Annotated in this window: 50 protein-coding genes and 1 riboswitch (2 of these 51 only partly in view); of the genes, 27 read left to right on the top strand and 23 right to left on the bottom strand. The window is 59.6% G+C overall.

Annotation, left to right across the window (positions count from 1 at the left end):
• Positions 1-123 carry the 3' end of a putative RNA methyltransferase gene (locus I1M21_RS06980; protein ID WP_195192994.1) on the top strand. It extends 693 nt beyond the left edge of the window, so 123 of the gene's 816 nt are visible here — the last part of the coding sequence; its start codon lies beyond the left edge, outside the window; the stop codon is at positions 121-123.
• 128 nt (positions 124-251) lie between these two features.
• Here the strand turns inward: I1M21_RS06980 and I1M21_RS06975 are convergent, their stop codons facing one another.
• Positions 252-653 carry a hypothetical protein gene (locus I1M21_RS06975; RefSeq protein WP_195192993.1) on the bottom strand — a complete coding sequence of 134 codons (402 nt, stop codon included), beginning with the start codon at positions 651-653 and terminating at the stop codon, positions 252-254.
• Positions 654-880: 227 nt separating this feature from the next.
• Between I1M21_RS06975 and I1M21_RS09830 the strand changes: the two genes are divergently transcribed.
• Positions 881-1,024 (top strand): hypothetical protein, encoded by a 144-nt coding sequence (locus I1M21_RS09830; RefSeq protein WP_195246138.1) that lies wholly within the window; start codon positions 881-883, stop codon positions 1,022-1,024.
• Positions 1,025-1,087: 63 nt separating this feature from the next.
• Positions 1,088-1,792, top strand: coding sequence for a class I SAM-dependent methyltransferase (locus I1M21_RS06970; RefSeq protein ID WP_195192992.1), 705 nt, complete (start codon positions 1,088-1,090; stop codon positions 1,790-1,792).
• 48 nt (positions 1,793-1,840) lie between these two features.
• Here the strand turns inward: I1M21_RS06970 and I1M21_RS06965 are convergent, their stop codons facing one another.
• Positions 1,841-2,137 carry a hypothetical protein gene (locus tag I1M21_RS06965; protein WP_195192991.1) on the bottom strand — a complete coding sequence of 99 codons (297 nt, stop codon included), beginning with the start codon at positions 2,135-2,137 and terminating at the stop codon, positions 1,841-1,843.
• A 77-nt stretch (positions 2,138-2,214) separates the two neighbouring features.
• Here I1M21_RS06965 and I1M21_RS06960 point away from each other — a divergent pair, with 77 nt between their 5' ends.
• From I1M21_RS06960 to I1M21_RS06945, 5 genes are all read left to right on the top strand, one after another.
• Complete coding sequence (locus I1M21_RS06960) at positions 2,215-2,703, top strand: GNAT family N-acetyltransferase (RefSeq protein ID WP_195192990.1); 489 nt, start codon at positions 2,215-2,217, stop codon at positions 2,701-2,703.
• 305 nt (positions 2,704-3,008) lie between these two features.
• Entirely contained in the window at positions 3,009-4,919 is a 1,911-nt protein-coding gene (locus I1M21_RS06955; RefSeq protein WP_195192989.1) for a GTP-binding protein, read from the top strand.
• 186 nt (positions 4,920-5,105) lie between these two features.
• A complete protein-coding gene (locus I1M21_RS06950) occupies positions 5,106-6,122 on the top strand; it encodes an ATP-binding protein (protein ID WP_229025666.1) in 1,017 nt (338 codons plus the stop codon).
• A complete protein-coding gene (locus tag I1M21_RS10040) occupies positions 6,056-6,223 on the top strand; it encodes a DUF8462 domain-containing protein (RefSeq protein WP_503562751.1) in 168 nt (55 codons plus the stop codon). Before I1M21_RS06950 ends, I1M21_RS10040 begins: the two co-directional genes overlap by 67 nt.
• Position 6,224: 1 nt before the next feature.
• On the top strand, positions 6,225-8,729 hold the full coding sequence (locus I1M21_RS06945) for an excinuclease ABC subunit UvrA (protein ID WP_195192988.1): 2,505 nt from the start codon (positions 6,225-6,227) through the stop codon (positions 8,727-8,729).
• Positions 8,730-8,758: 29 nt separating this feature from the next.
• On the opposite strand, the gene I1M21_RS06940 is transcribed toward I1M21_RS06945, so the two are convergent.
• The 7 genes from I1M21_RS06940 to I1M21_RS06910 all read right to left on the bottom strand — a co-directional run bounded on the left by I1M21_RS06940 (position 8,759) and on the right by I1M21_RS06910 (position 19,268).
• A complete protein-coding gene (locus tag I1M21_RS06940; RefSeq protein ID WP_195192987.1) occupies positions 8,759-9,358 on the bottom strand; it encodes a tRNA (cytidine(34)-2'-O)-methyltransferase in 600 nt (199 codons plus the stop codon).
• A gap of 95 nt (positions 9,359-9,453) precedes the next feature.
• On the bottom strand, positions 9,454-10,584 hold the full coding sequence (locus I1M21_RS06935) for a CobW family GTP-binding protein (RefSeq protein WP_195192986.1): 1,131 nt from the start codon (positions 10,582-10,584) through the stop codon (positions 9,454-9,456).
• Between the two features lie 86 nt (positions 10,585-10,670).
• Positions 10,671-11,012 (bottom strand): arsenate reductase family protein, encoded by a 342-nt coding sequence (locus tag I1M21_RS06930; RefSeq protein ID WP_195192985.1) that lies wholly within the window; start codon positions 11,010-11,012, stop codon positions 10,671-10,673.
• A gap of 184 nt (positions 11,013-11,196) precedes the next feature.
• Positions 11,197-11,820 (bottom strand): flavodoxin family protein, encoded by a 624-nt coding sequence (locus I1M21_RS06925; protein ID WP_195192984.1) that lies wholly within the window; start codon positions 11,818-11,820, stop codon positions 11,197-11,199.
• Positions 11,821-11,894: 74 nt separating this feature from the next.
• Complete coding sequence (locus I1M21_RS06920; protein WP_195192983.1) at positions 11,895-13,424, bottom strand: diguanylate cyclase domain-containing protein; 1,530 nt, start codon at positions 13,422-13,424, stop codon at positions 11,895-11,897.
• Between the two features lie 127 nt (positions 13,425-13,551).
• Positions 13,552-16,269 (bottom strand): bifunctional diguanylate cyclase/phosphodiesterase, encoded by a 2,718-nt coding sequence (locus tag I1M21_RS06915; protein WP_195192982.1) that lies wholly within the window; start codon positions 16,267-16,269, stop codon positions 13,552-13,554.
• 77 nt (positions 16,270-16,346) lie between these two features.
• Positions 16,347-19,268 carry an EAL domain-containing protein gene (locus I1M21_RS06910; protein ID WP_195192981.1) on the bottom strand — a complete coding sequence of 974 codons (2,922 nt, stop codon included), beginning with the start codon at positions 19,266-19,268 and terminating at the stop codon, positions 16,347-16,349.
• Between the two features lie 230 nt (positions 19,269-19,498).
• Between I1M21_RS06910 and I1M21_RS06905 the strand changes: the two genes are divergently transcribed.
• Positions 19,499-20,368 carry a patatin-like phospholipase family protein gene (locus I1M21_RS06905; RefSeq protein ID WP_195192980.1) on the top strand — a complete coding sequence of 290 codons (870 nt, stop codon included), beginning with the start codon at positions 19,499-19,501 and terminating at the stop codon, positions 20,366-20,368.
• A gap of 101 nt (positions 20,369-20,469) precedes the next feature.
• On the opposite strand, the gene I1M21_RS06900 is transcribed toward I1M21_RS06905, so the two are convergent.
• The 3 genes from I1M21_RS06900 to thiM are packed head-to-tail and all read right to left on the bottom strand — an operon-like array spanning position 20,470 to position 22,346.
• A complete protein-coding gene (locus I1M21_RS06900; RefSeq protein WP_022093951.1) occupies positions 20,470-21,165 on the bottom strand; it encodes a thiamine phosphate synthase in 696 nt (231 codons plus the stop codon).
• On the bottom strand, positions 21,162-21,503 hold the full coding sequence (locus I1M21_RS06895) for a thiamine-binding protein (protein ID WP_229025665.1): 342 nt from the start codon (positions 21,501-21,503) through the stop codon (positions 21,162-21,164). The genes I1M21_RS06900 and I1M21_RS06895 overlap by 4 nt, the downstream gene beginning before the upstream one ends.
• Before the next feature lie 3 nt (positions 21,504-21,506).
• Positions 21,507-22,346: a hydroxyethylthiazole kinase gene (thiM, locus tag I1M21_RS06890; RefSeq protein WP_271763051.1), complete on the bottom strand. Its 840-nt coding sequence runs from the start codon at positions 22,344-22,346 to the stop codon at positions 21,507-21,509.
• A gap of 51 nt (positions 22,347-22,397) precedes the next feature.
• A riboswitch (TPP riboswitch) is annotated at positions 22,398-22,508 on the bottom strand.
• 93 nt (positions 22,509-22,601) lie between these two features.
• Between thiM and I1M21_RS06885 the strand changes: the two genes are divergently transcribed.
• From I1M21_RS06885 to I1M21_RS06870, 4 genes are all read left to right on the top strand, one after another.
• A complete protein-coding gene (locus tag I1M21_RS06885) occupies positions 22,602-23,510 on the top strand; it encodes an HAD-IIB family hydrolase (RefSeq protein ID WP_195192979.1) in 909 nt (302 codons plus the stop codon).
• A gap of 10 nt (positions 23,511-23,520) precedes the next feature.
• The gene (locus I1M21_RS06880; protein ID WP_195192978.1) at positions 23,521-24,417 is read left to right on the top strand and encodes a LysR family transcriptional regulator; all 897 of its coding nucleotides are present in this window, start codon (positions 23,521-23,523) and stop codon (positions 24,415-24,417) included.
• A gap of 156 nt (positions 24,418-24,573) precedes the next feature.
• Positions 24,574-25,707, top strand: coding sequence for a 5-methyltetrahydropteroyltriglutamate--homocysteine S-methyltransferase (locus tag I1M21_RS06875; RefSeq protein ID WP_229025664.1), 1,134 nt, complete (start codon positions 24,574-24,576; stop codon positions 25,705-25,707).
• A 122-nt stretch (positions 25,708-25,829) separates the two neighbouring features.
• Positions 25,830-27,164, top strand: a complete 1,335-nt coding sequence (locus I1M21_RS06870) for a uracil-xanthine permease family protein (protein WP_195192976.1) — start codon at positions 25,830-25,832, stop codon at positions 27,162-27,164.
• A 61-nt stretch (positions 27,165-27,225) separates the two neighbouring features.
• Here I1M21_RS06870 and I1M21_RS06865 read toward each other — a convergent pair whose 3' ends face one another.
• From I1M21_RS06865 to I1M21_RS06850, 4 genes are all read right to left on the bottom strand, one after another.
• Positions 27,226-27,891 carry an alpha/beta hydrolase gene (locus I1M21_RS06865; RefSeq protein ID WP_195192975.1) on the bottom strand — a complete coding sequence of 222 codons (666 nt, stop codon included), beginning with the start codon at positions 27,889-27,891 and terminating at the stop codon, positions 27,226-27,228.
• Between the two features lie 215 nt (positions 27,892-28,106).
• The gene (locus tag I1M21_RS06860; RefSeq protein WP_195192974.1) at positions 28,107-29,891 is read right to left on the bottom strand and encodes a carbohydrate-binding domain-containing protein; all 1,785 of its coding nucleotides are present in this window, start codon (positions 29,889-29,891) and stop codon (positions 28,107-28,109) included.
• A 302-nt stretch (positions 29,892-30,193) separates the two neighbouring features.
• A complete protein-coding gene (locus I1M21_RS06855; protein WP_195192973.1) occupies positions 30,194-31,984 on the bottom strand; it encodes a hypothetical protein in 1,791 nt (596 codons plus the stop codon).
• 207 nt (positions 31,985-32,191) lie between these two features.
• Positions 32,192-33,505 (bottom strand): NCS2 family permease, encoded by a 1,314-nt coding sequence (locus tag I1M21_RS06850; RefSeq protein ID WP_195192972.1) that lies wholly within the window; start codon positions 33,503-33,505, stop codon positions 32,192-32,194.
• A gap of 193 nt (positions 33,506-33,698) precedes the next feature.
• Between I1M21_RS06850 and I1M21_RS06845 the strand changes: the two genes are divergently transcribed.
• A complete protein-coding gene (locus I1M21_RS06845) occupies positions 33,699-34,118 on the top strand; it encodes a peptide deformylase (protein ID WP_117563534.1) in 420 nt (139 codons plus the stop codon).
• A gap of 244 nt (positions 34,119-34,362) precedes the next feature.
• On the top strand, positions 34,363-35,328 hold the full coding sequence (gene bsh / locus I1M21_RS06840; RefSeq protein WP_195192971.1) for a choloylglycine hydrolase: 966 nt from the start codon (positions 34,363-34,365) through the stop codon (positions 35,326-35,328).
• 81 nt (positions 35,329-35,409) lie between these two features.
• Here bsh and I1M21_RS06835 read toward each other — a convergent pair whose 3' ends face one another.
• Positions 35,410-37,659, bottom strand: a complete 2,250-nt coding sequence (locus tag I1M21_RS06835; RefSeq protein ID WP_195192970.1) for a KUP/HAK/KT family potassium transporter — start codon at positions 37,657-37,659, stop codon at positions 35,410-35,412.
• Positions 37,660-37,797: 138 nt separating this feature from the next.
• The gene (locus I1M21_RS06830; protein WP_195192969.1) at positions 37,798-38,709 is read right to left on the bottom strand and encodes a DMT family transporter; all 912 of its coding nucleotides are present in this window, start codon (positions 38,707-38,709) and stop codon (positions 37,798-37,800) included.
• A gap of 118 nt (positions 38,710-38,827) precedes the next feature.
• On the opposite strand from I1M21_RS06830, the gene I1M21_RS06825 reads away from it, so the two are divergent.
• Together I1M21_RS06825 and I1M21_RS06820 are read left to right on the top strand one after the other, a co-directional pair.
• A complete protein-coding gene (locus I1M21_RS06825; RefSeq protein ID WP_271763042.1) occupies positions 38,828-39,685 on the top strand; it encodes a LysR family transcriptional regulator in 858 nt (285 codons plus the stop codon).
• A gap of 201 nt (positions 39,686-39,886) precedes the next feature.
• Complete coding sequence (locus I1M21_RS06820) at positions 39,887-41,368, top strand: aminotransferase class I/II-fold pyridoxal phosphate-dependent enzyme (protein ID WP_271763077.1); 1,482 nt, start codon at positions 39,887-39,889, stop codon at positions 41,366-41,368.
• Positions 41,369-41,442: 74 nt separating this feature from the next.
• On the opposite strand, the gene I1M21_RS06815 is transcribed toward I1M21_RS06820, so the two are convergent.
• Positions 41,443-41,853: a peptide deformylase gene (locus I1M21_RS06815; protein ID WP_195192967.1), complete on the bottom strand. Its 411-nt coding sequence runs from the start codon at positions 41,851-41,853 to the stop codon at positions 41,443-41,445.
• Between the two features lie 204 nt (positions 41,854-42,057).
• Here I1M21_RS06815 and I1M21_RS06810 point away from each other — a divergent pair, with 204 nt between their 5' ends.
• The gene (locus I1M21_RS06810; protein WP_195192966.1) at positions 42,058-43,470 is read left to right on the top strand and encodes an MFS transporter; all 1,413 of its coding nucleotides are present in this window, start codon (positions 42,058-42,060) and stop codon (positions 43,468-43,470) included.
• A gap of 152 nt (positions 43,471-43,622) precedes the next feature.
• Positions 43,623-44,534 (top strand): hypothetical protein, encoded by a 912-nt coding sequence (locus I1M21_RS06805; protein WP_195192965.1) that lies wholly within the window; start codon positions 43,623-43,625, stop codon positions 44,532-44,534.
• 292 nt (positions 44,535-44,826) lie between these two features.
• On the opposite strand, the gene pdxT is transcribed toward I1M21_RS06805, so the two are convergent.
• Together pdxT and pdxS are read right to left on the bottom strand one after the other, a co-directional pair.
• Positions 44,827-45,414 carry a pyridoxal 5'-phosphate synthase glutaminase subunit PdxT gene (gene pdxT, locus I1M21_RS06800; protein ID WP_195192964.1) on the bottom strand — a complete coding sequence of 196 codons (588 nt, stop codon included), beginning with the start codon at positions 45,412-45,414 and terminating at the stop codon, positions 44,827-44,829.
• 20 nt (positions 45,415-45,434) lie between these two features.
• Entirely contained in the window at positions 45,435-46,325 is an 891-nt protein-coding gene (gene pdxS / locus I1M21_RS06795; protein WP_195192963.1) for a pyridoxal 5'-phosphate synthase lyase subunit PdxS, read from the bottom strand.
• A gap of 145 nt (positions 46,326-46,470) precedes the next feature.
• On the opposite strand from pdxS, the gene pdxR reads away from it, so the two are divergent.
• Both pdxR and I1M21_RS06785 read left to right on the top strand, forming a co-directional pair.
• Entirely contained in the window at positions 46,471-47,910 is a 1,440-nt protein-coding gene (gene pdxR / locus I1M21_RS06790; RefSeq protein ID WP_195192962.1) for a MocR-like pyridoxine biosynthesis transcription factor PdxR, read from the top strand.
• 538 nt (positions 47,911-48,448) lie between these two features.
• Positions 48,449-49,330: a putative endonuclease domain-containing protein gene (locus I1M21_RS06785; RefSeq protein WP_195192961.1), complete on the top strand. Its 882-nt coding sequence runs from the start codon at positions 48,449-48,451 to the stop codon at positions 49,328-49,330.
• 242 nt (positions 49,331-49,572) lie between these two features.
• Here the strand turns inward: I1M21_RS06785 and I1M21_RS06780 are convergent, their stop codons facing one another.
• On the bottom strand, positions 49,573-50,133 hold the full coding sequence (locus I1M21_RS06780; protein WP_022094328.1) for a ferritin family protein: 561 nt from the start codon (positions 50,131-50,133) through the stop codon (positions 49,573-49,575).
• Positions 50,134-50,389: 256 nt separating this feature from the next.
• On the opposite strand from I1M21_RS06780, the gene I1M21_RS06775 reads away from it, so the two are divergent.
• From I1M21_RS06775 to I1M21_RS06750, 6 genes are all read left to right on the top strand, one after another.
• Entirely contained in the window at positions 50,390-51,610 is a 1,221-nt protein-coding gene (locus I1M21_RS06775) for an iron-containing alcohol dehydrogenase (RefSeq protein WP_195192960.1), read from the top strand.
• An 8-nt stretch (positions 51,611-51,618) separates the two neighbouring features.
• Complete coding sequence (locus I1M21_RS06770) at positions 51,619-52,998, top strand: aldehyde dehydrogenase (RefSeq protein WP_195192959.1); 1,380 nt, start codon at positions 51,619-51,621, stop codon at positions 52,996-52,998.
• Positions 52,999-53,120: 122 nt separating this feature from the next.
• Complete coding sequence (locus tag I1M21_RS06765; protein WP_055250700.1) at positions 53,121-53,447, top strand: HIRAN domain-containing protein; 327 nt, start codon at positions 53,121-53,123, stop codon at positions 53,445-53,447.
• 18 nt (positions 53,448-53,465) lie between these two features.
• Positions 53,466-53,645 carry a hypothetical protein gene (locus I1M21_RS06760; protein WP_195192958.1) on the top strand — a complete coding sequence of 60 codons (180 nt, stop codon included), beginning with the start codon at positions 53,466-53,468 and terminating at the stop codon, positions 53,643-53,645.
• Between the two features lie 66 nt (positions 53,646-53,711).
• A complete protein-coding gene (locus tag I1M21_RS06755; RefSeq protein ID WP_195192957.1) occupies positions 53,712-54,257 on the top strand; it encodes a metallophosphoesterase in 546 nt (181 codons plus the stop codon).
• Between the two features lie 150 nt (positions 54,258-54,407).
• Positions 54,408-56,165, top strand: a complete 1,758-nt coding sequence (locus I1M21_RS06750; RefSeq protein ID WP_195192956.1) for a DUF2130 domain-containing protein — start codon at positions 54,408-54,410, stop codon at positions 56,163-56,165.
• A gap of 79 nt (positions 56,166-56,244) precedes the next feature.
• On the opposite strand, the gene I1M21_RS06745 is transcribed toward I1M21_RS06750, so the two are convergent.
• Positions 56,245-57,217, bottom strand: partial view of a DEAD/DEAH box helicase gene (locus I1M21_RS06745; RefSeq protein WP_195192955.1) — the final stretch only. Its footprint extends 1,709 nt past the window's final position; 973 of the gene's 2,682 nt are visible here — the last part of the coding sequence; its start codon lies off the right edge, out of view — the gene reads right to left on this strand; the stop codon is at positions 56,245-56,247.

Genomic DNA, 57,217 nt, shown 5'->3' with positions numbered 1-57,217 from the left:
GCGGTGTTCCAGATGACGCCGTACTACTATCGCACACGCCCTGCCGACAAAGAGCGCCTGGCAAATTTGGATACCCTTCAAACCGACATCGACTTCATCATCGCCGAGTACCGCCACAGCTAACAACCTGCCAAAAAGGGACAGGTTTATTTTGGTAGGTTTTATCTGGGCAAACGTAAAGGGCCGACCGCGGAGATGCGCGATCGGCCCTTTTTAGTTGCTTGGCTGCAGAGGTTATGAGAAGCGAGCGCTTACAGGCGGTCCTTGTTCTCGGCCTTAACGGCGTGTGCCTGCTGGACAAAGAACAGGTCGTACACCACGATGACAAAGGCGCCAAAGTTGATGGCGTCGCCGCCAAACGCGGGAAGCGTGAGCACCGCTTGGGCAAGCGTGGCGACCGCGGCAACAATACCGAGCTTAAACGCGCCGTCCACCTGCGAAGGCTTGTTGGCGCCCTTGACACCGGCGACGCCTGCGGCAAGGTCGACGAGACCCTTGGCGATAAGCACGACCGCTGCGAGCGTGGCGTACGAACCGTACGTGGAATCGAGACCGCCCGTGGCGATACCGACGCCGGCGGTGACGAGGCTGGCGATGCCCAAAACAAAGTAGATGAGAGCAAGGATTTTGAGAGTCTTGCGAGTGAAGCTCATGGCTGGTCCTTTCGATACGAGTACGCCAACTTGGCGCACCCAATGTACTGCACATATGGTGAAGCACATTGTAGTTCAACGGGGCGATGCATGCGTTTGAAAGCGTCTCTTGCCTGTGCGGTCCAACCTTTCAAAAAGGAAAGCTGGGCGTAAGCCAAATCGATGGCAGCGTATGCGCGGCGCTGCGATGATGGGGCCATGGTAAGAGCTAGACCGAAGGAGGAACCATGATGTACGGAGCAGAGCAGGTACGTGAGGCGCGGTCGTTGGGAAGGCGCATGAGTGATTCCGTGATCGCTACTGTGTGCACGGGATTGATGGCGGTGCTTTGTATTGCGATGCTGTGGGCCATGTCGCATGTGGGACAATAGCGGACGGTTGGGTGCCGACACAAACGGCGCTCACGTATTCGTTTTGCTTGCTAAGGAGTACCCATGGGCGTCGTCGATCCCTTTTCTGTTGCTCGGTCCGCGGGGCTTGAGCTGATCGGGAAGTCCGAGGGCCTCACACTCACCGACGGCACGATGGAGCTGCGTGCCGATTTTGGCCGCATGCTTCCACGGCTCAAGCAGGGCCGTCTGCAGCAAGAACTGCTGGTAAAGGCTGCGCGCGCAAAAGGCATCGAGAGCCCATGGGCGATTGACGCCACGGCAGGCTTTGGCGAGGATTCGCTGCTGCTGGCGGCCGCGGGCTTTACCGTCGATCTGTATGAGCAGGATTGCGTGATCGCGGCGCTCCTCAAGGATGCTTTGGATCGCGCGGCAGATGATCCGGCGCTTGCGACAGCCGTGGCGCGCATGCGTCTGCATGCGGGCGAGGACAGCATTGCAGGCCTTCGTCAAACCGTCGAGCTGCTCGAGCAGGGCGAGCTCGCAGCACCCGACGTGGTGTACCTGGACCCCATGTTTCCCGAGCGCACCAAGAGTGCAGCGGTCAAAAAGAAGTTCCAACTCTTGCATCATTTGGAGCAGCCGTGCGCCGATGAGGAGACGCTGGTTGAGGCTGCGCTTGCGGTGCACCCGCGCAAGTTGGTTATCAAGCGGCCGGTGAAGGGGCCACTGCTTGCCGGTGTTAAGCCGAGCTATCAACTTGCGGGCAAGGCCGTTCGTTACGATGTCTTGGTGCCGCCGCGCCCGTAGCTTGCGTGCGATGGTTGGCGCTCCGTCGGTGCCGTGCCGATGTGGTGCCTATTTCCAAGGGTGCGATGTCAGGTGCCAGCCGCCGCAGTATTCGCATTTGTAGCAGGCCAAACCGCGCCGCCCGCGGCTTTCGCAGTCGGCCATAACTGCCTCGGCCTCGGCGCGCGTGTCGTAACGGTTTTTGCGCTCGCACGATTTGTAGCGCCAGGCCTCATCGCGCTCGGCGTCCAGGGCGTCGCGGAGCTCATTCTCGCGCGCAAACAGGTCGCTCATATCGCCGCCCGTGGCAGCGCCTAAAAACTCGCTTTTGGCTTTTGACCAAGCGGCTCGCTTTTTGCTCCCCATCTGCTTCGTGCCCCTCTCCAAACGCTGGTATCATTGCCCAATCAAAGTGATACCAATAAACGTGAGGTCGCCGCGTGATGATCAGAAAAACCCTCGATACCGACATTCCCGCCGTCATGGCTATCTATGACGCGGCCCGCGCCTTTATGCGCGCGCATGGCAACGCCACGCAGTGGCCCGAGGGCACGCCTTCTGCCGAGCAGCTGGCAGCCGATATCGCCGCTGGTGGCAGCTATGTGTGCGAAGTCGACGGTCGCGTGGTGGCGACGTTTGCCTTTTTACCGGGTCCGGACGAGTGCTATGACGTAATTGAGGACGGTCAATGGCATAGCGACACTCCGTACGCCGTGCTGCACCGCGTGGCATCCGACGGCACCGTGCACGGTATCGCGGCTGCGATGTTTGCCTTTGCCAAGGAGCGCGCCGATCACCTGCGTATCGACACGCATCAAGACAACCTGCCCATGCAGGGCGCCATCGCCAAGGCCGGGTTTAAGCGCGCCAGTATCGTATATGTGTCGGACGGTACGCCGCGCGTCGCGTTTGATTGGCTGCGCGAGGCATAAAGGCCGAGTCACATACCAGCGTTTCACCGAAATGAAAATGGCCCCGAGTGGGGCCATTTTTGGTAAAACGCGTTGTTGTGGGGCTCGCGTTGTTATCGCCCCAGATGAGCCCGGGCAGACAAAAAGGGGAGGTGCCGGCTTTCGCAAGGCGCGAACCTACGAAAATCGCCGCGCGGCAACGCGGGGCGATGAGCTCGGTCGGGGGATAGGGCCCGCTTCGCCCGCCGGCACGTAAATTGTATCATCCAGTGTGGAACGAGGATGCCTGTTGCCGCGTGCGATGGGCTTGTAATAAGAGGAGAGCCATGTCGAAGCAAGCGGTCGTTGGAATCTTGGCGCATGTCGATGCCGGCAAGACCACGTTGGCCGAGGCCATGCTGTTCAACGCGGGTCGCATTCGCAAGCGCGGCCGCGTGGACGATGGTGATTCGCATCTGGACACTGACGCGATCGAGCGCGAGCGCGGCATCACGATTTTCTCGTCGCAGGCCGTACTCGACCATGGCGATACCCACGTCATGCTCGTGGATGCACCGGGGCATGTCGATTTTTCAGCCGAGGCGGAGCGCACATTGCGCGCGATGGACTACGCGATTTTGGTTGTGGGCGCCAACGACGGCGTGCAAGGACACACCGAAACCCTGTGGCGCCTGCTTGCGCGCTATGACATCCCGACGTTCATCTTCATCAACAAAATCGATTTGGAGAATCCCGGCCGCGATGTTTTGCTGGCACAACTTGGGCAACGTCTTTCCGAGGGCTGCCTGGATGCCAGCGAACTGCTGGCGGGCGGCGCCGTTCAGGAGGACGCTGCTGCGTTGGACGAGGCGGCGCTCGAGGAGTTTCTTGAGGCGGGTGAGCTTTCTGTCGCAACGCTGTCACGCATGGTTGCCGAGCGCAAGCTCTTTCCCTGTTTTGCCGGCTCGGCGCTCAAGGACCAAGGCGTGGACGAGCTGCTGGATGGCATATGCGCGCTGATGCGTGAACAGGCATGGCTTCCGGAGTTTGCCGCGCGCGTCTATCGTGTCAGCCGCGGGAATCGCGGCGAGCGCTTGGCTTGGGTTAAAGTGACCGGCGGCACGCTGCATGCCAAGCAGATGATTGACGGACGTTCCGGCGCCGAGGCATGGGAGCAGAAGGTCGATCAGGTACGCATCTATAACGGCGAAAAGTATGAGCTTGCCCAAGAAGTTGCTGCTGGCGGTATTTGTGCCGTGACGGGTCTTGCGCACGTTCGCCCAGGGGACGCCCTGGGCGCGGAGCCTGCGGGCGATGCGCCCGTCATTGCGCCGGTCCTCACCTATACGGTGCTTCCGGGCGAACATGATGTCCATGCGGTGTTCAGAGCGTTGACTGAGCTGGCGGATGAAGATCCCATGCTCGGCGTAAGCTGGAATACGCATCTTGAGCAGATTCATTTGCAGTTGATGGGCGCCGTGCAACTCGAGGTCGTGCAGCGGGTGTTGGCTGATCGCTTTGGCCTTTCGGTTGCGTTTGAGTCCGGCGGCATTCTCTATAAGGAGACTATTTCGCAGCCGGTCGAGGGCGTGGGCCACTTTGAGCCGCTGCGCCACTATGCCGAGGTGCATTTGCGCCTGGAGCCGTTGCCGGCGGGCTCGGGCGTGCAGTTTGGCACCGTAACCTCGACTGACGAGCTCGATCTTAACTGGCAGCGTTTGGCACTCACCAACGCCATGGAGCGCGATCACCTGGGCGTGCTGACCGGCTCGCCCATCACCGATGTGCGCATTACGCTCACGGGCGGCCGCGCGCATGCCAAACACACCGAGGGCGGCGATTTTCGCCAGGCCACGTACCGCGCGGTTCGCCAGGGGCTCATGCGGGCACGTGAGGCTGGCGCGGCGGTGCTGTTGGAGCCGTGGTACCGCTTTGAGCTCGAGGTGCCGGGGGAGTGCGTGGGCCGGGCGCTCTCGGATGCCACGCGCATGGGTGCCGAGTACGAGCCGCCGACGATGGCGGGAGATCGGGCGAAGCTTGTGGGTCGCGTGCCGGCATCTGAGGTGCAGGATTACGCGCTGGAGGTGGCTGCCTACACGAGCGGTCGCGGGCATCTGTACCTAGAGTTCGCCGGCTATGCGGCTTGCCATGATGCCGAGCGCGTAATCGAGGCTGCCGCCTATGAGCCAGAGGCCGATCTGCCCAACACGCCCGATTCGGTCTTTTGCTCTCACGGCGCCGGTTACACGGTCAAATAGTACGACGTACCCGCCGCGGCGCACGTAAAGGTCGATCCCGCCACCTTCCGCCCCTGGCGAGCAGCAGACGCCGAGTTTTTCGGCCATAGGTGATAGAAAGGCGGCCCTTTTGTCACCTGCTGTTGGTATAACTCGGTATAAGTTGGTATAACTATTACCAGGGTTTGCCAATCCGAGGAGGCCGACATGAATCCAAATCCCTTTAAGCCCACGGCTGGCAAGCGGCCTCCGATACTCATCGGTCGCGAGTCGGTCATCGAAGATTTCGAGGAAGGGCTCGATAACGGCGCCGGAGCGCCGGGCAGGCTCATGCTCATTACGGGAAACCGCGGCTGCGGCAAGACGGTTCTCCTGCGGGAGCTGCAACGTCTGGCCAGCGAGCGCGGATGGGCGGTTGTCTCCGATTCCGCTTCGCTTGGCTTATGCGACCGCTTGGCCTACGCGCTTCGCTCGAATAAACCCGTTGTGACGTCAATGGAGTTCGGTCCGTCGTTTGGTCGGATGTCGGTCGAGGCGGCGCGGGCAAAGGGCGAGACGTTGCGAGGGCTGGTCAACAAGCGCCTTAAGAAGCTCGGTCCAGGCAAGGGCATCCTGTTTGCGATTGACGAGGCGCAATCGGCGTCTATTGAGGAACTGGCGGCTCTTGCCGTTCTCTATCAGCAGGTGCTCGGAGACCAGGATGCCACGGGCTTGCCCGATAGCGACCAGCGCGGTCTTGCGCTGGTGTTCGCCGGCTTACCCAGTATGGTTGACGACCTGCTCGAAGAGCCGAGCGTGACGTTTTTGCGGCGTGCCCAGCAGCGTACGCTGGGGGCGATATCTTTGCCCAAGGTGCGCGATTCATATGTCCGGACGGTCAAAGACGCTGGTCTTTACGTTGACGCGGAGACGGCGGACCTTGCGGCGCGCAAGAGCATGGGCATCCCTACATGGTTCAGCTGGTGGGCTATTACATGTGGCGGTCTGCTGTCCGGCGTGGCTCGCAGGTCATTGAAGAGCGCGATGTCGAGGCTGGGCACGCGGATGCCGTCTCCGAGTTCTACGAAGCGGTTGACGCGCCTCTGTATTACGGGCTGCGCAGTCCGCAACGCCTCTTTATCGAGGCTATGGCTGCTGATGAGGGTAAACCGACGCGCATGGCGGATATCATTGAGCGCTGTGATCGTACCCAGAGCTGGGCGAGTAAATATCGCGCAAGCCTGATTCGCGAGCGCGTCATCGAGGCTGCCGGATACGGCCTCGTCCGGTTTACCGTGCCCATGCTGGGCGAGTATATCCGCGACCGCATTTTATGGCACGAGTAGGATGATAAAGGTGACGGAACAGAAGATGGGCCCGCAAGCTATCGAGGTGCGTGGCGCACGTGTACACAACCTCAAGGACATCGATATTGATATCCCGCTGGGAAAGCTCGTGGGTATTGCCGGCGTGTCGGGCTCGGGCAAGAGTTCGCTGGCACTGGGCGTTCTTTACGCCGAGGGCTCGCGCCGCTACCTGGAGGCGCTCAGCACTTATACTCGCCGTCGTCTGACGCAGGCCGAGCACGCCCAGGTGGACGAGGTACTGCACGTGCCGGCGGCGCTCGCATTGCATCAGCGCCCGAGCGTGCCGGGCGTGCGCTCGACCTTTGGCACCATGACCGAGCTCAACAATAGCCTGCGTCTACTCTTTAGCCGTTGCGCCCATCACATGTGCCCGCACTGCGGGGCGCGCGTGGAGCCGAGTCTTAACGTGGCCGCAGGCCTGCCACTCACGTGTCCGACATGCGGCTGCGAGTTCTACGCGCCGAGTGCCGAGGATTTGGCTTTCAATAGCGGCGGTGCGTGCCCTACCTGCGGCGGCACCGGTGTCATGCGCGAGGTGGACGAAGCGAGCCTGGTGCCCGACGAGTCCAAGACTATCAACGAGGGCGCGGTGCTTCCCTGGGGCACGCTCATGTGGGATCTGATGAAGCAGGTGGCAGGCGAGATGGGCGTACGCACCGACGTGCCGTTTAACCAGCTCACGCCTCAAGAGCGCGACATCGTGTTCCATGGTCCGGCGGTTAAAAAGCACATTCTCTACGTTCCCAAAAACGGCGAGGGCGCCACGCCGCTCGACTTTACCTATTACAACGCCGTCTATACCGTCGAGAATGCGCTCGCCAAGGTTAAGGACGACAAGGGCCTCAAACGCGTGGCACGCTTTTTGCGCGAGGGGCCATGCCGTGACTGTGGCGGCACGCGTCTTTCCGAGGCTGCGCGCCAGCCCCAGGTGCGCGGTATCAATCTGGCGCAGGCAGCGGCCATGACATTGGGCGAGGCGATTGAGTGGGTGCGCGGGGTGCCCGCATCCTTGCCGACCGAGATGCAGCCCATGGCGACGGATATCTGCGATTCGTTTTTGGGTGCGGCCCGTCGCCTGGTCGACCTGGGTCTCGATTACCTTTCACTCGACCGCGCCGGTGCCACGCTCTCCACGGGTGAGCGCCAGCGCGTGCAGCTCGCCCGTGTGGTGCGCAACCGATCGACGGGCGTGCTTTATGTGCTGGATGAGCCCTCGATCGGCTTGCATCCTGCCAATGTCGACGGCTTGGTGGGCGTGATGCGCGATCTGGTGGATGACGGCAACACCGTGGTTGTTGTCGACCACGATACGCGTGTGCTGGAGGAAGCCGACTATCTGGTCGAGATGGGGCCCGTTGCCGGAGCGGGCGGCGGCAGTGTAATCGCTGCGGGCACGGTGGACGAGGTCGAACAATCGCAGGGCAGTCGCATCGCGCCGTTTTTGCGCGCCGAGCCCAAGCGCTTGCGCCCGCAGGTGACTGACGACGAAATGTTCGACCAGGGTCATATCCGCATGGCGACCGATACCATCCATACCGTCAAGCCGCTCGAAGTCGATATTCCGCGCGGTCGCTTGGTCGCGGTTACGGGTGTTTCGGGTTCGGGCAAGACGACGTTGGTGCTCGAGACGCTCATCCCGGCGCTTAAGGCGCAGGCAGCTGGCGAGCGCTTGCCACGCCACGTGCGCTGGATCGATGCCGAGGGCATTGCGCGTGCCAACCTGATTGACGCCACGCCCATCGGTGCCAACGTGCGCTCGACGGTGGCAACCTATGCCGACATCCATGATGAGCTGCGCCGCGCCTTTGCACGTACGCCCGAGGCCAAGGCAGCCGGCTACAAGGCGGGCGCCTTTAGCTACAACACCGGCGCCTTGCGCTGCCCTACGTGTGATGGCACGGGCTCGATATCGCTCGACGTGCAGTTTTTGCCCGATGTCGAAATCGTCTGCCCGGCATGCCGTGGTTCGCGCTACGCCGAGACCGCCTCGCATATCCATCGCGAGGGCAAGGATGGGAGTCTGCTTACGTTGCCGCAGCTCATGGACATGAGTGTGGACGAGGCCATCGACGCCACGGTGGGGCTCAAGAAAGTTCAGACGCGCTTGCAGACCTTGCACGACCTTGGCTTGGGCTATCTCACGCTCGGTGAGCCCACGCCGGCGCTTTCGGGCGGCGAGGCGCAGCGTCTTAAGCTCGCGAGCGAGATGGGTCGCGTGCAGGATGATGCCGTGTTTGTGTTTGACGAGCCCACGATCGGACTACATCCGCTCGATGTTCAGGTGTTGCTGAGTGTGTTCGACGGCCTTGTTGCCAAGGGCGCCACGGTTATCGTGATCGAACACGACCTCGACCTTATCCGTAACGCCGATTACGTGATCGACATGGGCCCGGGCGGTGGCGATGCAGGCGGGCAAATCGTCTGCGCCGGCACGCCAGACGACATCGCAGCCTGCCCCGCAAGCATCACCGGCCGCTACCTATAACCGAATGTGACAAAGGAACAGTTCCTTTGTCACATTCCCGGAAAGCCTGTTTGGCGCAGGGCTTCGTAGAGGACGATGGCGGCGCTGTTGGAAAGGTTGAGGGCGCTAATGCGGTAGTCGTCCGGGTCGATGAAGTTGCCGCAGATATCCTGCTGCAGGATGGCCTCGTGGCTGTCCTCGGTATGTCCGAGCGATTCCTCGTGGGCTTCCCAAGCCTCGGCGTTATCGAGCGAGTCGCAATCGCGCAGCATAGGGATGCGCTCGCAGCGCTCGGGCGCCGCGGCGAGCAGTGGCTCGGGAATGCCCGAGCTCTCGCTGCCAAAGACCAAGTAGTCGCCATCGCGGTAGGTACTCTGCGCATAGGTGCGGCGTGCCTTTTTGGTCAGCAGATGTAGGCGCTCGTCGGCAGGGGAGAGACCGTTGCGTGCAAGGAAATCCTCCCAGCCGGCATAGGTCGTCACGTCCAAGTTTTGCCAGTAGCCCAGGCCGGCGCGACGTACCGTTTTGTCGTCGAGCGAGAAGCCCAGCGGCTCCATCAGATGCAGGCGGGCGCCGGTGACCACGCAGGTGCGGCCGATATTGCCCGTATTGGCCGGAATCTCGGGCGCATACAGCACAATGTTGAACATGAATCTCCTTGGCTCAGAACGAAAAACCACCACGAAGAGCACCTTCGTGGTGGTTTGGCGGTTACATAGGCGGAAAAATGCCCGCTTGGATAAACCTAGGCGCGGTGCCAGTCGGTCAGGCAGGCATCGAGGGAGGCGATGAGCGCATCCTTGTCCATGTGACGGCCGATGATGCACAGGCTCGTCATGCGGTCGCCCGTCTCGTCGTCCCAAATCTGCATGATCTCGGGGTTCTCGTCGATGATCTTCTGCTTCTCGCCCTCGGGCGCCGAATCGACAAACAGGCCGTTCTCCATCAGGCGCATCTGGTGGCCGGCCTGCTCAAACATGTAGCACATGTCCGGATCGCCGGTCTGCCACAGCGGACCCTTGACGCGGATGACCTCGTCGGGCCACTCCTGCTCAACAAAATTGGTGAACTTCTGCAGGTCAAACGGCTTGCGGCGCGAGTACACAAAGGTCTCGATGTCGTACTCGAGCACCTCGGGGTCGTCGTGCTCCTCGGGATGCTCCATGGCCTCGATCCAGGCGGCGGAGTTGTAGGCGCGCATAAAGTCGAAGCGGTCGGTGTCGAGCAGCTCCTCCATGGGGACCTCGCCGTTTTGGGCCTCGACAATCACGGCGTCCTTCTGCAGGCTGCGCACGATGGCCTTGAGCTCGGCGATCTGCTCGGGCGTCACGGTATCGGTCTTGTTGAGGATCAGCGTGGAGCAGAATTCGATCTGCTGGATGAGCAGGCTTTCGATGTCGTCCTCGTCGATATCCTCGGCCAGCAGGTCGCGACCGCCGTTGAACTCGTCGTACATGCGGGCGCAGTCGACCACGGCCACGATGTTGTCGAGCGCGAGCTTGGGCTCGTCGCCCACCTTGGCCTCGTCGCAGAAGCTCGAGATGGTGTAGGCGATGGGGATAGGCTCGCAAATGCCCGATGCCTCGATGATGATGTAGTCGAAGTTGCCCGAATCGGCGATGCCCTGCAGCTGGTTGGCCAGGTCATCCGAAAGCGTGCAGCAGATGCAGCCGTTGGTGAGCGGGATGAGGTCATCGGTCTCGGAAAGGCCGCCGTCGGCGATGAGACTGGCGTCGACGTTGATCTCGCCGATATCGTTGACGATCACGGCGGCGCGGATGCCGCCGTCGTTAGCGAGGATGTGATTGAGCAGCGTGGTCTTGCCGGCACCGAGGTATCCGGTAAGCATGATGATCTTCACGGGTTTGTTGGGCATGTGCCCTCCTTTGTTAGACATGGCTTACAGTTAAATCTTATGCCAAACGCCTGCTCTTATACCCACGCGCCGACAAATAACACAGCCTACTCCCAGGCTCCCCACACGTCGGGACTATAGCCGACGGTGGCCTTCTTGCCGTTGCGCACGATGGGCTCGGCCAGAACCTGCTGATTCTCGAGCAACTTATCGAACCGCTGGCTGGGGGTGAGGTGCTGGATGAGCGCGAGCGTTTCCTCGTCCTTTGCTTTGGGATTGAGCAGCTTGTCGATGCCGCCGACCGCCTGCATCACGCTCGTGAGCTCGCCCTTGCTCATCTCCTTTTCCTTAAGGTCAATAAACTGCACCTTAATGCGGCGCTCCTTAAAATAGCGTTGGGCCTTCTTGGTATCAAAGGACTTTTTGGTGCCGAAGATTTGAATATTCATTTATTGTTCCGCCGTTCTAACGAACGGCGGTCACCTCGACGCTGCAAAGCCATCTGATGGGCAATCTGCCTTTCAATCGTCGGGCGCGGGCAAAAGCCCAGCGCCCTCCTCTTTCAAGGCACCTTGCCTCATCAGCTGGCTTTTCGCTGACATTGATAGGACATCGAGGTTACCGCCGCTGGACTTATCGAATGAAGTTGGTCGTTGCGCGATCTGCCTCGGGTGCGTTGATACCGGCGGCCTGTCCTGCCTCGATACAGCGCAGGAGCCAGGCCATGTTTTTGCCGATGTTTCGCATGGTGGCAAGGCCCTCGGCATCCCCATCGGCGTCGCCGGGCACGCGGCCAAACACGTTGTTCCAGTAGGTGGAAGCAACCACGGGCATTTGCTTAATGGTGAAGTACTTGTTGAGCACATCGAACGTGGTCGACGTGCCGCCGCGACGGGCGACGGCGACCGCGGCGCCGGGCTTGTGCTCAAAGGCTTGCCCGCCTGCATAGAAGGCGCGGTCGAGGGCCGAGAGGATGCGTCCGCTGGGGTGCGCATAGTAGACGGGTGAGCCAAAGACAAAACCATCTGCCTGCTCGGCGGCAGCGATGAGCTCGTTCACCACGTCGTCGTCAAAGGTGCAGCGACCGCCAAGCTTGCCGCACAGGCCACAACCGATGCAATCGCGAATGGGCTTGGCGCCCAGCTGAAACACCTCGGTATCAATGCCTTCTGCATTAAGTTGCTCGGCGACCTCGGCGAGTGCGCGGGCGGTGTTGCCGTTTGCCTTGGGACTGCCGTTGACCAAAAGAACCTTCATCACAAACTCCCTCTGCTTTTGGTGACTTCTGCAGAGGATTATCGCACGATGGGGGAGGCGGTGCGGGCGCGGTGCTAATCCAGTTTGGTACCTGGCACCTGCACGGCTTTCCCGAGCAACGCTTTAAGCTCGTTCAAAATGGAAACAGGCTGACGGTCGACGCCGTCCAGATGGAGCGTGGCCACGCGAATGGGCGGCTGATATTCAAGCGAGCCGATGAGCACGGGAGAACCCAGGAACCGTTCGATGTCGCTTGCGATCTCATCGATTGCCTCGGGGCCGAGCTCATCGAAGAGTGCCACGAATGTCGGCCCCGTCGAGCGGAATAGGCGGCCCTTGCCGCGCGAACAATCCATGAGGCAGGCGGCGCTTTCGGCGAGCACGCGGTCGCCTGCATCGAATCCAAAGCGGGCATTGACCTCGGCGATATCGTCGACCTTAATGGCAATAAAGCCTGCCTCGTGCGGCACGCGGCGCATCTCTCCAATAGCGTTGACCAGCGCATGGACATCGCCCAGGCCCGTTACCGAGTCGGTCGTATCCGCTAGGCTTCGGTTGACGATAATGCCCACATACATGCTGGGCTCGGTATCGGTGCCGTCCAAGCGGTAGCCCGTGCAGTCGCAAAGCGCGTATTTTCCGGTGGCATCCATTACGCGATACTGCATGTAGTGGAAGTGCCACGTGCCGTTTATCACCATGTCGAGCTCGGCGCGTACGTTGTCGCGGTCCTCGGGATGAACGCGGGCGAGCCACATGTCGAGTGAGTTAAAAGGGTGCTGGGAAGGCAGGTCAAAATCGCGCACGGCGTTAACCGACCATTGCGATTCTCCAGTATCGAGGTTAAGGATGAACGGATAGCGCGTCTCGGAGCTCATGGAGATCGCTTGGAACACCCGGTCGTTGCAGGGAAGCTGATCGGCGATTGGGCGTTGCGGCGCGTCATTGTTTTCCGGTTGCTGTACACGATGCATAAGCTTATAGCGATACATCTTGCGATCGGCATCCATCGTCATCTGGCGACGCGTGTCGCCGGCAAGTGGATCGACGCGCGAGCAGCCAAAGCTAAAGCTGGCGATCATGGGCGCCTTGCCATCTGAGCTCGCCTCGATCAGCCCGGCACGTACCTGCTCCAAGCGCTGCTCGAGTTCAGTCTCGTTTGCGGAGAGCGAGATAAGCACAAACTCGTCTCCACCGATACGGAACAGCATCTCATCGTGCTCCATGGTTTCGGAGAGCGTGCAGCAGATGCTCAGAATATAGCGATTGCCTTCGGCGTGGCCAAACCTATCATTGCAATGCTTGAGATGGTCGATGTCAATATAGGCGCAGGTGAAGGGGTCGCCTTTGCGCCAGAGTTGCTCGACGTGACGGTCGAGTCCGCTGCGGTTGCCCAAGTTGGTGAGCGGATCGATATAGGCGTTGCGCTCAAGCAGCCGGCGCTCTTGTTGCAGGATGGCATGCGTCTTTTGCAGTTGCTCACCAACGGCGCGTAGCTCAGCAGGCAGCGCGGCAACATCGAGTTCGGCGGTCGAGATGCCATTCGCAAGTCGTTGGAGATAGGCAATAATCAATTGCTCACCCAGGCGATATGACTCGTTCATGATGGATAACCTCCTTGGGCGGAACAATGGTTTGTATCATATCCCCAATTCGGTTTGAATTGGGGATATAAGTCAGCTAATGGAGGCAAATTCCCCCTTCGGCGGTGGCGTTTTGCGCGCGAGCGTATCAGTTGTTATTGCCACCATCGAGCAATGCCTCAAAATCCTTCGCCGGCATGGGGCGGTAGTAGAGGAAGCCCTGAGCGTAGCGGGCGCCCATTTGTCGTAGCGTGTTCGCCTGTTCATTTGTCTCGACGCCTTCGACCTCGACGGGCAGATGGAGCGACTGCGCCATTTCGAGCATCGATGAAATGATTTGCGTGCTGCGGCCTTGATCGCGATCGGTGGGTACAAAGGCGCGGTCGAGCTTGATGACGTCGACGTTGACGTTCTTGAGCATCGCGAGCGTGGACTGACCGGTGCCAAAATCGTCCATATAGGTCGAGAAGCCGCGGGTGTGCAGGTCGGCCGTCAGTTTGTCCACGGCCTCGGACTCTCCCGTATAAGCCGTCTCGGTGATCTCGATACGCATGAGCTCGGGCGGTAGGTTGTATTGGGCGGCGAGCGCCCCCATATGCTCGGCAACGTCGCAGGCAAGGATATCCACGCGCGACACATTAAGCGAAACCGGAACCACACGAAGCCCTCGATCGATGCGCTCGCGCAGCCACGAGGCGACACCCTGCCAAATGTACTTGTCGAGCGTCACCACAAAGCCGCTTTCCTCGAGTGCGGGGATAAACGTTGCGGGCGAAATGAGAGAGCCGTCCTTGTCAATCCAGCGGGTGAGTGCTTCGGCGCCAATAATCTCACCGGTTTCCATATCGACCTGGGGCTGCAAGTGGTAGGTAATACGACCATCTGAGAGCGCGTACTGGAATTCGGTCAGCGTGTGGTGGAACGCGACTTCGCGCTCGTACTCCGCGGGGCAGAAAATGGCAATGCGCTCCTTAAAGTCGTTTTTTGCGCGCCGATTGGTAAACATGGCCTTTGCCTGCGCATCGATGGTGATCTCCTCATTGGAGTCGATGGGGTAAACGCCCATGGACGGCCAAAAACCTACGCCGTCGTTGTGCTTGGCTACAGCCTCGCGCACGCGCGCATAGACACGGTGAACGAAATCGTGCTCAAAGGGTATGAGCAGACAAAAGTCGTCTTGTCCCCAGTACCCTGCGACGCCCATATCGTCATTCTCGATATCCTTGAGCACCGTGCCCACATCGGCAAGCATACGGTCGCCTTCGGCCTGTCCATACCATTCGTTAAATAGGCGCATGTGGCCCATGTCGACGGTGGCGATACACCAAGCGCCGTCGCGCCTTGCCTTGATGAAGGCATTGGCACGGCGCATAAACTCGCTGGGTCGGTAGAGACCGGTGAGCATGTCGAGGTGCTCGGCGACGGCGCCTTTGCGTTCCATCTCGGGTATGGGCAGACTGTCGTTGGGAACAAGTCCGCCGGCCGTACGAAGGCGACGATCGAGTTCGCCCAAAACAGTCGATGCTTGGGAGTCCAGGCGTTCGTAAAAGGTCGGGACGACAAGACAGACGGGAGCAATGGTGTCGCCTGCGATTTGCACAGGAGCGAAAACGGCCTCTTTAAGGTGGCGGGTCAGTTGCTCGAATGCCTCGTGGTCCAGGTCGTTGCTGAGCACGACGAACTGGACGCTACGTGAACGGTAGACCCTGCTCCTGCCGCGGGTGATCGACAGCATGCGGCCTGCGTATTCGGCGAGCATGTTGTCGACAGCCTCGGCTCCGTAGAGCTCGTTGAGCTTTGTCGTGCCACGAACGCGCACCGCTATAAGGCCCGTCTCGCAACGGTCGCAACGACAGGCGTCGATGGCATTGACCAACATGCGCTGGGTTCCGAGGCCTGTCGCGGCGTCGACGGTTTCGGCAAGTGAGTGGTTGACGAGCTCGCCGACATAGAGCGAGGGGACATTTTCGTCGCCGTCGATGCGAAACCCGCGAGCACGGCAGAGGACGTAGTCGCCGACGGCATTGCGCACACGATACTGCATGACGCGACGGTGCTTGGTGCCGTTATAGACCTGGTCGATGTCGTTGATGTAGGCCTCAAGGTCATCGGGATGCACGCGCGTTTTCCAGTAATCGCGACAGTTGTCTATGTGCTCCGAGGGAAGGCCAAGATCGCGCAAGGCGCCTTGTGACCAAAGGGTGCGATGTTTGTCCAAGTTCTCGATAAAGAAATAGCGGCCCTCGTTGAGCATCGAAAAGGCGTCGAAAATGCGATCGCTTATTTCGAAGTCGTCGGCGTGGACTTGCGTGATATTGCGTCGATCAAGGTGCATGGCATGACGTAGCTTGTAGTCGTACATGCGATGGTCGGCATCGAGCGTCATGCGATTGGGGGCTTCGCCCAGGGCGGGGTCGGCATACGACACTCCATAGCTAAACGAGCGGGGCATCTCGGAATCGTTGTTTTTGAGCAGGACCGTTCGGCAGTGTTCCAGACGTTCGGCGAGGTCGTCCTCGGTCGCAATCGTAGATAGGATGGCAAACTCGTCGCCGCCTATGCGAAACGCCGCTTCGTCCACTTTCATATACAGCTTGAGATAGAGGCTTACCTGCAAAATATAGCGGTTACCCTCGTCATGGCCAAAGACGTCGTTGCAGTGCTTGAGATTGTCGATATCGATGTACGCCATGGTAACGGGGGTGTCCTGCTCCCAGAGCTCCTCGAGGGAGCGGGCAAAGCCGCCGCGGTTACCAAGCCCGGTAAGCTGGTCGGTAAAGGCGGTCCTAATCAAATCATCCTGACGATCGAGAAGGTCGCGAACGGTCTTTTCGAGCTTCTCGGTATAGTTGTTGGCGCTATCCATAGCTACGCTGCTTTCTTGGGTCGAGGCGCTGCGGCGCGCTGGTTGCGCTGCGCGGTGGGGGCTAAAGGCGTTTGTCGTTAACAAGCGGCGCCATGTTGCGGCGGCAGCGTATGGCCGCTGTTCTGCAAAAGGATGCCGCGCGGGTCAATGGATGCGCTGTCGGCAAGGAGCTCCTCGAACGCATTGATCGGCATGGGGCGGTAGTAGTAAAAACCTTGGACATAGCGCACACCGAGTTCATGCAGAAAAGCGATTTGCTTGTCGGTCTCGACGCCCTCGACTATGACGGGCATGCCGATTTGCCAAGACATGTTGATGACAGACTTGACGATGCTTTCTCCCTTGTCTGCCTGACTGGTTTCGACGGGCATGAAACGGCTGTCGAGTTTGATCACATCGGCGTCAATATTCTGCAACATGCTGAGCGACGACGATCCGCTGCCAAAATCGTCGATGAGCACGGAGAAGCCCAGAGAACGGAGTTTGCTGGCGAGCGTTGTAACATCCTCGGGATTATTGGCGTACGCGCTTTCGGTGATTTCGGCCTTAACGTAATGCGTAGGAACGGCATGCCGCATTGCCAGGCGTTCGAACTGCTTGGCGACGTCAACCGAGATCAAATCGGTTTGGCTTATGTTGACGGAGATGGGTACGCAGGGCAATCCCTGAGCCAAACGCTCGGAGAGCCATGCAAAAACGAGGCTCCAAATATGGCGATCGAGCGTCACCGCGAAGCCGTTGCGCTCGAGCAGCGGTACAAACGTACCGGGTGAGACAAAGCCGCCGTCCTCGTCTTTCCAGCGGGCAAGCGCTTCGCCGCCTATGATCTTTTTGGTTTCCATGTCACATTGCGGCTGGATGTGGAAGGTTATCCGTCCTTGGTTCAGAGCGTGCTGGAATGCCGAGAGCAGATGGTCCTCGCGCTCGCGTTGCGCGTAGGTCTCGGGTTCAAAGAACTTGATGCGGTTTCTAAAATCGTGGCGCGCGCGGGTGAGCGCGGCCTTTGCGTGGTCGTAGAGCAAAATGTTGATGTGTTCTTCTGAGCCTACGGGGCAAACGCCGAAGGCGGGCAAAAAGCCGACCGAGTCGTCGCGCGTGGCGACGATGCCCCGGATGCGTTCGTAGAGCGTGTCGATGGTTCTGCGGTCGCCGGGAAGATAGGCGACAAAGTCGTCCTGGCCCCAGTACCCGGCGATCCCGCCGCAATCGGCTTGTAACGTCTGCAGCGCGCTTCCTACCTCGGCAATGAGGGTATCGCCTGCCTGGCGTCCGTACCACTCGTTAAAGACGCGCATGCGTCCCAGGTCGATGGCGACAATGGCGCGGTCTTCGTTGGGGTGCGCGGACCGATGCGTGTCGGCGACGTGTAGAAAATCATTGCCGCGCATGAGACCGGTCATCTTGTCCCGTCGGTCGTACGCGGCAAAACTACCGACTTGGGTCAAAGCGCTTGGACTGTGATGTGTCGGAGCCGTGCTGCGTATCTCGGCGTCAAGGCGGCGATTGAGGCTGGACAGCACCGTGAGCGGCTGCGAGGTGATAGACGAATAACGCGCAAAGGTCGTGTGGGCGACAGGGACGATATCGATGTCATGCACCGTGATGGGGGCCATGAGCGTTTGCCACAGCCTTTGGGCGGCATCGGAAAGATCGATGTCGGGCTGGCTGTCAAACATAAGAACAAACTGCAGGCCATATGAGCGGAAGAACTCGGGCGATTCGGGGAGCTGAGACAGGATGCGCCCAGTGAGCTCCATGAGAACATCGTTGCCCGTTTGGTAGCCATAGACGGCATTGATACGGTCGATGTTCTCGAACTTAAACGCCACCAAATCGGTGGGTTTGGCGAGTTCCCTACGCTTCTCGATAGCCGCCATCAGTGCGCGCACATCGCCCACACCGGTAGCGGGATCGGTGCTTTCGACAATGCTCGCGTTTGTGATGGAGCCGGCAAACAGCGTGGGCTCACTTTCGTTGCCGTCAAGACGTATGCCGGAGCACGTGACAGTAATGTATCGGCCGCTTGCATCCTTGGCGCGATAGCGCATTCTGTGACGGTGTTTTTTGCCGGACATCACCTCTTCGATATCCTGGCGCCAGGCATCGATGTCGTCGGGATGGATGTGTTGCGACCATACCTTGTCCATCTGATGGACGTTTCCGGCTGGTAGGCCAAAATCCTGTACAGCGTTTTGAGACCAATGAGACTGATCGGTGTCGACGTTGCAGATAAACAGGTAGCGTCCGGTATCCGTGAGCGATAGCGCCTGGAAGATGCGGTCCCGCACGTCAAGAAAATCGTCAAAGGTGTCGAGTGCGCGATACTGCTCGTTGAACGCTTTGTTCATGCGATTGCGTGTGGCGTTGGCGAATTTGTAGTCGTACATGTGCCGGTCTGCCTCGGCCGTCATCTTGTGGAACACATCGCCTGCTTGGGGATTGGCGTGGGCGCAACCGTAGCTGTAGCTCATGGGAGTCTGGCCATCATCGAACGTCGAGCTGGCAAGAGAAGCCCGGCAGGCCTCGAGCCGCTGGTTGAGCATCTCAACCGAATCGGTTATAGAGATGAGCACGAACTCGTCGCCGCCTATGCGGTAGATGCGCTCATCGGGACGGCAGTGCAGCTTAAGGCAGTCGGCGACCTTGATGATGTAGCGGTTGCCTGCTGGGTGTCCAAAATGGTCGTTGCAGACTTTAAGACCGTCGATATCGATATAGGCAATCGTGTGTTCGAGCTGTCGATCCCAAACACATGTAATGTCATGGTTGTAGGCGGTGCGGTTGGGCAGGCCCGTGAGCGAATCGATGTAGGCATCGGCTTTGAGTTGCACGATGCGGTCGTTTAGGTGGGCGGCGGCATTGGTTGCTTCTGCGAGCAGGCGCTCGGCCTCGGGCTGCTGTGCGCCGTAGAGCTTCGATAACTCGGCGAGACGGGTATTGAGCTGGTTGATCTCGTCGTGCTGTTGCGGCTCGGCACCCTGCATCTCGTTTGTTTCCATGCCCCCGCCTCGTTGCATTGCTGAGCTTATTTGTCAGCTTGCTATTTGTTATCGAAAAGTACTGAATAGTATAAACATCTTATGGGCGCGCAAGGGGATGGCAACGCCGCGAGGTGTTTTTTATTCCCCAAACGGCAACGCCTGGGGTGCGCATGAAAAATGCGACTGGGACGGTATATGTTGACGGGTATACTTGTCCCGGTTTTAAACGCAGGAACGGAGATGGTCGCATGGCACAGCCGGATACGACGCGCACGGTGGGGCTCGCGCTCGAGGGAGGCGGCTACCGCGGTATGTATACGGCGGGCGTGCTCGACGTATGGATGGAGCACGGCTTAACTTGCGACCATATGGTGGGTGTCTCGGCGGGCGCGGCGTTTGGCTACAACTTTAAATCGCGCCAGATCGGCCGCGCCATTCGCTACAACAAGGCCTATTGTGCCGACAAGCGCTATGCAAGCGTGACCAGCTGGCTGCGAACCGGCGATATGTTCAATGCCGATTTTGCCTATCACGAGGTGCCCATCGAGCGCGATCCCGTCGACCTGGAGACATATCGCGCCTGCCCCATGCGGTTTACGTGCGTGTGTACCGATATCGAGACGGGCAAGGCCGTCTACCACGACCTGCCCTATGGCGACGAGAGGGATATCGAGTGGATCCGGGCATCGTCGGCGATTCCTGTGGCGACGCGTCCCGTTGCCATTGAGGGCCGTAAGTACCTGGATGGTGGCGTGGCCGATTCTATTCCCAGCGCATGGCTGTTTGCACAGGGGTATGACCGCAATATCGTGGTACTCACGCAGCCGGCGGGCTTTGTGAAGCAGCCCAACAGCGTGATGCCCATGCTGCGGCGCGTGTTCCGTCACTACCCGGAGTTTGTCGCAGCGCTTGAGCATCGGCATGAGGTCTACAATGCCACGCTCGATGACCTGGCACGTCGCGAGTCTGCCGGCGAGGTCTTTGTGGTGCGGCCGAGCGAATCGGTGAAGGTGCCGTCGCTGTGCCGCGAACCGGATGAGCTCGAGCGCATCTACCAGGTCGGTCGCCGCGATGCGGAGGCGACTTTGCCGGCGTTGGAGGCCTACCTAGCGGGGTAGGGGTTGCATACGGAAAGCGCATCCCGGAATGGAGGTCCAAACTGGGATGCGCTTTCCGCTCTAGAAGATATGAGACTGTGAATCAGCTGCTCGGCTTATGCCTATGCCTGCTGCCAGGTGTCGACGAGCTCCTTGGCTGCGGCGTGGGGGTCGTCGGCACTGCAGACCGCGCTCACCACAAAGAAGCCGTCGACGCCGGTGGCCTTGAGCTGCGGCAGGTCGGCCGTCTTGACGCCGCCGCCCACCACGATGGGCACGGGGCTTGCCGCGTGGAGTGCGGCCAGGTCCTCAAAGCTTTTGGTGATGATGGAGCCGTCGGCCGCGCGTCCGCAATCGCGCTTGGTCTCGGTCTCGTGGAGCGGGCCGATGCCCAGGTAGTCGACCAGACTCATGTCGGCGGTCTTGACGTATTCGAGCATCTCCTCGCAGCGGGCCGAAAGGCCCACGATGGCATCGGGGCCCAAAAGTTTGCGGCAGACCTCGACGGGAATATCGCTCTGGCCTACATGCACGCCATCGACAGCAATACCCTGCTCGCGCGCGGCGAGTACGCAGTCCAGGCGGTCGTCGATTAACAGGGCGACCTGACCGGTCTTGCCGGCCTGTGCGATTGCCTGCGCGGCGTCGCCGGTCAGTGCGATGATCTCGCGGGCGCTTGCCACCTTGGAGCGCACCTGGATGCAGGTAAAGCCGGCATCGAGCGCCTGGGCCACCACATCGCCCACGGGACGTCCCAGCGTGTTTTCGGGGCCGAGTACCAGGTAGGCCGAGATATCAAGGTTGTCGCGGATGCTCATCGTGCTTCCTCCTGCTTTTTGATCTGCGCTTCCATGCGCTTGAGTTTGCCGGTCATGGTGTCGGTAAATCCGGGTCGAATATCGGCTTTGAGCACGACTTCGGTGCGGATACCCTTGCTTGCCAACACAAAGGTCGCATCACGCACGACCTGCATGACCTCGTCCCAGTCGCCCTCGATCTCGGTGAACATCGAGGTGGTGCGGTTGGGAAGGCCGCTCTCGCGAATGACACGCACGACCTCGGCGACCTCGGCGGAGAGTTCATCGCCGGTGCCGCATGGGGCGATGGCCACGGCGACGAGCGTGTTCATGCCGGTATTGGTTGCGGGCTCGGACATGGCTTATGCCTCCTCGAGCCCGGGCTGGTTGTTGGCGATGTCTTGGGCGGTCGCGCGGTAGAGCTCGTCGATAAAGGCGACCTTAAAGCTTGCCGGGGCATCGGCTACAGCGGCGGCACGCGTGCCGGCCACGTTGTAGACCGCGGTGCCGCAGACTGCCGCCGTAAACGGATCGGTGACGCAGGCGTACACGGCCAGCACGCCGCCCTGCGAGCAGCCGCAGCCGGTGATTTTTGACATGAGCGGGCTGCCGCCGTGGGACTTGGCCACCGTCGTGCCGTCGGTGATCAGGTCGACTTCGCCCGAGACCACTACGGCGCCGCCGGTGTAACGGGCGAGCGCCACGGCGGCATCGCGGACGGCGTCGACTGTGTCGGTGGTATCGACACCGCGCACGCGGCTCAGATCAGCCGCCTCGCCCTCAAGACCCCACAGGCCGGCGAGCGCGATGATCTCGGAGGCGTTGCCGCGCACGATGGCGGGCTTGTACTGCTTGAGCTCGTTTACCAGCTGGGTGCGCAGGCTGCCGATGCCCAGGCCCACCGGATCGAGCACCCAGGGCTTGCCGGCGTCGTGTGCCGCCTTGGCCGCGCGGGGAATCGTCTGCTCGTAGATGGGGAAGAGCGTGCCCATGTTGAGATAGATGGCGCCGCCGCCGGCAACGAGCGCCTCGCCCTCGTCGGGCAGATAGACCATGGCGGCCGAACCGCCCACGGCGAGCTGCGCGTTGGCGACAAAGTCAATCGTCACCGTGTTGGTGATGGAGCCGGCCATTGGATTGGTGGCGCGAATCTCATCCACGGCCTTGACCATATGTTGCTTAAGCTGTTCTGAATCAATCACTGCACATGCCTCCTTGGCATAGAAAAGGGGCGCTGTGCATAGACAGCGCCCCTGTAAAGGCGGCATGCTCCCTACGCCAGCATTAACTGACAGGTTCAAAGGATTGGGCCCCATGCCCTCTCAGCCTTGTGGTTTGCACCGCCGGCACTCCCGCATCGAATCTGTTGTTCCCTATACTAACGCACCTGCCAAAAAGGGACAGGTTTATTTTGGCAGGTCGTTACAATAGGTAGGACCGATACGAATGGGGACCTCATGATCAAACTTGTGCTGACCGATATGGACGATACGCTGATTCCGGCCGGGCGTGACGGCGCCAGCGATTACGCCATCGAGGGTATTCATGCCATGCAAGCGGCGGGTCTGCACTTTGGTCCGGTTTCGGGTCGCCAGCCGTCCGCGATGGGCTGGATGTTCAAAAATCGTTCCGAGTGTTTTTCGACTGGCGCGTTCTGTAACGGCCAGGTGATGTTTGTCGGCGGCGAAGTAGTCGCCTCGCACGCAATCGACAACGATGCTCTGATGCGTTTGGCCGACTATCTGAAGCAAGAGACCGACGATACATTTCTAAAAGTCTATAGCCTGGGCGATGACTTTTGGGGCAACGATGCCTATTGCGTGACGAGTGATCCCGAGCGCGTTCGTCGCGCCATGGAGTCGGGCGGCAACGCATGGCTCAAAGGCGAAGAGGCCCCGTGCCGTCCCGTCGTCGATGAAGCGCCGGTGTTCAAGGCGAATATCTGGAGTGCCCGTTCGCGTGAGGAGCTCGCGGAGCTACGCGAGCGCGTTGCCGCTGAGGTGCCGGAACTCTCGCTCGTGTTTCCCAACAACCGAGTGCGCCTGTTTGACATCCTTCCGGCTGGTTGGGACAAGGGCTGCGCTGCGCTGGAGCTGGCGCGCGCTTTGGGCCTGACGCCCGATGAGGTGGCCGTATTTGGCGATTCCGATAACGATCTGCCCATGATCGATGCCGTCCCCAACTCCGTTGCAGTCGCCAATGCCAACGAGGCTGTCACGGCTGCCGCGCGCTGGCATATCGGCGCTGCGGCAGACGATGCGGTCGCCGGGGCTCTGCATCAGATTGCCGCCTGCGCTGCGACGGGGGAGATGCCGCCGTTTATGCGTCAGGTGAGCACGACTGGTTTCGACGTCACGAACGTCTAGGGAGAAAGCTATGAAGCTTCAGCAGCTCAGGTATGTCGTCAAAGTTGCCGAATGCGGCAGCATCACCGAGGCCTCGCGCCGGCTCTTTGTGTCGCAGCCTTCGATTACCGCATCGATTCGCGATCTCGAAAACGAGATGGGCGTGCATATCTTTGAGCGCACTAACAAGGGCGTCGTTGTGTCCGAGGAAGGCGAGACCTTCTTGGGCTATGCGCGCCAGGTACTCGATCAGGCCGACCTGCTCGAGGGCAAGTACAAGGGCGCATCCGAGCAGGTGCCACACTTTAGTGTGAGCTGCCAGCATTATTCCTTTGCCGTTAACGCGTTTGTCGACGTGATTCGCGAGTTCGATGCCGCGCGTTACGACTTTACCCTGCGCGAGGAGCAAACCCACGAGATTATCGAGGACGTCGCGCACATGAAAAGCGAGCTCGGCATCCTGTATCTGTCGGAGCACAATCGCGAGGTCATCGAGCGCATGCTGGCGGCCAACGAGCTCGTGTTCGAAGGGCTCTTTTGCGCCGCGCCGCACGTTTTTGTGTGTGCAGACCATCCGCTGGCTGGCCGCTCCAGCGTGACGCTCGAGGACTTGGAAGACTACCCGTTCCTGTCCTATGAGCAGGGCAGCTATAACTCGTTTTATTATTCCGAGGAACTGACCTCGACCTTTGAGCGTCGTAAGAATATCCGCGTGCGCGACCGTGCGACGTTGTTCAACCTGGTCATGGGCCTCAACGGCTACACGGTGTGTTCGGGCGTGATCAGCCACGAGCTCAACGGCCCCGGTATTATCTCGATTCCGCTCGATGTAGACGAGTACATGGAGATCGGCATCATCACGCGCAAAAATACGACGCTAACGCGCTATGGGCAGGCCTATATCGACGCGATTCGTCAGCACATCTAGGCTGCCGTGTTCCGCGCGGAGTCAAATCTCTTTATTGCGGCCCAAACTGATATAGGAAGCATCTATATCAAACTGTTATAAACATATATTTTACGATGGCCATATGAGCGCTCATACTCTGTCCCAGTAAAGCAACCAATGCAAAGGGAGATATCTATGAGCACTTCGATTCAACCGAACGCGCCGTTTCGCGCCGATATCGTCGGCAGCTTTCTTCGTCCGCAGGCTGTGAAGGACGCCCGTGCCGCCTATGCCGCGGGCACACTCGACGCCGCCGGTCTTAAGGCCGTCGAGGACGAGGCCATTCGCGACTTGGTGGCTAAGCAGAAGGCCGCCGGCCTACAGGTCATCACCGATGGCGAGTTCCGCCGCAGTTACTGGCACCTCGACTTTATGTGGGGACTCAGCGGCATTGAGCGTCGTACCTCGCGCACGGGCTATATGTTCCACGATGAGGAGACTACCGCCGACACCGCCGTGGTAACCGGTCCCATCAGCGGCGAGAACCATCCGTTCGTCGAGCACTTTAAGTTTGTCAAGGCGCTTGAGGGAGAGGGCCAGGTCGCGCGGCAAACCATTCCGGCGCCGATCCAGACGTTCTCCGAAGTTACGCTCGACCGCTGCGACGGCCAGCAGGAGAGTCTACGTGCCGTTTATAAGACCGACGAAGAACTTGCCGATGCCATCGCTGCAGCATATCGCACCGTGATTGCCGACCTGTATGCCGCAGGCTGCCGCAACATCCAATTTGATGACTGCACCTGGGGCATCTATTGCGATACCGACTTTGTGTCCAAGACTGGCATGAGCCCGGTTGACCTGCAAAAGGTGAGCGAGCTGGGCGTGGCGCTCAACAATGCCGCCATCGCGGACAAGCCCGACGATCTGGTCATCAACACGCATGTATGCCGCGGCAACTACCACTCCACCTACGCTTTTGAGGGCGGCTACGACCCCATCGCGCCGTACCTGTTTGCGCATGAGGATGTCGATGCGTTCTATTTGGAGTTCGACACGCCGCGCGCCGGTGGTTTTGAGCCGCTCAAGTACGTTGCTCCCGGCAAGAAGGTCGTGTTGGGCCTGGTGACCACCAAGGTCGCTGAGCTTGAGGACGAGGATGCCATCGTCGAGCGCATCCGTGAAGCCGCAAAGTACGTGCCGCTCGAGAACCTGTATCTGTCGCCTCAGTGCGGCTTTGCCAGCTGCGAGATTGGCAACAAGCTGACCGAGGATGAGCAATGGGCAAAGATCGCGCTGGTCAAGCGCGTTGCCGAGCGCGTTTGGAAATAGCGCTAGTGTTTGCAGGTGGCGGCGCGTGCGAGGCATAGTGTATCGCGTACAATGGTTCGGATCGTATCGTTCGGGCAGGTTATCCGATATGCCTGATCGCCCTTCCATTCGAAAGGACATCCATGTCCCAGTCCTCGACGCCCGCCGTCAGCGATGCCATCTACGACGCATCGTCGCTCGGCCGCCCGCGCATGTTCCTGCTCGGCCTACAGCACCTGTTTGCCATGTTTGGCGCCACGGTGCTGGTGCCCGTGCTCACCGGCCTCTCGGTATCGGCAACGCTTTTGTTTGCCGGCTTGGGCACGCTGCTGTTCCACTTCCTGTCGCGCGGTAAGGTGCCGGCATTTTTGGGCTCATCGTTTGCCTTTATTGCCGGTTATGCCGCAATCGCGCCCAACGGCGAGACCGAGCTTTTGCCCTACGCCTGCCTGGGCGTAGCTTGTGCCGGCCTGCTCTATCCGGTGCTGGCGGCCCTGTTCCGCGCCTTTGGCGCCAAGCGCGTCATGCGCTTCTTTCCGCCGGTGGTGACTGGCCCCATCGTCATTTCCATCGGCTTGATCCTGGCAAGTTCCGCTATTGCTAACTGCCAGACCAACTGGCTTGTGGCTGTCATTGGCGTTGCCGTTATCGTCATCTGCAACATCTGGGGCCGTGGCATGGTCAAGATCGTGCCGATTTTGCTGGGCGTTGTGGTGAGCTATGCCGTTGCGGCTGCGCTCGGCGAGGTTGATTTCTCGGGCGTTGCCGCCGCTCCGTGGGTCGGTCTGCCCATCGTGTGGGACAACACCGTGTTTGCACTCTTTGGGCCGCAGTTCGATAGCGGTCATGCCACGACGGCCATCATCACCATCATGCCGCTGGCCTTCGCGACCATGATCGAGCATATCGGCGATATCTCTGCTATCGGTTCGACTTGCGAGCGCAACTACATTGCCGATCCCGGTCTGCATCGCACGCTGCTCGGCGACGGCCTTGCCACGATTCTGGCTTCGCTCTTTGGCGCTCCGGCCAACACTACGTATGGTGAGAACACCGGCGTGCTCGCCCTGACGCGCGTGTTCGACCCGCGCGTAATTCGAATTGCCGCGTGTTGCGCCATCGTGCTTTCGTTCTGCCCCAAGTTCGCGGCTGTCATTGCGACCATGCCGGCGTGTGTGATCGGCGGTGTGTCGCTTGTGCTCTACGGCATGATCAGCGCTGTGGGCGTCCGCAACCTCATCGAGAACCAGGTCGATTTCCAGAACAACCGCAACGTGCTGGTTGCCGCGCTGGTGCTCGTGCTTTCGCTCGGCATCGCGTACAGCACCGCCGGCGCCATCGTGTTGGGGCTGGGCGGCGTGACCATTTCGCTGTCCGGCATTGCCGTGGGCTCACTGGTGGGCATTGTGCTCAACGCCATCCTGCCGGGCAACGACTTTGAGTTTGATGTCTCCGAGCTTGAGGAGGCTGCTGAGTAGCAGCTGCGTTCAGCTAAAACAAGATATGGTGCCCATGCGTATATGCGTGTGGGCACCATTTTTAATGTGTCAGTATCCAGTGGATGCCGCGGGCCATGCGTAAGTCGGTTTGGGCAAAGTGATTGCCGGGGTTGAGCTCCAGCGTTGTTGGGATGCCGCGCTCGACGAGCAACGCTTCCATCGCGCGTGTGTCGTCGAGTACATGCCGCATCATGCGGTTGGGCGTCTTGGGTTCCTTTTTGCCGAGTGATAGATAGACGGCTTGCGGGCTGCCGGCAAAAGGGGCCGTACTGGCACGGTCGACAAATTTGGGAAACCACAGCGACCCCGATGCGCTCGCCGCGCGGTCAAAGGCGTCGGTTTGCCAGAGGGACCAGAGTGCGAAGAGGCCCGCGAGCGAGTAACCGGCAATGCCGCGCCAGGTGGGCGGCTGAGGAAGCGACGACTCGACCTGGGGGATTATCTGATTCAGCAGCTCATCAAGAAAATCGGCAGCTTGGCCGCCGAAAGGCTCGGCATCGCGTACGGTCCCGTCGCATGCCCAGGGGCTCAGCTCGCGATTCCAATCGAGCCCACCAATGGCGACAAGGGTGAACGGTGGGTAGTCGAGCTCTTGGCAGCGGTCATAAACCTCGCTGCCGTCGCCCATGACTACGGGGAGGTAGATGGCAGGTGCGCTTTCCGCATGATTCGAATAGACGGTTATCTGCTTTTGATGCGCTTCCATGGCAGGCTTCTCTCAGTGTTGTGATATCGGCAGCCCCAATTGTCGCACGCTGGCACATACAGGTTGGGCTGCATTAAGAACAATCGCATGCGCGCCGCGCGAGCGCGAACGGGAAAACGCCACCGCCGGAGGGGAGCTCGGCGGTGGCGTTGCTAAACGGTGTGCGGGCTAGCACTTCTGTGGGTGCCGTCTCGCGCGTTAAAGGCCAAAGGCGTTTATGAGCGCTTGCGGCTCACCACGGCGCCTACGGCGATGGCGGCTGTTCCCGCAAGGGCGGCTGCCACGATGGCTGCGCTCGAGACGTCGCCGGTTGCCGCGAGCTTGCCGGTGGTCTTGGCTCCCGTGGTTGCAACTGCAACGGTCTTGGTCGGCTTTGAGCCCTCAGGCTTGGGGTTCTGCTTGGACTCCGCGGGCTTGCTTTCTGCGGGCTTGGTCTCGTCGGGCTTGGGGTCTTCCGGCTTGGCTACCTCGGGAGGTGCGATGGTCGTACTTTTGGCGACTGCTTTGATATAGAGGGAGTCGACCGTGGCGTCGCCCGTGCCGATGGCTTGGCCTGCCTCGTAGATGCCGTCACGGAGCTTGCGATAGTCAATGACCTTGCCGCCTTCGGGCGTCTGGATGGCGGCGTTCTCAATCTTGATGGTGCCGATTGTCTTGCCGTCAGCGCTCATGGCACGGGCAAAGATTGCCGCTGTATCTCCTTCGGCCGTTACCTTGCTGCGGATGATCGAGATGACTGCGGGTGTGACGCCCTCGCTGGTCTGGGCGATGATGCCGATGTTCTCGCCTTGGGGTTCGCGCCTCGTCTCGCCATCTTGGTTTTCGCTGTAGGGGATGGGGCCGTCGCCGTTCTCGACATAGCGGGCTATGGCCTTGACAACGGAGTCGCTGATGTAGATGTGGCCGCCCTTCTCGTTGGGTCGATCGTTTCTGGTGGAGAATGCAGCCGAAACCTCGCCTTCCGCAAACGCGTCCACGGTGGAGCCGTTCTTGACGACGATGTCGTCCTGGTAGGTGAAGAGGGCGTTGGCGCCACCGTATCTGCCTTTACTTGCACGGACCGTCACGTTTGCATGATCGAGGGTGATGCCCTTGTGGGCATAGACGCCATATTCAACACCGTTTACGTTGAGGGAGGCGTTTGTGGCTGCGAGGCTGCCCTTGGCCTCGACGGCAGCGTCTTTCTCGGAGCTTGCCTTGACCTGGCTGCCGTCCGAGATGTTGATATTACCGCCGCTCCAAAGGGCCTCACCATCGGCTGAGCTTGCCTCGACCGTCCCGCCACCCTTGATGGTGAGGTTCTTGTCGGCTCCAATACCCTTGTCCTTGGTAGCCCTGGCGGTGACGGCTCCGCTGTCGTCAATCGTGATATTGCCGTTTGCCCTGATGCCATCCGATGCACCCGTGGCGTTGACGTTGCCCGAACCTTTGATAGCGAGATCACCTCCGGCATTGATGGCATCAAACCCAGTGCTCGTGGCGTTGACGGATCCGGCTCCGTCGATGTTGATATTACCCGTGGAGAGGATAGCGTCCTCAGTAGATGTCACGCTGAGCGTGCCGCCCTCGTCGCCTTGGATATTGAGCTCGGCATTCTCGTTAGTGCCATGAGAAACGTTGATGCTTTCGATCCATTCGGCAGTGACGATGTTGGTTCCCGAGTAATTCACGTTGAGCTTGCCTGCGGCCTGGATCTCGCCGCCGTTATAGTTGTTGAGCTTCAAGTCGTCGGCGCCGTCCCACGACCAGGTACCGGCCTCGTCGCTCGCCGCGGTGTTGTACTTGTTGCCGCCGACCTTGACCCATTCCGCTGCGAGCGAGACGCTCGGCATGAGCAGCGAGCTCACCGTGAGCGCGCACACGGCGCCCGCGACGATGCGGCGCGTCACGCGGCGCCAGCTGCCGTGCGCGAGTCCTATGCGACGGCGAACGTCGGGTTCGGCAACATGGGTTCCGGCGGTAGTGTCATTGCGTTTGGGGGTCGTGAACAAGGCTGCCATGGTTGCTTCCGTTCTCATAGGGCCTATACGACTAGATTCAGCGTATCTGCTGGATGTTGCCGGCGGTAGTGCCGTTTGGAGGGCAAAATGTCCAAAATCCGGAAGAGGAATAAGCTGCGCACCTACGCGTTGTCGGGCATTAATCACAAAGCGCGGAGCCGCTTGTTGCGACTCCGCTCGCGTGTGCGCCATACGAGTGCAAACAGAAAACGCCACCGCTGGAGGGGAGCTCGGCGGTGGCGTTGCTAAACGGTGCGCGGACTAGGCGGCTTTAAAAGTGTCGGTTCGTGTATGAAGGGCGTCTATGAGCGCTTGCGGCTCACCACGGCGCCTGCGGCGATGGCGGCTGTTCCCGCAAGGGCGGCTGCCACGATGGCTGCGCTCGAGGCGTCGCCGGTTGCCGCGAGCTTGCCGGTGGTCTTGGCTCCCGTGGCTGCAACTGCAACGGTCTTGGTTGTCTTCGCGCCCTCGGACTTGGAACCCTCGGGCTTGGTCTCGCCGGGCTTCTCCTCGGGTTTGATCTCCTCGGGAGGCACGATGACCGTGCTCTTGGCGACAGCGGCGTCATAGGGGGAGTCGATCGTGGCGTCACCCGTGCCGATGGTTTGACCTGCCTCGTAGATAATGCTGCGGCTGTACTCTTGCTCGTAGCGATAGTCAATGACCTTGCCGCCTGCGGGCCTCTGAATGGGAGCGCCCTCGATCTCGATGGTGCCGATCGCCTTGCCGTCCTCGCTCATGGCAAGGGCGAAGATTGCTGCCGTGTCTCCCTCGGCCGTGACCTTGCTGCGGATAATCGAGATGGTCGCGGGCGTGATGCCCTCGCTGGTCTGCGCGAAGATGCCGATGTTCAGGCCCTCGGACTCAGGGATGATTTCGTCGTTCTGGTCTCCGCTGTAGTGATCGGGGCCGCCGCCACCGGTCTCGATATAGCGGGCTATAGCCTTGACAGCGGAGTCGCTGATGTAGATGTGGCCGCCTGACTCGCCAGGGTTGTAGTTTCTGCTGGCGATAGCAGCCGAGAACCCGCCTTCCGCGAGCGCGTCCACGATGGAACCATTCTTGATGACGATGTCGTCCTCGTCAGTGATGAGAGCGATAGTTTGCCAACCGCCGCCCGTGCTTGCACGGACCGTCACGGTCGCGTGGTCGAGCGTGATGCCCTTGCGGCCATAGACGCCATACTCAACACCGCTTGCGTTAAGGGATGCGTTGGTGACCGTGAGACTGCCCTCAGCGTCGACGGCAAGGTCTTCCTGGGAGCTCGCCTCGACCTGACTGCCGCCCGAAATCTCGATGTTGCCATCGGTATAAATCGCCACGTCCTCGATAGAGCTTGCTTCTACCTTGCCACCGCCTTTGATGATCAGGTCACTGCCTGCGGAGATGCCGTAACTTTCGTTTCCTTTAGCGATCACTGTGCCAGAGGAATCGATGGTGGTCTTGCCCTTGGATTGGATGCCTTCGGTGCCGCCCGTTGCATTCACGGTGCCCGAGCCCGTGATAGAGAGATCGCCCTTTGCCTCAATTCCGTCGGCATTAGTGCTTGTGGTGTTCACAGTGCCTGGGCCAGAAATGGAGAGGTCGCCTGTGGATTTAATTGCATCGGTCTCGGCTGTCACATTGAGCTCATCCGTGCTATTCGAGCTCGTTATGTTCAACTCTGCTTTCTGGCTAGTGCCATCCTGCGCTTTGATGGCGGCTCCGGTGTAATCGGGCTCGGTTTTCACGGTGTTCTTGCCCTCGTAGGCAATGTTGAGCTTGCCCTTGGCCTCGATTGCACCGCCGTTATAGCCGTTGAGCTTCATGTCGTCGGCGCCGTCCCAGCTCCAGGTGCCGGCGGCGTCTCCCGCGGGCCCCGCGGCCGCTTCGTGGCGGACGCCGCCGACGTCCACCCACTCGGCCGCGAGCGAGACGCTCGGCATGAGCAGCGAGCTCACCGTGAGCGCGCAGGCCAGGCCGCAGACGATGCGGCGCGTCACGCGGCGCCAGCTGCCGTGTGCGAGCAGCGTGCGACGGCACACGTCAGGCTCGACAAAATGGGCTCCAGAGGTTTTGTCATTGCGCTTGGGGGTCGTGAACAAGGCGGCCATGGTTACTCCCATCCTCATAGGGCCTATGCGATTACGCCCAGCATATCTGCAGGATGTAGCCGGCGGTAGTGCCGTTTGGAGGGCAAAATGTCCAAAACTTGGGAAGCAATATATCGCGCGTCCGTGCGTTGCCTGGGCTTAAAAGAAAAGCGCGGAGCCGCTCGATGCGACTCCGCGCTTTGGCGTTCTGCTTTGGCAGCTTTGCCGTTACGCTACAAAGAAGTAGACGAGGAAGGCAAGGGCTGCGATCCACATGAGCGGCTTGATCTTGGAGGCCTCGCCCTTAAAGAGCGCGACAATCACGTAGGCGATAAAGCCCAGGCCAATGCCGGCAGAGATGGAGTAGGTGAAGGGAACGCCGGCGACAATCATGAACGCTGGGAAACCCTGCGACACGTCGGACCAGTCGATCTCGGAGGCCTCGCTCATCATGAGGTAACCGACGTAGACCAGGGCACCGCAGGTGGCGGCGCTGGAAACGATGGTGACGATGGGGGAGAAGAACGCGGCGAGAATGAACAGCACGCCGGTGGTAACGGAGGTGAGGCCCGTGCGGCCACCGTCGGCAGCGCCAGAGGTGGACTCGACGAAGGTGGTGATGGAGGAGACGCCCATAAAGCCACCGGCAGCAGCGGCCACGGAGTCGACGACCAGGATGGGACGGATGTCCTCGACATTGCCGTCCTCGGTCAAGAACTCGCCCTGCTTGGCGACGGCCATCGCTGTGCCCATGGTGTCGAAGAAGTCACTCATGAGCAGCGAGAAGGCAACGACGAGCAGCATCGGGTCGGTCAGAACCTTCACGATGGCCATGTTGCCATCGGCGGTGCTAGCAAACGGGGCGCCAAAGGTCGAGAAGTCGAGCGGTGCGATGAGGCCCTCGGGGGCGTGGGTGACGCCCAGCGGGATACCGGCGATAACGGCGACGATGATGCCGATGAGCAGCGAGCCCGGCACGTTGCGGGAAGCCAGGGCAACCGTCACGACGATGGAGATGATGCCGACGATAAAGGTGGGGGAGGCGATGTCGCCCAAGCCGACGAGCGTACCGGCGCCAGCGGTGATGATGCCAGCGTCGCACAGGCCGATCATGGCGATAAACAGGCCCAAGCCAACCGAGATGGCGTGGCGCAGGACCACGGGGATGGCGTCCATAATGGCCTCGCGCAGGCCGCACAGGACGAGCAGCAAGATGACGATACCCTCGAGGAAGATAACGCTCATGGCCACGTGCCAGTCACCGCCGCACATGGTGGTGGCGATGCCCGCGATCATGGCGTTGATGCCCAGGCCCGAAGCGCAGGCGAGCGGGCGGTTGGCGAAGATGCCCATGCAGATGGTCATGATGCCGGCGCCCAGGCAGGTGGCGCAGGCGAGTGCTCCCGCATCGATGCCGGCGCCCGAGAGCACTGCGGGGTTGACGGCGATGATGTAGGCCATCGCCAGGAATGTTGTCAGTCCAGCGCGAAGTTCGGTCCCGATTGTGGACTTGCGCTCACTGACGTGAAAAAGTTCGTCCATGCATACCCTTTCCTTGTTCGGCCCCGAGTTTAGGCCGATTGACACGAACTCATTCACTATATCGCCTTTACAACCTTGCTGTTCCTCACATGTTGATGTTCGGCGCTTTGTAGCGGACGGGCGGTATTTTCCGTATGAAAATGTGTGGGTACCGTATACTTAAGCAGTTACAACGACCCCTATGGAGGAACGTATGATTAAAGAGCTCTGCCACGACGAGGCTATTCTGTCCCAGCGTTGCGAGGTCGCGACCGTCGAGGACGAGTCGGTGGCACAGGACCTGATCGATACCATCAAGTCGCTCGACGATGCCGGCTGCCTTGCCGCCAACCAGATTGGCGTCACCAAGAAGGTCTGCGTCTACCTGGACGATGCCGGCGAGCCCCATGTGCTCTACAACCCCCGTCTGGTGTTTGGTCTGGGCGCCAGCAAGATGGAGGAGAGCTGCCTGACGCACGAGGAGGTCACCAAGTCCACGCGCTACATCAAGTGCAAGGTTGCCTTTGACCAGATCGTCGACGGCAAGATGCGCGAGCGCAAGCAGGACTTTGTGGGCTTCGAGGCACAGATGGTTCAGCACATGATTGACCACTGTCTTGGAAAGTTGGTCTAAGGGGACCAAAGCACCGCACCTTGCCGCTCAATCGTCGCTCGCGCACCTTAAGTGCGCTTCGCTCCTCTTTCGTGGCAATCTGCGGCACTTTGACCCCTTAGACGACCTGCGGGGTTAACTTGGTTGAGTTTATCCTGCTTGAATAGCCCGGGTATGACGTTGTTGTCATGTCCGGGCTTTTGTGTTTAGCGCCTTTTTGTTTGGTGACAATGAACTTAGCGAGAACGTGAAGCTAGGAGGCGCTATGTGCACGAGTATTCGATTTACCGATGATTCCGGCCACATGTATCTGGGACGCAACCTCGACTGGAGCTTTGACTACGGCCAACAGGTTCGCGTGATGCCGCGCGGGTTTCACATTCCGTATTCGTTTATCGACGACGCGACAGCGGCACACGCGGTGATCGGTATGTGCATCGATTACAAGAACTACCCCATGTTTTTCGATTGCGGCAACGATGCGGGCCTCGCCGTGGCGGGCCTCAATTTCCCGGGTTATGCCGAGTATGCCGAGGGGCCTGTCGACGGCAAGACCAATATCGCGGCCTACGAGTTTCCCCTCTGGGTGGCAGCGACGTTCTCGACGGTCGATGAGGTCGAGGCCGCGCTGCGCGATACGGTGATTGTCGCCAAATCTGCCGGAGAGGGGCTGGGCGTGTCGCTGCTCCATTGGATTATCGGCGACAGCCAGCGTAGCATCGTGGTCGAGATGATGGCTGACGGCCTGCATGTATACGACGATCCGGTCGACACCCTTGCCAATCAGCCCACCTTCCCGTGGCACATGGAAAACCTGCGCACCTATATCACGGCCACAAGCGATTTTCCGCAGACGGCGACATGGCGTGGCGCCGAGCTTAAGCCCTATGGCGCGGGTGCCGGCATGCGCGGTATTCCGGGTGACTGCTATTCGCCGAGCCGTTTTGTAAAGGCGGCGTACCTCAATGCCAATTACCCGCAAAAGGAGAGCGAGACCGAAAACGTCGTCCGCATGTTCCGTTCACTCGAGGGCGTGGTGATGATTGAGGGGGCGTCCAGGATGGGCGATGGCAAGTTCGAGAAGACTATCTATACCGGATGCTTTAGCGCGCGCACGGGCAATTATTACTACGCGATGTATGGGGATCCGTCGATTCGCTACGTGAGCCTGATGGATGCCGAGGGCGCGAGCCCCGATAGGCTCGTGGTTCCCGAGCCGCGTCGTTCGTAGCCGTTAGCTTTACTGCAATGCAAAGCGGCCCTGCGTCTCCCGTGAGATGCAGGACCGTTGTCGTCAATGGCTGGCGGCGTGTTAGAAGTTGGCGTCGTTGAGTTGTTCGCTCTCGAGGCCGTCGAGCTGTTGCTGTTCGGGCGTATCGGCGACGCTCTCGAGTAACTCGGTGGGATCGACGTTCATGTCCTTACCGGCTTCGTTGCCGTTGACCAGGTCGTCCGAGAAGATGTCGACTTCCATTTCCTCGGCCTCTTCGATCAGGATCTCGAGCGGCACCTCGGTGCGCACAAGTTTGACGGCCGGACGCATGCGGGCAAAGAGCGGTACGTACTCAATGATGATGGCCGAGTTCTCGAGACCATACCAACGTGCCGGGCTTCCGCAGGCGCGGCGGACGGCGTACTTGATGGCCATCACACGGTGGTCGTTGCGGTTGATGTCCGTTTCGGGGGCAAGCATCTTGCGCAGCATGCAAAAGCGGAAGTCGCCCACGTTGCCGCGTGTCTCGTAGATAGAGTAGGTGTGATGCTGCGGCGGCAGCTCACCCGATGCCATCAAGTCGCCAACGATCTGGCGCAGGTAGGCGTTGATACGCTGATTGACCTTAAAACCCAGGTCCAAGCGCACGCGGAACAAAAAGTCCGTGCCAAAGGTCTCGACGGAATACTCGTGCGTATAGGGCTCGTCGGTAACGTGCACGTTGATGAACCAATATGCCTTGGCGCGCTTGGGGTGCTTGTCCAGGATGGAATAGAGCACGTCTCGGTCGAGCGTGAGCGGGTCGGGGCTGTTGGTGAGAAATACCAGATTGTCAGCGAGCACGGGATAGGTCTCGTCATTGCGCAGGCGATTGAGCTGATCGATGTACTTGGAGACGGGCAGCAGAATCGTCTGCGTGCGCTCGATGGCGGTGCCGCGGCGCCACACGTACATAAGGCCAAACAGCAGCGCGGCCAGGAAGATCATGACGTAGCCGCCGTCAAAGAACATGGTGAGGCACGAAGCGAAGAAGCACAGCTCAATGGCACCAAAGAGCAGGGCGAAGACGCAGGCACCCAGCTTGTGCTTGAGGATGCCGGCGATGTAGCTCGTCAAAAGCGTCGTGGTCATGAGCATGGTCACGGTAATGGCGAGGCCGTAGGCGCTCTCCATGCGCTCGGAGTTCTGGAACAGCAGCACGATGAAAATGCAGCCGACCCACATGATGTTGTTGACGAGCGGAATATAGAGCTGGCCCTTGGTGTCGCTGGGGTAGTGGATGCGCAGGTGCGGCATAAGGTTGAGACGCGTGGCCTCGGATACTAGCGAGAACGAGCCGGTGATGAGCGCCTGCGAGGCGATGATGGCCGCCACGGCCGAAAGCACGATGGCAAAGGGACGCAGGGGCTCGGGAAGCATCATATAGAACGGGTTGACGATATCCATCGCGAGCATCTGGGGGTTGGAGTTATTGGCGAGCAGCCAAGCGCCTTGACCCAGATAGTTGAGGATAAGGGCCGCCTTAACAAATGGCCAGGATGCATAGATGTTTGCCTTGCCCACGTGGCCCATGTCCGAGTAGAGCGCCTCGGCACCGGTTGTCGACAGGAAGACAAAGCCGAGCACCATGATACCCGAGTGGTTGATGGGCGAGAACAGGAACATGATGCCGCGGATGGGGTTGAGCGCGCGCAGGATGGACAGGTTGCCGAGCATGTTGAACAGGCCGGCGCCTGCCAGGAACAGGAACCACAGCGTCATGAGCGGGCCGAACAGCTTGCCGATCGACGAAGTACCGGCGCGCTGCATGGCAAATAGGCCACAGATAATGATGATGGTAATAATGATGACGTTGGTCTGGCCGTCGCCCAAAAGCGCGTGGCCCCACTCGATAGTGCGCAAGCCCTCGATGGCCGTGGTAACCGTGACGGCGGGGGTGAGGATGCCGTCGGCGAGCAGCGCCGCGCCGCCGATCATGGCGGGGAGAATCAGCCATGGCGCCACCTTGCGCACGAGACTGAACAGGGCGAAGATGCCGCCTTCGTTGTGGTTGTCGGCCTTCATGGCGATTACCACGTACTTGACCGTGGTCACGAGCGTCATGGTCCAGATGACGAGCGAAAGCGCGCCCAAGATCATGTCCTCGCTGACGGTACCGATGCCGCCGTTGTTGGCAACGATTGATTTCATGGTGTACATGGGGCTCGTGCCAATGTCGCCATAGACGACGCCGAGCGTTACGAGCAGCATGCCAGCGGAGAGGGGGATGGCTCCGTGCCCGCCTTGCCCGCGCTGGTCTTGGAGGTTTGCCTCCAGTTTGTTGTGTGCCACGTGGACTCCCTTGGACATCCGGTTATCTGTCTAGGACAGATAACCTTTATGCCGTCTTTATATATACACGAGCAGTTTGGCACATCGGGATATTAGACAATAATCCCCAGCTGGGGATTATTCACGTCCGCAGGTAGCATTTCAAAGCAGGGGCTTTTAGGCACGTGCTGTCTGGGCGATGCCAGCCTTGGCGTTTGCGTGTTTGCCGGCGAGTTCGCAAAAGAGCGCGCCGCCGATGATAAGCGCGGCACCCATCAGGCGGACCGGTGTTATGGCTTCGCCCAAAAGGACGGCCGAGAACACGACGGCCGAAAGTGGCTCGAGATAGCCGACGACCGCGACGGTCTGGACGGACAGCTTGGCGACGGCGCTAAAGTAGAGCAGGCAACCGATGCCGGTGTTGACGACGCCGAGCATAGCGACGGCGCGCCAATCGATGCCTGCGGCGATGCTGGGGGAGAAAAACGAGGGAGCGCCCTGCGCGATGAGCGTGAGGGCCAGTGCGGTCACAAAGGCGGCGCTCACCTGGAGCGTGGAGTTTTCGAGGCCTTCGATGTGTGGCGCGCCCTTGCTAGCGATGACCATCAGCGCATAGCAAAATGCCGAGGCGATGCCGCAGGCGATACCCGCAATGGGCATATTGCCGCCTAGACCTTGCGCTGCAATGAGAAAAGCGCCGCAGGCGACGGCAATAAACCCGGCGATTTTGCCGCCGGTCAGCTTTTCGCCAAAGATGAGCGGGGAGAGCGCCATGACAATGATGGGGCCGCAGTAGTACAGCAGCGAGGATACGCCGACGCCGATCGTCTGATAGGCGCGGAACAGAAAAATCCAGCTGGCGCCCAGTGCGGCTCCCGAGAGGAGGAGGGCTGCGGCTTCGCGGGGGCGAGATGGCGCCTGCAACTTATGGCGTTGGGTGATGGCGAGGACGGTGACAAGCGAGAGTGCGCCCAAAAACGTGCGTAGTAGCACGATATCGGAGCTCGGCAGCGCGATGGCAGCGGCAATGATGCCGTTGGAGCCAAACAATAGCAATGCTGCTAAGTACGTAAACAGTCCGTTGTTCATGCGCTGACATCCCCTCTATATCCGAGCATGTTCACTATGGGTGAACTGGCTTTAGAAGAAAAGCGAATATAATGCATGGCAAACATGACAAAAACTCATGCAATGGTGGGGACGTGCTGTGGAGACCAATATCCAAAAGATGCAAGTGCTGCTCGAGACGGTACGTGCCGGCAGCTTTACGCGTGCTGCAGAGCGGCTGAACTATTCGCAGTCGGGCGTGAGCCGCATGGTGGGCGACCTTGAGGCCGACTGGGGCTTTAAAGTGCTCGATAGAAGCCGCGAGGGCGTGGTGCTTTCTGCCGACGGGCGGCAGGTCATGCCGGCGGTCGAGGCGTTATGCGAAGAGTTTGGCCGCCTGCAGCGACGCGTGGACGAGATGCGAGGGCTCATGCGTGGCAAGATCTGTATCGGTACGTTTTCGAGTGTGGCGACCCATGTGCTGCCGCCGGTGATCGCGCGGTTTCGCGCCGATCATCCGGACGTCGATTACGAGCTGTTGATGGGTGATTACTCCGAGATAGAGCAATGGGTGGCGGAAGGCCGCTGCGACCTGGGCTTTATTCCGCGTGAGCCACGCGGCGCCGGCATGGCGTCGCGAGCGTTGGTGCAAGATGAGCTGATGGCGGTGGTGCCGGCAAACTCTTCACTTGCTACTGCAAAGGCCGTTTCTCTTGCCGATTTGGCCGACGAGCAGTTTATTCTGCTGGAACGCGGAAGTGATGACGAGATCACGCCGTTGTTTCGCCGTGCGGGCCTGACGGTGCGCTCTAAGCTATCGACCTGGGATGACTATGCGATTATGGCCATGGTCGAGGACGGTCTGGGCGTGAGCATTCTTCCGGCGCTCATCTTGCGCCGCTGCCAGTTCGATATTGCCGTGCGCCCGCTCGAGGGACATCCTCATCGCCAGATTAATGCCATATATCGCACGGCTGACGTTTCTCTTGCGGCGGCTCGTTTCCTTGAATATCTCTAAAAGCGCGTACCTGTTGTCCACTTTGGGACAATTCTCGGGGCTCGGTACATTTTCTTATGAAATTGAACTTTCGGATAATGCGTCGCGCTATACTGCTGCCTAAATTGAACTCAGGTTCAATTCGTGTTCAGTAAATTGAACTTTGCCAGCAAGGAGGTTCTAGTGGCCCAAGAGACGTTTAGCGATCGCCTGCGACAGACTATGTCCGATCGCGACGTTCGCCAGTCGGACGTAATCCGCGCATCGGAGATGCTCGGCAAAAAACTCGGCAAGAGTCAGATGAGCCAATATGTGAGCGGCAAGACGATTCCGCGGCGCGATGTGGCAGAGCTGCTCGCCCGCATTTTGGAGGTCGATGTTGCCTGGCTGCTTGCCGGTGACGCCGGTCAAGGTGAGACCCCTCCGTCCCGTAAAGTTGCCAAATCCGAACCTAGTTCCTCAGCTCAAATTCCAAGGAGCACCACCATGCGTACTTTTTCTAAATCCACCAAGCTTGATAACGTCCTGTATGATGTGCGCGGTCCCGTCGTCGACGAGGCCGCCCGTATGGAGGACGAGGGCGAGCGCATCCTCAAGCTCAACATCGGCAACCCAGCGCCCTTCGGTTTCCGCACGCCCGACGAGGTTATCAAGGACATGCGCCAGCAGCTGCCCGACTGCGAAGGCTATTCCAACTCGCGCGGCCTGTTCTCTGCGCGCAAGGCGATTATGCAGTACTCGCAGATCAAGGGCCTGCCCAATGTTCAGATGGAGCACATCTACACGGGCAACGGCGTGTCCGAACTCATTCAGCTTTCGATGAACGCGCTGCTCGACAATGGCGACGAGATTCTGATTCCCAGCCCCGACTATCCGCTCTGGACGGCGTGCGCAACCCTTGCCGGCGGTCATCCCGTGCACTATCTGTGCGACGAGCAGGCCGATTGGTATCCCGACCTGGAAGATATGGAGTCCAAGATCACGAGCGCGACCAAGGCCCTCGTCATCATCAACCCCAACAACCCCACGGGCTCGGTCTACCCGCGCGAGGTGCTCGAGGGCATCGTCGAGGTTGCGCGCAGGCACCAGCTCATGATCTTTGCCGACGAGATCTACGACCGTCTGTGCATGGACGGCTACGAGCACGTCTCGATTGCCTCGCTCGCTCCCGATCTGCCCTGCGTCACCTTTAGCGGCCTTTCCAAGTCGCATATGATTGCGGGCTATCGTATTGGCTGGATGGTGCTTTCGGGCAACCAGCGCTGCATGAGTGACTTCATCATGGGCATCAACATGCTCTCCAACATGCGCCTGTGCTCCAACGTGCCGGCTCAGTCGATCGTCCAGACGGCACTCGGCGGCCATCAGTCCGTTAACGACTACATCCGTCCCGGCGGCCGTGTCTACGAGCAGCGCAACTTTGTGTATGAGGCGCTCAACAAGATTGACGGCATCTCGGTGGTTAAGCCGCGTGCAGCGTTCTACATCTTCCCCAAGATGGATGTTAAGAAGTTCAACATCACCGATGACGAGCAGTTTGCCCTCGACCTGCTGCACGAGAAGAAGATCCTGATCACGCGCGGCGGCGGCTTTAACTGGGCCGAGCCCGACCACTTCCGTATCGTGTACCTGCCGCGCATGGAAGTACTCAAAGAGTCCCTCGAAGACCTCGCCGACTTCTTTGATCACTACCGCCAGAGCTAAGGGATAGAAGCTCCGCACTATGAAAAGCTCCCTGCAGTTGTTTTGCTGTAGGGAGCTTTCTTGAATCGGCGGAACTAGATCACGATCCCGTTGCAGTGGTCGATTTCGTGTTGGATGATCTCGGCGGTGTAGCCCGAGAAGTTTTTGATGCGGTGGACGAAGTTTTCGTCCAAATACTCAACCTTAATGCGGCGATAGCGGGTACAGAGACGCTCGCCGATCAGCGAGAGGCATCCTTCGCTCGTTTGATAGGCATTGACCTGCTCAAGAATTTGCGGGTTGTACATGAGCAGCGCCCTGTTGCCGTCCTTTACGCAGATGATGCGTTTGCGCACGCCGATCATGTTAGCGGCGAGGCCCACGCACTCGTGCTCATGCTCGTGGAGCGTATCCAGGAGGTCCTGCCCGGTCGCGGCATCGTCGGGTCCCGCGTCTTCGGAAGGCAGGCGCAAAAAGAACTCGGATTTCATGATGGGCTTAATCATGGAGGGCTCCTCATGTCTCATGCTTTCGTGGACTTTTAATAATAGCGCGGAAGGAAAGCTGCGCGTCCGCGTTACAATCTTTCGACGTTGGACCATGTTGTCAGATTCGTCGTGTACGGCGTCTGGCGTAAGTCTAGGGCTCATTTTCGCCCTGGACCGTTCCTCTGGGGCGATGCGATTGTCGTTCTAAGAGGAAGGAATTTCATGGGGACCAAATCCCAAAAGCAAACTCAACCACCGTCGACAGCCTCGGCGATTCTCGTCGTAATGTATGTTGCAGCCTTTGTTGCCGCGTTTAACGAGAACATCATTAACGTGGCGCTGCACGACATTATGGCGGCCTTTTCGGTGAGTGCCACCACGGCGCAGTGGCTCGTTTCGGGCTACATGATCGTGACGTCGATCTTTACGGCCATTATGGCCTTTCTGTCCGGCCGTTTCTCGACGCGCAAGCTGCTGTTTTTCGCATGCGGATGCATGGTCGCCGGCGAAGTCCTGTGCCTGTTCGCTCCGTCGTTTAGCGTTTTGCTGCCAAGCCGTATTTTGCAGGCTGCGGGATCGGGCATCTTGTTCCCACTCATGATGAACGTGGCGCTGTCTTGCGCCCCGCGCGAGAAGCTTGGCCTGTATCTGAGCCTGGGCGGTGCCTGCATTACGCTGGGGCCGGCGTTTGGACCTGTGATCAGCGGTCTAATGTGCACGTTGTTTGGCTGGAGGGCGGTGTTCGTAGTGCCGCTGGTGGGCGGCATTGTGGTCGCTGCGGCGGGCGTAAAGCTTGTTCAGAATGTCGGAGAGCGTTCGAACACCACGCTTGATATTCTGTCGGTAGTTTTGCTCGCCGCCGGTATTACGGCTTTTGTGTATTCCGTAGGCGAGTTCTCGACCAATCTGATTGCCGGCATCGTGACGCTCTTCGCCGCCATTGTGCTGCTCGGCCTGTTTGCGGCCCGCCAGCTCAAGCTCGAGCATCCGGTGCTTAACGTGCGTCCCATGGCGAGCGTTCGTTTTTGGCCTGCGTGCCTGCTTGTGGTGGTGTCGATGATGACAACGTTCTCGATGAGCGTTTTGTTGCCGCTCTATTTTGAGGGCGCATACGGCATGACCGCACTTATTGCGGGCTTGCTCATTTTGCCGGCGATTGCCTGTAACGCCGTGACCTCGATTGTGGGCGGACGCGTGATGGACGCCCGTGGCGCATGGCCACTGCTGCCGATTGGCTTTGCCCTGATCGCCGTGGGACAGACTGCCATCTCGATGACGGCGGCAAGCATGAACATCGGCGTTGTCGTGGCGCTGACCGTTGTGGTGTATGCCGGAGTCGGTTTGGTGCTAAGCCCCTCGCAGACGGCCGGCTTGGAGACGCTGCCTGCCGCTGAGCATCCTCACGGAACGGCATTGCTCAACACGTGGAACATGATTGCCGCATCGTTTGGCCCGTCGCTGTTTATCGGCCTGCTCTCGAGTTCTGCGGCGACTGCCGGCGCCGCTGGCGTTGCGACCGACGTTGCCCAGGCGATTGGATTTGCAGCTGCCGTGCGCGTGGCGGCTGTAATTGCCGTGGTCGGGTTCGTGACGTCGCTGGTGTACGCTCGTCGCGAGTCGCACATGTCGCATTAATGTGTGCACATAGATTCTGCAGCTAGATTGGATGGCGACACCATAAACTAATGGACGTTTTGCCGAGAGGCATGAATGTTTAAAGCGCAAAGAGTGCGCGACGGGCCCCGCGAATGGGGCGATGATGCCCGAGAGGGCCAAGAAGGAGTCTCATGTCCGAGAACGAAGAGATTATGAACGAGACCGAGAACGAGACCATGGCTGCCGAGGTTGAGGCAGTCGAGACCGTGGAGACCGAAGCTGCCGAGGTTGAGGCTGCTGACGAGGTTTCCGCCGAGGAGGAGGCCGAGGTTGTCGAGGCCGCCGTTGATTACGATGACGAAGAGCTGATGGACAAGATGCAGAAGGCCGCCCGCCTGCTGCGTGGCCGTCGCTTTGCTATTTCCAAAGAGGAGGAGGCCAAGGCCGAGCGCATGGCGAACATCGAGCGCGCCATCAAGCTCCTTGACCTCAAGCCCAAGATGGAGCAGAAGGAAATGTCCGACCTGCTGGGCATGCGCCTTCGTGAGCTTGATGGCCTGATGGCCGAGGCCGAGGCTGCCGATCTGGTCGGCCGCATCGACGACGCCGAGGGCGATATGCGCAAGATCGTCGTCTTCGCTGCCGAGGATGCCGCTGAGGGCCTGGTCGAGCTTGCCAACAAGAAGGAGAAGCTCCTGCCCGAGCTTTCTTACGAGGAGGCCACCGAGCTGATGGCCGCTCTCGATAAGGTCATCGCTCCGCTCGTCGCCATGGGCCTGGACGAGGACCGCGGTCCTCGCGGCGGCCGTGACGATCGCGGCGGCCGTGGCGGCGACCGTGGCGGCCGTGGTGGTTTTGGCGATCGCGGTGGCCGTGGCGGTGACCGCGGCGGTCGCGGCGGCGATCGCGGTGGCCGTGGCGGCTTTGGCGACCGCGGCGGCGACCGTGGCGGTCGCGGCGGCTTTGGCGGCAACCGTGGTGGCTATGGCGACCGCGGCGGCAACCGTGGTGGCTTCGGCGGCAACCGTGGTAACGACCGCGGCGGTCGCGGTGGCGATCGTGGCGGCCGCAACGGTGGCGGCTTCCGCGGCAACCGTTTCTAATTAGTTACGGCGTTTTACCAAACGCCGTAACCGCTTGACGCTGCAAACCCGCCAGAGCGGCAATCTGCCTTTCAACTTCGGCGGCATGACCAGAAGGTCAATGCCGCCTCGTTTCAAGGCACCTTGCTCGCTCTGGCGGGTTTTCGCTGTCGGTACCAAAACATCGGTGTTGTCGAAGTAGTCATTGGGGACGTTCTTAAATGACTACATAGCATGAGAGTGGATAATCTCCCGGTTTGAGTCTGCACTCAAGCTCAAGGTGGGAGATTATCCACTCTCGTTTCCGTTCTTTCTACATTTGTAGGAACAGTTCGTGGAGGCGGGTGTCTTCGTCGAGTTCGGGGTGGAAGGTTACGCCGAGCTGGTTGCCCTGGCGGGCGGCGACGATGCGCCCATCGACTTCGGCCAGGGCCTTGGCATTGCTACGCACCTCGACGATGCGGGGCGCGCGGATAAACGTCAGCGGCACTTCACCGTCGATGCCGGCTACCTGTCCCTTGGTTCGAAAGCTGCCGAGCTGCCTGCCGTAGGCATTGCGCTCGACAAGTACGTCCATGGTTGCTAAACGTGGCGTGCCCTTATCGTCGTGGGCGGCAAGGTCGCGTGCCAGTAGAATCAAGCCGGCGCAAGTTCCCAATACAGGCATGCCTTCAACAATGCGGGTGCGAAGCCCCTCGAGCATGCCCAACTCATCAAGCAGCTTCCCATGAACGGTAGACTCGCCGCCGGGAAGTACCAGACGGTCAAAGTCTTGCTTCAAATCAGCCGCCTGCCTCAGCTCAATACAACGTGCGCCCAGCTCGGATAGCCTTGCCTCGTGCTCGGCAAAAGCACCTTGGACCGCCAGCACGGCGACCGTTTGGTCTGCATAATCGCTCATGTGCGATCCTTTCTGCTGGACTAGCGCCCGCGCTCCTCCATGATAATCTCGATCTCGTCGGCGTTGATGCCCACCATGGCCTTGCCCAGGTCCTCCGAAAGCTCGGCAATGAGCTTGGCATCGGTGAAGTTGGCCACGGCCTTGACGATGGCGGCGGCGCGCTTGGCCGGGTCGCCGCTCTTAAAGATGCCCGAGCCCACAAAGACGCCTTCGGCGCCCAGCTGCATCATCAGCGCGGCGTCGGCGGGGGTCGCTACGCCGCCGGCGGCAAAGTTCACGACGGGAAGCTTACCCGTGGCATGGACCTCACGCACCAGCTCGACCGGAACCTGCAGTTGCTTGGCTGCCTCGAAGAGCTCGTCGTCACGCAGGGCAACAACGTCGCGAATCTGCTTTTGGATCTTGCGCATGTGACGCACGGCCTGAACGACGTCGCCCGTACCCGGCTCACCCTTGGTGCGGATCATCGTGGCGCCCTCCGCAACACGGCGCAGCGCCTCGCCCAGGTCACGGGCACCGCAGACAAACGGAACGTCAAAATGGGTCTTGTCGATGTGGTAGACATCGTCGGCGGGGGAGAGAACCTCGGACTCATCGATGTAGTCGATCTCGATGGCCTGAAGGACCTGCGCCTCGACGATGTGACCGATGCGGCACTTGGCCATGACAGGGATGGAGACGGCCTCTTGAATGCCCTTGATCATCTTGGGGTCACTCATGCGCGACACGCCGCCGGCGGCGCGGATGTCGGCCGGGATGCGCTCGAGAGCCATGACGGCGCAGGCTCCTGCCTCCTCGGCGATGCGCGCCTGCTCGGGCGTGGTGACGTCCATGATGACGCCGCCCTTGAGCATCTGCGCGAGTTCGCGGTTGAGTTTGACGCGATCGGCCTTGCTGGTCTGTTCTGCCATGGTTGCTCCCTTGGTTGGCATGTGCATTGCTTGACGGAACATCCTATCGGGGAGCTAGGTATGGCGAAATACTCAGTTTTCGAGATAATAACAAGGTCAGACTAATACCAGATTGAATGACTTAATAAGGTCAGGTGATAGGCTCATGCTTGACTACAATTTGGAAAAACGCGGCGAGGCATCGATCTATGAGTATGTTTACCAGCAAATTCGAGATGATATCGTTGCTGGACGTATTGCGGCGGGGGAGCATCTTCCGTCTAAGCGCGCCTTTGCCAGTCATCTGGGTATCAGTGTCATTACCATCGAGAATGCATATAGCCAGTTACTTGCCGAGGGCTATATTTGCTCAAAGCCGCGTCGTGGCTACTACGCTTGTGAGCTTCCGGATGCACCGGTTTTGCCTTTGGCTGCGGGGAGCATCGACCGAGATACCGTCTCTGTGGGCCCCAGCGCGCATGATGTCAACGGACGGACCGAGCAATTCGCCCCGCTCTCTCCTTCCGCTTTGGAGGCGGCGCGGCTTTGGCAAAGCGCACTGCGGGCGACGCTGGCATCCGAAGACGAACGCGAAATCTTTTCGACCGCGCCGGCACAGGGCACCGCGCGGCTACGACGCGCTATCGCTCACCATCTGCGTGGGACGAGGGGCATGAATGTCGATCCCGACAACATCGTTATCGGTGCGGGCGCCCAGCTGCTCGATACCATGTTGGTTCAGCTGCTTGGAGCCGACAAGGTGTATGCCGTTGAGGATCCGGGCTATTTACGCCTGACACGCATCTATCAGGCTATGGGCTGCAAAGTTCGACATATCCCGTTGGATGATGGGGGCGTGGACTTGAGCGCTTTGCAGAAAAGCGGGACCGATGTCCTTCACCTGATGCCGTCCCATCAGTATCCGACCGGCCTTGTGACGAGCATTGCGCGTCGCTACGCGCTGCTCAGCTGGGCCGCCGAGCGACCAGGCCGGTATCTCATCGAAGATGACTTTGATTGTGAGTTTCGCCTTGCCGGCAAGCCGATTCCCGCGCTCGCGTCGATCGATGCCGCCCAGTCGGTTATCTACACCAACACGTTTTCGAAGAGCCTGTCATCGGCGTTGCGTCTAGCGTACATGGTGTTGCCCGACCAGCTAATGGAGCGGTTTAGGCGCAACCTTGGTTTTTACGCCTCGTCGGTGAGCTCTGTTGACCAGGTAGCGTTAGCGCGTTTGCTGGAATCGGGTGATTACGAACGGCATGTGAACCGCGTACGCGTTCGTGCTCGCGAGGCGCGTGATGGCCTGACGGCGCTTGTGCGGAAGGCGTTTCCGGCGGGGGAGGTCTCAATCGAACATGCGGACGCGGGCCTTTACTGCACCGCGGTTGCGGAGCGCGGAGCGGGTGGAAGCTCTTTTGTGCGGGCCCTCACGCGCTCGAGTATCCCTTTTGTCGATATCAGTGACTGTTATTGGTGTGCCGATGGCGCATCTGCCCCTGAAAACTCAAGTCAAATTCTTGTCCAGTATGACGATCTGAGTCCAAAAGTGCTAAATATCTTGGAATTGCAGCTCATGGGGGCACTCTGCAATCTAAGTGAGTAGACTTTTGGCACTTTGGTGACCAGGCCGTTTTGTAACAAGCTATCTACCTGCGGTTTTGAAAAGCAGGATGACCGGCCTGCTCGGGATGTTTAAAAAAGTCTACTCACTTGCCGCGCAAAGCTTCCGCACGAGAAAAAAATGGGGTTTTCAACAGGGCTTCGTCCAGCTTTTGGCAAGCTTTTGGCCAGTTGGAGAGGGCTGTTGAAAACTTGACAGTCCGTTCGGCGCCATTTTCGGTGCGTTCGCGCCGCATCGTGACTGACTGGGTTGAAATTCGTGTTTTCCTGTGCCTATGAAAGATCTACTTTGTGACATATCGGCTTTTAGGTACTGGCGTTTGCCCCCTCAGGTCCGCGCTCTGTGTCCGCCGCTTCCACGGCCGGAAGAAGACCGGCAGCGATATGGCCTCGTCCGTAACCCGACGGCTGCGGTTGTGCTCGGTTTTCCGTTGCATACATTGGTTCGGACGAGAAACAAACGGACTTGTCCTGCCAGTATTAGACAGCGGCTGTTTCTTGGTGAGCTCCCCAGGGAATCCGTGCTGGAAACGGAGCATGGATTTTTGATTACGTCTCCTCTACTGACGGCATTCATCATGTCGCGGCATCTGACGGATCTTCAGCTTCTTTTGGTATTGGCGGAGATGTGTGGCTTGTTTGCGGTGTGCGCTCTGCCGGCGGCACTTGAGGCGGAGCTTACGCGTGCAATTGATTCGGGCGCGATTTCGACAACGTTCGGTTGGGTGCGCTGTCCGTCCGAGGACGGCACCGCCTCAAATTTATGGCGTCGAGACGCTTTGGTTTTGGGCAGAGACCTTGACCGTTTTTGTTCAGATGTTTGCGGGATGCGTTACGGCAATAGATTTATGGCGGTATCGCAACTTGTTCCATTGGGTGCCGCATCGCCTTTTGAGGTCGAGGCGTATTTGTTGCTTGCACTGCCGCGAGCCCTGGGAGGCGAAGGGTTTTGCGACATAGGGCTCAATGTCGAAGTGACGCTAAGCACAAGTGCTCGAGCGATTGTGGGTAAGTCCCGTGTATATATCGACCTACTTCTTTCTTCGCCGGACGGTAGGCGACAGGTGGCCATTGAATGTCAGGGAAAGGCCTCGCACGGACGCGCAGGGGATGGCTTGCGTGACGCTGACCGCATGACGGCCCTTCAGGCCATGGGCTACGATGTACTTCTGCTGACACACAGACAGATATCCGATGAGGATAGATTCCGCGCCGTCGTTAAGGCCGTATGCAGGATGCTCGATGCTGAATATCGTGATAAAAGCTCAGATGAGCAAAGGGCTGAGACATTACTCCGGTCTGAACTATTCGTTGACTGGACAAAATTGGGAGTAATCGACGGAAAGATGACCGTTAGACGCAAAACAGCTCGATCGTGGACGGCTGCGGTTCTAAGTGAGTAGACTTTTGGCACTTTGGCGACCAGGCAGTTTTGCAACAAGTCATTTACCTGCGGCTTTATAAAACAATATGGATGGTGTGCTCGGCAAGTTCCAAAAAGTCTACTCACTTAGTTTTTGACGAGAAACCGATGCCGAAGACGGTCTTATTTCAGGGCGTTAACAAGTTTTGTGGGGCACGAAAAAGGCCCGAACCGTGCGGTCCGGGCCTTATCGAGCTAGAGATTGTCTCTCAGGCGTCTGGCTTAGCCAAAGTAGCGCTTGAGCAGGCCGGCGAAAGCCTTGCCGTGGCGGGCCTCGTCGCGAGCCATCTCGTGCACGGTATCGTGGATGGCATCGAGACCAGCGGCCTTGGCGCGCTTGGCAAGATCGGTCTTGCCGGCGGTGGCGCCGTTCTCGGCCTCAACGCGCATCTCGAGGTTCTTCTTGGTGGAGTCGGTCACGACCTCGCCCAGGAGCTCGGCGAACTTAGCGGCGTGCTCGGCCTCCTCGTGGGCAGCCTTCTCCCAGTACAGGCCAATCTCGGGGTAGCCCTCGCGATGAGCGACGCGAGCCATGGCCAGGTACATACCGACCTCGGAGCACTCGCCCTCAAAGTTGGCGCGAAGGTCGGCAACGATGTCCTCGGAGACGCCTTCCATCTTGGCGACGCCCACGACGTGCTCGGCGGCCCACTCGAGCTGGCCCTCCTCCTGCTTCAGGAAACGAGAACCGGGAACGCCGCACTGGGGGCACTTGAAGTCCTCGGGCAGCTGGTCGCCGTCGAACTCTTCCACATAACCGCAAACGGGGCAAACAAACTTCATGATTCGATCCTTTCGATCGATGGCGATTGTGCGCTCGTCCGGTCCCGTAAGGGCCCTCTCCGGACGTGCGTCTTGACGAGTTCTATTATCCATAAATGCAACCAAATGTGAAGCCTATTAGGAATGATTTTTAATAAAACAATTTTGAGATATGAAGATGTTGATTGATTAACGATTGGCAAGCCGTCTTTGACCGCCGCTGAGTACAATCGGTCGAGCAAATGTTGACCTATCAACAAATATAGGAGTTTCCTTTATGCATCTAGCCCGTCGTGCCTGGTGCCGAACATATCAGACGGTTTTTCGCATTGCATTGCCGATCCTGCCCTATACCGAGCCGCGCGTTTTGGAGCATGCCGAGGATGTGCCCGCGGTGCTTCAAAAGCGCTCGATCCAGAAGGTCCTTATCGTGACAGACCCTGGTATTGCACGTTTGGGGCTCACGGCATCACTCGAGCGTGCGCTTACGGCTCAGGGGATTGGCGTTACGGTCTATGCCGAAACGCGTGCGAACCCCACGGTCTCGAATGTGGAGGAAGCGGCGGCGCTGTATCGCGAGAACGACTGCCGGGCCATTATCGGCTTTGGTGGCGGTTCGGCCATGGACTGCGCCAAGGGTGTGGGGGCGCGCATTGCGCAACCAAACAAGCCCATCAACAAGATGCGCGGCCTGTTGCGTGTCCACCGTCTCCTGCCGCTGCTTATTGCGGTTCCCACTACCGCCGGTACGGGAAGCGAAGTCACGCTCGCGGCGGTTATCACCGATAACGAGACGCACTATAAATACCCCATTAACGACTTTGTGCTCATCCCGCGTTTCGCAGTCCACGACCCCGAGTTTACGCGCGGGTTGCCTGCCTCCATTACGGGGCAGACGGGCATGGACGCCCTGACGCATGCTGTCGAGGCCTTTATCGGCCGTAGCACCACGCCCTACACGCGCAAGATGGCGCGTCAGGCGGTCCAGCTCATCCGCGACAATTTGCTCGAGGCCTATGAGCATGGCGACGACATGCGTGCGCGCCGCAATATGCTTTCGGCGGCGTATAAGGGGGGCGTTGCGTTTACCCGCTCCTATGTCGGATATGTGCATGCCATCGCGCACAGTCTGGGCGGCCGATACGGCATTCCTCACGGTTTGGCTAACGCGATCATCCTGCCGCACATGCTTCGCGCTTATGGTGACGCCGCCGCCCCCAAGCTTGCCGATCTCGCCCGCATGGCCGGTATCGCGCCGGCTACCGCGCAGGACTGTCTTGCGGCCGAGGCCTTTATCGATTGGGTCGACCGCATGAACGAGGCCCTGGGAATCCCCAAATATGTCTCGGGTATTCGCCGCTCCGATATTCCGCAAATGGCGGCCCATGCCGATGCCGAGGCCAATCCGCTATACCCTGTTCCACTCTTGATGGACCGTTTGGAACTCGAGCGTATGTACGAGGTCATTGCGGGTGGTATGTTTGAGGGCGAGAACTAGGAGGGCTCATGAATACCGAGGAAATCGCGCGCATTGTCGGCGAGCAGCGCGCCTATTTTAAGACGCACGCCACGTTTGATGTCGATGCTCGACGTCGCGCCCTCATGCGCCTGCGCGATGCGGTGCGGGCGCACGAGGCCGATATTGCCCATGCGCTCAAGACCGATTTGGGAAAGTCGCATGACGAGGCATATATGTGCGAGATCGGCACGTCGCTTTCCGAGATTCGACATCAGATTGCGCATGTGGCTCGATGGAGTCGTCTGCGCCTGCGTCCGTGTGACCTTGCCAACGCCGTGAGTGTGTGCAAAACGCAAGCCGTGCCCTATGGCGTCACGCTCATTATGGCGCCCTGGAACTATCCGTTTTTGCTGACGCTCGAGCCGCTCGCCGGCGCGCTCGCTGCAGGCAACACCGTGGTCATCAAGCCGAGTGCCTATGCGCCGGCTTCGAGCGCGGTGCTCAGGCAGATTTGCGAGGAAGCATTTGATCCGCGTCTGGTGACGGTCGTCGAAGGCGGGCGTGCCGAGAATGAGGCGCTGCTCGATGAAAGCTGGGACAAGATCTTCTTTACCGGAAGCGTTCCGGTCGGCAAGCTCGTCATGGAGCGCGCAAGTAAAAACCTTACGCCCGTGACGCTTGAGCTGGGCGGAAAGAGCCCCTGCATCGTGGATGCGACGGCAAACTTGAGGGTTGCGGCACGGCGTATCGCCTTTGGTAAATGGCTCAACGTGGGGCAGACCTGCGTGGCGCCCGACTACCTGCTGGTCGATACGCGCGTGCACGGCGAGCTGCTGGGCCTCATCAAGGAGGAGGTCAGCCGTATGTTTGGCGAGCATCCGCTCGATAACGAGGACTACGGTCATATCGTCAACGCCAAGCATTTCGCGCGCGTACGCGGGTTGATTGACCCCGACAAGGTTGTGCTGGGAGGCACGGCGCGCGAGTCGTCGCTCAAGATTGAGCCGACGATCCTAGACGACGTGGCGCCTGAGGACGCCGTGATGCAGGAGGAAATCTTCGGCCCCATCTTGCCGGTGCTGACGTTTGAGAGCCTAGACGAGGCCGAGACGTTTATTACGGATCGTCCGACGCCGCTGGCCCTGTATATCTTTAGCCAGGACCGCGAGGTCCAGCAGCGCTTTGTGCGCTACGTGCCCTTTGGCGGCGGCTGTGTCAACGACACTATCATGCATCTGGCTACGAGTCATATGGGCTTTGGCGGCATGGGCGCGAGCGGCATGGGGCAGTACCATGGACGTGAGAGCTTCGATACGTTTAGTCACAAGAAGAGCATCGTGAACAAGGCAACGTGGCTGGACGTGCCGTTTCGGTATGCGCCCTACGCAAGCTGGAAGCACAAATTCGTGCGCATGTTTGTGCATTAGAATCAGATGGCGTAGCGACAAACGGTCGAAAGGCGCAGGCAGGATGAATTTGTGTCCGCACGAGCTCGTAGACTTCTCAATAAGGTTAAGCGCCGGTTTATCCGGCCGTTAGAGGAGCTGCCATGTACGAGCCTTCACGTGTTCTTCTGTCATTTCATATCGCAGGATTTCAATATGCCGACGGCGCTTTGGTCCTAGGCGATCTTAAAGTGGGCGATAAACTGACGCTGTGCGCCGAGCGCGATAATCCCCATGATCCCGAGGCGGTTGCGATCTACTATGGCAACACCAAGCTTGGCTATGTCCCGGGAAACGAGGTCGGCCCGCTGTCCTTGATGATGTATTACGGCCATGAGGACGTATTTGAGGCCCGCGTGCAACAGGTTGCTCCCGAGCGCAGCCCGTGGCATCAGGTGCGTGTTGGACTCTACGTGGTGGATGCTCGCTAATCGGTTAGGGAGACTGCCATGTTTGATGACGACGACCAGTTCGATTTGACAGACGATCCGTTTGAGTGGGATATGCTACTCGATGACAATGAGTTGGAGCGGGATCGTAAGAAGCGGCAGGATAAGAATGCCCAGGGTGACGCTTCGAAAAAGCAAGACAAGAGCCGCCGCGGACTGTTCGGCGGGTTCTTTGGATAACCGCCGCATCGCTGCGTCTGTATACTTAGCACGAGTTGAACACGTTGCGAAATGAGGGCATAGACGATGATGTGGTTTACCGCCGATCTGCACCTGGGCGATACGAATATCTTGCACGACATGGACCGGCCGTTTGACTCGGTCGAGGAGATGAATCGCAAGGTCATCGATGCCATCAATGAGTGCGTGGCTGTGGATGACCGTCTCTACATCCTGGGTGACTTTACCTATCGTCTGCCCCTGGCGGATGCCGTGCGCCTGCGCGAGCGTATCGAATGCCAGAACGTGACGCTCATCCGTGGTAACCATGACGTCGATTGGGAAAATCCGGACGCGCCGCATATTTGGGATGAGGTGCGCGATTACCTGGAGATTGCTCCCGGCTATGCCAAGGGTCATCGTCTGGTTATGAGCCATTACCCCATGCTCAGCTGGAATGGCAAGGCGCGTGGCGCCATCATGCTGCACGGGCATATCCACAGCAGGGGAGACCGCACCAACGCGCGCAACCGCGATCGCGAACGTCCTATCTTTCGCTACGATGTCGGTCTCGATGCCAACGATTACAAGCCCGTAAGCCGCGACCAGATCCTGGGCTATTTTGGACTGTAATTCTCGAACCGTCACACAAACCACCACAAAGGGGACAGGCACCTTTGTAGTGGTTCTGGCGCCGTTGCCATTATGGCGGCGGCGCCTTTTTTGTCCGTGCGGCGCGGTAGAGTGTAGGCGGTCGAAATTTGCGTTCATCGAGGAGCTGCTATGAATGAGATCAAGTGCCCGCATTGTGGCGAAGTTTTTAAGGTCGATGCGTCTGGCTATGCGGATATCGTCAAACAGGTGCGCGATGCCGAGTTTTCGCGCGACCTGGATGAGCGTGTGAAGGCAGTCCAGCGCGAGGGCGAGCAGGCGCTGGAGCTTGAACGCTCACGTTCGTCGGCTGCTTTGCAGGAGGCAGAGTCTCAGCGCAACGCTCAGCTTGTCGAGCAGAAGAACACTGCGGATCAGAAACTGGCGCAAGAAGTCGCCAAGCGCGATGCTGAACTCGCCGAGCTACGCGCCAAGCTCGAGGGCGCTGCCGCAGAGCGCGAGAGTGCAAGCCAGCGCGCGGCGGTTGAGGCCCGTGCCGATGCTCAAAAGGAGAACGCCGAGCTCCAGCGTGAGATTGACAATTTGCGTGCGCAGCTGGGACGCAAGGATGATGAAGCCAAGCTTGCCGAGTCGGCGGCGCGCAACGCTGCTCAAAACGATTTAGCCGTGCGTGATGCCCAGATTGCCGAGCTGCAGGCCAAGCTTGCCGCGGCAGACAAGGCTCAGGAGATGGCGCTTGCCGCTGCTGCTGCCGAGGCGCAGCGTGAGATCGATGCCGCTCGCGGCGAGGCTGAGCGCACGCTTGCTGACTATCGCGCAAAGGTACAAGAGAAGTTTTCCGCCGCAAAGGCTCAGTCCGAGCAGGAGGCCGAGGGCCTGCGTGCGCAGCTGCGCGAACAAGAACTGATGGCAAAAATGAACCTGTCAGAGGCGGTCGCCGCGGCGGAGCGTGAGCGCGACGAGGCGCGTGCCAAGCTGACGAGCGAGCTGGCTGTGCGCGATTCGCGTGAGGAACAGGCCAAGGCAGCCCACGAGCTTGAGCTTGCGCAGGCCAAGCGCGTGAGTGACGAGTTGATTCGCTACAAGGACGAAGAGATTGAGCGTCTTAAGGACATGAAGGTCCGTCTGTCCACCAAGATGGTGGGCGAGTCGCTCGAACAGCATTGCGAGACCGAGTTCAATCGCCTGCGCATGACGGCGTTTCCCAATGCATACTTCGAGAAAGATAACGATGCATCCGAGGGCACCAAGGGCGATTTTATCTTCCGCGAGTGCGACGCGAGCGGCAACGAGGTCATTTCGATTATGTTCGAGATGAAAAACGAGAACGACGAGACCGCGACCAAGCACAAAAACGAGGACTTCTTTAAGAAACTCGATCACGATCGTCGCCAGAAAGGTTGCGAGTATGCGGTGCTCTGCACCCTGCTGGAGCCCGAGAGCGAGCTCTATAACGCGGGTATCGTCGACGTGAGCTACCGCTATGAGAAGATGTACGTGATCCGCCCGCAGTTCTTCATTCCCATGATCACGCTGCTGCGCAACGCCGCCATGGGTTCGCTGCGCTATAAGCAGGAGCTGGCGGAGTACAAACAGCAGAATATCGACGTCACGAACTTCGAAGCCAAGATGGAAAAGTTCAAGAATGATTTCGGTCGCAACTACGAGATCGCGAGCCGCAAGTTCCAAACGGCGATCGATGAGATCGACAAGACGATTAGCCATCTGCAGAAAACCAAGGAGGCGTTGCTGTCTTCCGAGAACAACCTGCGCCTAGCCAACAAGAAGGCCGACGATCTTACCATTCGCAAGCTCACGTGGGGCAACAAGACCATGAAGGCGGCGTTTGACGAGGCGCGCGGGGCTGCGCCAGAGACAAACGATGAGCCCGCCGAGGCGGATTCGTATGAGGTCGAGGATGCCGAGTAAGGCATAGCGTATAGTGCAAAAGCGGGGCCGCTGGCGATATTGCCAACGGCCCCGCTTTGTTTCGTTCCAGTATGTTCGACTAGTCCTCGAGCAGGTCCTCGATAAAGCCGACACGGTAGTTTTTGAAGATGACCTCGCCGCCGTCTTGCGTGGCGTCCAGGTCGACATCGCCCCTGATGCCAAAGTCGTGGTCGCCGTCCTCGTCGGCAAAGATCTGGTGCACGTGCCATACGTGCGCGGTCTTCTCATCGGACTCGTCGATGGAAAACATCGCGGCGCTGCGGGCGTCTCCGTCGGTGAGGATTTCCTCGTGCTGCTCATGGTAGGCATCGAGCGCCTTTTGCCAACGGATCTCGCTCATGCCCCAGTCCTCGTCGAGCTCGCCCAGATCGCGCACGTGTCCACGGGCTGCAAGGGCCACGCGGCGGAAGAGTGCATTGCGCACCAACAGCGTGCAGCCGCGACGGTCCGCCACGACCTCGTCGATGCCCTGCGGCGGTGCGGCGTCGAGTGCAGCGGGGTTGCCGGCGTTCTCCCACTCGTCCACCAGGCTCGAGTCGACCGAGCGCACCACAAAGCCGAGCCACGAAACGATGTCACGCAAGTGCTCATCGCGTTTCTCAATGGGCACGGTGCGGTCGAGAGAACGGTAGGCCTCTGCCAGGTAGCGCAGCAAAATGCCTTCGGAGCGGGCGATGCCGAGCTTTTGGATATAGCCCTTAAAGTCGCTCGCGCTCTCCAGCATGTCGCGCAGGACGCTCTTGGGCGAGAGCTGGTAGTCGTTGGCCCAAGGTACTTCCTGGCAGTACTTGTCGAAGGCGGCATCGAGCAAGTCCTCGAGCGGCTTTTCGTAGGTGACATCCTGGATGCGCTCCAGGCGTTCCTCATATTCGACGCCGTCAGCCTTCATTTCGGCCATCGCGCGGTCGCGCGCGGCGCGCTCCTGTGCGCGCAATACCTGCTTGGGGTCCTCGAGCGTAGCCTCGACCATCGAGATGAGGTCCATGGTATACGTCTCACTCTCGGGGTCGAGCAGCTCCAGCGCGGCAAGT

The organism is Collinsella aerofaciens (genome assembly GCF_015546965.1).
GTDB classification, from domain to species: Bacteria; Actinomycetota; Coriobacteriia; order Coriobacteriales; family Coriobacteriaceae; genus Collinsella; species Collinsella aerofaciens_X.
Note: the sequence above shows the minus strand (reverse complement) of the source record. Positions and strands in the feature narration are given on the sequence as shown.

Bases quoted from the DNA above. Each gene is read 5' to 3' on its own strand.
- I1M21_RS06975 (WP_195192993.1), bottom strand. From the start codon at position 653: ATGAGCTTCACTCGCAAGACTCTCAAAATCCTTGCTCTCATCTACTTT.
- I1M21_RS09830 (WP_195246138.1), top strand. From the start codon at position 881: ATGATGTACGGAGCAGAGCAGGTACGTGAGGCGCGGTCGTTGGGAAGG.
- I1M21_RS06970 (WP_195192992.1), top strand. From the start codon at position 1,088: ATGGGCGTCGTCGATCCCTTTTCTGTTGCTCGGTCCGCGGGGCTTGAG.
- I1M21_RS06965 (WP_195192991.1), bottom strand. From the start codon at position 2,137: ATGGGGAGCAAAAAGCGAGCCGCTTGGTCAAAAGCCAAAAGCGAGTTT.
- I1M21_RS06960 (WP_195192990.1), top strand. From the start codon at position 2,215: ATGATCAGAAAAACCCTCGATACCGACATTCCCGCCGTCATGGCTATC.
- I1M21_RS06955 (WP_195192989.1), top strand. From the start codon at position 3,009: ATGTCGAAGCAAGCGGTCGTTGGAATCTTGGCGCATGTCGATGCCGGC.
- I1M21_RS06950 (WP_229025666.1), top strand. From the start codon at position 5,106: ATGAATCCAAATCCCTTTAAGCCCACGGCTGGCAAGCGGCCTCCGATA.
- I1M21_RS10040 (WP_503562751.1), top strand. From the start codon at position 6,056: ATGGCGGATATCATTGAGCGCTGTGATCGTACCCAGAGCTGGGCGAGT.
- I1M21_RS06945 (WP_195192988.1), top strand. From the start codon at position 6,225: ATGATAAAGGTGACGGAACAGAAGATGGGCCCGCAAGCTATCGAGGTG.
- I1M21_RS06940 (WP_195192987.1), bottom strand. From the start codon at position 9,358: ATGTTCAACATTGTGCTGTATGCGCCCGAGATTCCGGCCAATACGGGC.
- I1M21_RS06935 (WP_195192986.1), bottom strand. From the start codon at position 10,584: ATGCCCAACAAACCCGTGAAGATCATCATGCTTACCGGATACCTCGGT.
- I1M21_RS06930 (WP_195192985.1), bottom strand. From the start codon at position 11,012: ATGAATATTCAAATCTTCGGCACCAAAAAGTCCTTTGATACCAAGAAG.
- I1M21_RS06925 (WP_195192984.1), bottom strand. From the start codon at position 11,820: ATGAAGGTTCTTTTGGTCAACGGCAGTCCCAAGGCAAACGGCAACACC.
- I1M21_RS06920 (WP_195192983.1), bottom strand. From the start codon at position 13,424: ATGAACGAGTCATATCGCCTGGGTGAGCAATTGATTATTGCCTATCTC.
- I1M21_RS06915 (WP_195192982.1), bottom strand. From the start codon at position 16,269: ATGGATAGCGCCAACAACTATACCGAGAAGCTCGAAAAGACCGTTCGC.
- I1M21_RS06910 (WP_195192981.1), bottom strand. From the start codon at position 19,268: ATGGAAACAAACGAGATGCAGGGTGCCGAGCCGCAACAGCACGACGAG.
- I1M21_RS06905 (WP_195192980.1), top strand. From the start codon at position 19,499: ATGGCACAGCCGGATACGACGCGCACGGTGGGGCTCGCGCTCGAGGGA.
- I1M21_RS06900 (WP_022093951.1), bottom strand. From the start codon at position 21,165: ATGAGCATCCGCGACAACCTTGATATCTCGGCCTACCTGGTACTCGGC.
- I1M21_RS06895 (WP_229025665.1), bottom strand. From the start codon at position 21,503: ATGTCCGAGCCCGCAACCAATACCGGCATGAACACGCTCGTCGCCGTG.
- I1M21_RS06885 (WP_195192979.1), top strand. From the start codon at position 22,602: ATGATCAAACTTGTGCTGACCGATATGGACGATACGCTGATTCCGGCC.
- I1M21_RS06880 (WP_195192978.1), top strand. From the start codon at position 23,521: ATGAAGCTTCAGCAGCTCAGGTATGTCGTCAAAGTTGCCGAATGCGGC.
- I1M21_RS06875 (WP_229025664.1), top strand. From the start codon at position 24,574: ATGAGCACTTCGATTCAACCGAACGCGCCGTTTCGCGCCGATATCGTC.
- I1M21_RS06870 (WP_195192976.1), top strand. From the start codon at position 25,830: ATGTCCCAGTCCTCGACGCCCGCCGTCAGCGATGCCATCTACGACGCA.
- I1M21_RS06865 (WP_195192975.1), bottom strand. From the start codon at position 27,891: ATGGAAGCGCATCAAAAGCAGATAACCGTCTATTCGAATCATGCGGAA.
- I1M21_RS06860 (WP_195192974.1), bottom strand. From the start codon at position 29,891: ATGGCAGCCTTGTTCACGACCCCCAAACGCAATGACACTACCGCCGGA.
- I1M21_RS06855 (WP_195192973.1), bottom strand. From the start codon at position 31,984: ATGGCCGCCTTGTTCACGACCCCCAAGCGCAATGACAAAACCTCTGGA.
- I1M21_RS06850 (WP_195192972.1), bottom strand. From the start codon at position 33,505: ATGGACGAACTTTTTCACGTCAGTGAGCGCAAGTCCACAATCGGGACC.
- I1M21_RS06845 (WP_117563534.1), top strand. From the start codon at position 33,699: ATGATTAAAGAGCTCTGCCACGACGAGGCTATTCTGTCCCAGCGTTGC.
- bsh (WP_195192971.1), top strand. From the start codon at position 34,363: ATGTGCACGAGTATTCGATTTACCGATGATTCCGGCCACATGTATCTG.
- I1M21_RS06835 (WP_195192970.1), bottom strand. From the start codon at position 37,659: ATGTCCAAGGGAGTCCACGTGGCACACAACAAACTGGAGGCAAACCTC.
- I1M21_RS06830 (WP_195192969.1), bottom strand. From the start codon at position 38,709: ATGAACAACGGACTGTTTACGTACTTAGCAGCATTGCTATTGTTTGGC.
- I1M21_RS06820 (WP_271763077.1), top strand. From the start codon at position 39,887: ATGTCCGATCGCGACGTTCGCCAGTCGGACGTAATCCGCGCATCGGAG.
- I1M21_RS06815 (WP_195192967.1), bottom strand. From the start codon at position 41,853: ATGATTAAGCCCATCATGAAATCCGAGTTCTTTTTGCGCCTGCCTTCC.
- I1M21_RS06810 (WP_195192966.1), top strand. From the start codon at position 42,058: ATGGGGACCAAATCCCAAAAGCAAACTCAACCACCGTCGACAGCCTCG.
- I1M21_RS06805 (WP_195192965.1), top strand. From the start codon at position 43,623: ATGTCCGAGAACGAAGAGATTATGAACGAGACCGAGAACGAGACCATG.
- pdxT (WP_195192964.1), bottom strand. From the start codon at position 45,414: ATGAGCGATTATGCAGACCAAACGGTCGCCGTGCTGGCGGTCCAAGGT.
- pdxS (WP_195192963.1), bottom strand. From the start codon at position 46,325: ATGGCAGAACAGACCAGCAAGGCCGATCGCGTCAAACTCAACCGCGAA.
- pdxR (WP_195192962.1), top strand. From the start codon at position 46,471: ATGCTTGACTACAATTTGGAAAAACGCGGCGAGGCATCGATCTATGAG.
- I1M21_RS06780 (WP_022094328.1), bottom strand. From the start codon at position 50,133: ATGAAGTTTGTTTGCCCCGTTTGCGGTTATGTGGAAGAGTTCGACGGC.
- I1M21_RS06775 (WP_195192960.1), top strand. From the start codon at position 50,390: ATGCATCTAGCCCGTCGTGCCTGGTGCCGAACATATCAGACGGTTTTT.
- I1M21_RS06770 (WP_195192959.1), top strand. From the start codon at position 51,619: ATGAATACCGAGGAAATCGCGCGCATTGTCGGCGAGCAGCGCGCCTAT.
- I1M21_RS06765 (WP_055250700.1), top strand. From the start codon at position 53,121: ATGTACGAGCCTTCACGTGTTCTTCTGTCATTTCATATCGCAGGATTT.
- I1M21_RS06760 (WP_195192958.1), top strand. From the start codon at position 53,466: ATGTTTGATGACGACGACCAGTTCGATTTGACAGACGATCCGTTTGAG.
- I1M21_RS06755 (WP_195192957.1), top strand. From the start codon at position 53,712: ATGATGTGGTTTACCGCCGATCTGCACCTGGGCGATACGAATATCTTG.
- I1M21_RS06750 (WP_195192956.1), top strand. From the start codon at position 54,408: ATGAATGAGATCAAGTGCCCGCATTGTGGCGAAGTTTTTAAGGTCGAT.